57 protein-coding genes and 2 tRNA genes (1 of these 59 cut by a window edge) are annotated in these 55,738 nt (G+C 63.7%); 36 read left to right on the top strand and 23 right to left on the bottom strand.

Annotated elements, in window-relative coordinates; genetic code table 11:
* The 6 genes in view from RAD15_RS29275 to RAD15_RS29250 are tightly spaced (at most 53 nt apart) and all read left to right on the top strand, a layout consistent with a single transcriptional unit that may run on beyond the window.
* Positions 1–724, top strand: the 3' portion of a protein-coding gene (locus RAD15_RS29275; protein WP_458181682.1) for a Bug family tripartite tricarboxylate transporter substrate binding protein. Its footprint begins 242 nt before the window's first position; the window shows 724 of its 966 coding nt (coding positions 243–966); its start codon lies beyond the left edge, outside the window; its stop codon occupies positions 722–724.
* A 3-nt stretch (positions 725–727) separates the two neighbouring features.
* The gene (locus RAD15_RS29270; protein WP_458181681.1) at positions 728–1,345 is read left to right on the top strand and encodes a flavin reductase family protein; all 618 of its coding nucleotides are present in this window, start codon (positions 728–730) and stop codon (positions 1,343–1,345) included.
* Between the two features lie 53 nt (positions 1,346–1,398).
* The gene (locus RAD15_RS29265; protein ID WP_458181680.1) at positions 1,399–2,259 is read left to right on the top strand and encodes a fumarylacetoacetate hydrolase family protein; all 861 of its coding nucleotides are present in this window, start codon (positions 1,399–1,401) and stop codon (positions 2,257–2,259) included.
* 3 nt (positions 2,260–2,262) lie between these two features.
* Positions 2,263–3,066, top strand: coding sequence for a 2-oxo-hept-4-ene-1,7-dioate hydratase (gene hpaH, locus RAD15_RS29260; RefSeq protein ID WP_458181679.1), 804 nt, complete (start codon positions 2,263–2,265; stop codon positions 3,064–3,066).
* A gap of 24 nt (positions 3,067–3,090) precedes the next feature.
* The gene (locus RAD15_RS29255) at positions 3,091–3,483 is read left to right on the top strand and encodes a RidA family protein (protein ID WP_458181678.1); all 393 of its coding nucleotides are present in this window, start codon (positions 3,091–3,093) and stop codon (positions 3,481–3,483) included.
* 13 nt (positions 3,484–3,496) lie between these two features.
* Entirely contained in the window at positions 3,497–4,372 is an 876-nt protein-coding gene (locus RAD15_RS29250; RefSeq protein ID WP_458181677.1) for an amidohydrolase family protein, read from the top strand.
* 148 nt (positions 4,373–4,520) lie between these two features.
* On the opposite strand, the gene RAD15_RS29245 is transcribed toward RAD15_RS29250, so the two are convergent.
* The gene (locus RAD15_RS29245; protein ID WP_458181676.1) at positions 4,521–5,528 is read right to left on the bottom strand and encodes an LLM class flavin-dependent oxidoreductase; all 1,008 of its coding nucleotides are present in this window, start codon (positions 5,526–5,528) and stop codon (positions 4,521–4,523) included.
* Between the two features lie 345 nt (positions 5,529–5,873).
* On the opposite strand from RAD15_RS29245, the gene RAD15_RS29240 reads away from it, so the two are divergent.
* The 9 genes from RAD15_RS29240 to RAD15_RS29200 all read left to right on the top strand — a co-directional run bounded on the left by RAD15_RS29240 (position 5,874) and on the right by RAD15_RS29200 (position 11,570).
* Positions 5,874–7,214: a hypothetical protein gene (locus RAD15_RS29240; RefSeq protein WP_458181675.1), complete on the top strand. Its 1,341-nt coding sequence runs from the start codon at positions 5,874–5,876 to the stop codon at positions 7,212–7,214.
* Positions 7,215–7,217: 3 nt separating this feature from the next.
* Entirely contained in the window at positions 7,218–7,499 is a 282-nt protein-coding gene (locus RAD15_RS29235) for a hypothetical protein (protein WP_458181674.1), read from the top strand.
* Between the two features lie 70 nt (positions 7,500–7,569).
* Positions 7,570–8,118, top strand: a complete 549-nt coding sequence (locus RAD15_RS29230) for a hypothetical protein (RefSeq protein WP_458181673.1) — start codon at positions 7,570–7,572, stop codon at positions 8,116–8,118.
* 12 nt (positions 8,119–8,130) lie between these two features.
* Entirely contained in the window at positions 8,131–8,892 is a 762-nt protein-coding gene (locus RAD15_RS29225) for a metalloprotease (RefSeq protein ID WP_458181672.1), read from the top strand.
* A gap of 220 nt (positions 8,893–9,112) precedes the next feature.
* A complete protein-coding gene (locus RAD15_RS29220) occupies positions 9,113–9,601 on the top strand; it encodes a Twin-arginine translocation pathway signal (RefSeq protein ID WP_458181671.1) in 489 nt (162 codons plus the stop codon).
* Positions 9,602–9,605: 4 nt separating this feature from the next.
* Positions 9,606–10,241 (top strand): ferric reductase-like transmembrane domain-containing protein, encoded by a 636-nt coding sequence (locus tag RAD15_RS29215; RefSeq protein ID WP_458181670.1) that lies wholly within the window; start codon positions 9,606–9,608, stop codon positions 10,239–10,241.
* Positions 10,242–10,353: 112 nt separating this feature from the next.
* Positions 10,354–10,530, top strand: a complete 177-nt coding sequence (locus RAD15_RS29210; protein ID WP_458181669.1) for a hypothetical protein — start codon at positions 10,354–10,356, stop codon at positions 10,528–10,530.
* A gap of 88 nt (positions 10,531–10,618) precedes the next feature.
* The gene (locus RAD15_RS29205) at positions 10,619–11,095 is read left to right on the top strand and encodes a Crp/Fnr family transcriptional regulator (protein ID WP_458181761.1); all 477 of its coding nucleotides are present in this window, start codon (positions 10,619–10,621) and stop codon (positions 11,093–11,095) included.
* A gap of 271 nt (positions 11,096–11,366) precedes the next feature.
* Positions 11,367–11,570: a hypothetical protein gene (locus tag RAD15_RS29200; protein WP_458181668.1), complete on the top strand. Its 204-nt coding sequence runs from the start codon at positions 11,367–11,369 to the stop codon at positions 11,568–11,570.
* A gap of 1,884 nt (positions 11,571–13,454) precedes the next feature.
* Here RAD15_RS29200 and RAD15_RS29195 read toward each other — a convergent pair.
* Positions 13,455–13,529: transfer RNA gene (locus RAD15_RS29195), tRNA-Thr, on the bottom strand.
* Positions 13,530–13,847: 318 nt separating this feature from the next.
* Here RAD15_RS29195 and RAD15_RS29190 point away from each other — a divergent pair.
* From RAD15_RS29190 to RAD15_RS29140, 11 genes are all read left to right on the top strand, one after another.
* Entirely contained in the window at positions 13,848–14,060 is a 213-nt protein-coding gene (locus RAD15_RS29190) for a hypothetical protein (protein ID WP_458181667.1), read from the top strand.
* Positions 14,061–14,099: 39 nt separating this feature from the next.
* Positions 14,100–15,806, top strand: coding sequence for an FAD-dependent oxidoreductase (locus RAD15_RS29185; protein WP_458181760.1), 1,707 nt, complete (start codon positions 14,100–14,102; stop codon positions 15,804–15,806).
* A 290-nt stretch (positions 15,807–16,096) separates the two neighbouring features.
* Positions 16,097–16,405 (top strand): EthD family reductase, encoded by a 309-nt coding sequence (locus RAD15_RS29180; protein ID WP_458181666.1) that lies wholly within the window; start codon positions 16,097–16,099, stop codon positions 16,403–16,405.
* A 208-nt stretch (positions 16,406–16,613) separates the two neighbouring features.
* Positions 16,614–17,123 (top strand): hypothetical protein, encoded by a 510-nt coding sequence (locus RAD15_RS29175; protein ID WP_458181665.1) that lies wholly within the window; start codon positions 16,614–16,616, stop codon positions 17,121–17,123.
* Between the two features lie 124 nt (positions 17,124–17,247).
* On the top strand, positions 17,248–18,072 hold the full coding sequence (locus RAD15_RS29170; protein WP_458181664.1) for an alpha/beta fold hydrolase: 825 nt from the start codon (positions 17,248–17,250) through the stop codon (positions 18,070–18,072).
* Positions 18,073–18,260: 188 nt separating this feature from the next.
* Entirely contained in the window at positions 18,261–18,530 is a 270-nt protein-coding gene (locus RAD15_RS29165) for a GlsB/YeaQ/YmgE family stress response membrane protein (RefSeq protein WP_458181663.1), read from the top strand.
* A 251-nt stretch (positions 18,531–18,781) separates the two neighbouring features.
* Positions 18,782–20,530 carry a type I secretion system permease/ATPase gene (locus RAD15_RS29160; protein WP_458181662.1) on the top strand — a complete coding sequence of 583 codons (1,749 nt, stop codon included), beginning with the start codon at positions 18,782–18,784 and terminating at the stop codon, positions 20,528–20,530.
* Positions 20,527–21,861 carry an HlyD family type I secretion periplasmic adaptor subunit gene (locus RAD15_RS29155; protein WP_458181661.1) on the top strand — a complete coding sequence of 445 codons (1,335 nt, stop codon included), beginning with the start codon at positions 20,527–20,529 and terminating at the stop codon, positions 21,859–21,861. The genes RAD15_RS29160 and RAD15_RS29155 overlap by 4 nt, the downstream gene beginning before the upstream one ends.
* Before the next feature lie 213 nt (positions 21,862–22,074).
* Entirely contained in the window at positions 22,075–23,544 is a 1,470-nt protein-coding gene (locus RAD15_RS29150) for an AMP nucleosidase (protein ID WP_458181660.1), read from the top strand.
* A gap of 121 nt (positions 23,545–23,665) precedes the next feature.
* Positions 23,666–24,283 carry a tetratricopeptide repeat protein gene (locus RAD15_RS29145; protein WP_458181659.1) on the top strand — a complete coding sequence of 206 codons (618 nt, stop codon included), beginning with the start codon at positions 23,666–23,668 and terminating at the stop codon, positions 24,281–24,283.
* A 133-nt stretch (positions 24,284–24,416) separates the two neighbouring features.
* Entirely contained in the window at positions 24,417–24,692 is a 276-nt protein-coding gene (locus RAD15_RS29140) for a DUF1488 family protein (protein WP_458181759.1), read from the top strand.
* 201 nt (positions 24,693–24,893) lie between these two features.
* On the opposite strand, the gene RAD15_RS29135 is transcribed toward RAD15_RS29140, so the two are convergent.
* Positions 24,894–25,376 (bottom strand): CinA family protein, encoded by a 483-nt coding sequence (locus RAD15_RS29135; protein ID WP_458181658.1) that lies wholly within the window; start codon positions 25,374–25,376, stop codon positions 24,894–24,896.
* A 159-nt stretch (positions 25,377–25,535) separates the two neighbouring features.
* Between RAD15_RS29135 and RAD15_RS29130 the strand changes: the two genes are divergently transcribed.
* The 3 genes from RAD15_RS29130 to RAD15_RS29120 are packed head-to-tail and all read left to right on the top strand — an operon-like array spanning position 25,536 to position 28,142.
* Positions 25,536–26,594 carry an amidohydrolase family protein gene (locus RAD15_RS29130; RefSeq protein ID WP_458181657.1) on the top strand — a complete coding sequence of 353 codons (1,059 nt, stop codon included), beginning with the start codon at positions 25,536–25,538 and terminating at the stop codon, positions 26,592–26,594.
* 25 nt (positions 26,595–26,619) lie between these two features.
* Positions 26,620–27,729 carry an amidohydrolase family protein gene (locus RAD15_RS29125; RefSeq protein WP_458181656.1) on the top strand — a complete coding sequence of 370 codons (1,110 nt, stop codon included), beginning with the start codon at positions 26,620–26,622 and terminating at the stop codon, positions 27,727–27,729.
* Positions 27,729–28,142, top strand: a complete 414-nt coding sequence (locus RAD15_RS29120) for a Rieske (2Fe-2S) protein (protein ID WP_458181655.1) — start codon at positions 27,729–27,731, stop codon at positions 28,140–28,142. Before RAD15_RS29125 ends, RAD15_RS29120 begins: the two co-directional genes overlap by 1 nt.
* A gap of 116 nt (positions 28,143–28,258) precedes the next feature.
* Here the strand turns inward: RAD15_RS29120 and tcuC are convergent, their stop codons facing one another.
* Positions 28,259–29,581, bottom strand: coding sequence for a tricarballylate/proton symporter TcuC (tcuC, locus tag RAD15_RS29115; protein ID WP_458181654.1), 1,323 nt, complete (start codon positions 29,579–29,581; stop codon positions 28,259–28,261).
* 141 nt (positions 29,582–29,722) lie between these two features.
* Positions 29,723–30,616 (bottom strand): transcriptional regulator GcvA, encoded by an 894-nt coding sequence (locus tag RAD15_RS29110; protein ID WP_458181653.1) that lies wholly within the window; start codon positions 30,614–30,616, stop codon positions 29,723–29,725.
* A gap of 110 nt (positions 30,617–30,726) precedes the next feature.
* Between RAD15_RS29110 and RAD15_RS29105 the strand changes: the two genes are divergently transcribed.
* The gene (locus tag RAD15_RS29105) at positions 30,727–30,930 is read left to right on the top strand and encodes a DUF1127 domain-containing protein (RefSeq protein ID WP_458181652.1); all 204 of its coding nucleotides are present in this window, start codon (positions 30,727–30,729) and stop codon (positions 30,928–30,930) included.
* A gap of 68 nt (positions 30,931–30,998) precedes the next feature.
* A complete protein-coding gene (locus tag RAD15_RS29100) occupies positions 30,999–31,622 on the top strand; it encodes an N-acetyltransferase family protein (RefSeq protein WP_458181651.1) in 624 nt (207 codons plus the stop codon).
* Between the two features lie 224 nt (positions 31,623–31,846).
* Here the strand turns inward: RAD15_RS29100 and RAD15_RS29095 are convergent, their stop codons facing one another.
* Positions 31,847–32,677, bottom strand: coding sequence for an enoyl-CoA hydratase (locus RAD15_RS29095; protein WP_458181650.1), 831 nt, complete (start codon positions 32,675–32,677; stop codon positions 31,847–31,849).
* Between the two features lie 116 nt (positions 32,678–32,793).
* Entirely contained in the window at positions 32,794–33,495 is a 702-nt protein-coding gene (locus RAD15_RS29090) for an SDR family NAD(P)-dependent oxidoreductase (protein WP_458181649.1), read from the bottom strand.
* A 244-nt stretch (positions 33,496–33,739) separates the two neighbouring features.
* On the opposite strand from RAD15_RS29090, the gene RAD15_RS29085 reads away from it, so the two are divergent.
* Together RAD15_RS29085 and RAD15_RS29080 are read left to right on the top strand one after the other, a co-directional pair.
* The gene (locus RAD15_RS29085) at positions 33,740–35,524 is read left to right on the top strand and encodes an acyl-CoA dehydrogenase family protein (protein ID WP_458181648.1); all 1,785 of its coding nucleotides are present in this window, start codon (positions 33,740–33,742) and stop codon (positions 35,522–35,524) included.
* 44 nt (positions 35,525–35,568) lie between these two features.
* Positions 35,569–36,657, top strand: a complete 1,089-nt coding sequence (locus RAD15_RS29080; RefSeq protein ID WP_458181647.1) for a Zn-dependent alcohol dehydrogenase — start codon at positions 35,569–35,571, stop codon at positions 36,655–36,657.
* A gap of 90 nt (positions 36,658–36,747) precedes the next feature.
* Here RAD15_RS29080 and RAD15_RS29075 read toward each other — a convergent pair whose 3' ends face one another.
* The 8 genes from RAD15_RS29075 to RAD15_RS29040 form a co-directional block, all read right to left on the bottom strand.
* On the bottom strand, positions 36,748–37,101 hold the full coding sequence (locus tag RAD15_RS29075) for a nuclear transport factor 2 family protein (protein WP_458181646.1): 354 nt from the start codon (positions 37,099–37,101) through the stop codon (positions 36,748–36,750).
* A gap of 34 nt (positions 37,102–37,135) precedes the next feature.
* The gene (locus RAD15_RS29070) at positions 37,136–38,608 is read right to left on the bottom strand and encodes an amidase (protein ID WP_458181645.1); all 1,473 of its coding nucleotides are present in this window, start codon (positions 38,606–38,608) and stop codon (positions 37,136–37,138) included.
* A gap of 211 nt (positions 38,609–38,819) precedes the next feature.
* Positions 38,820–39,791 carry an iron exporter MbfA gene (gene mbfA / locus RAD15_RS29065; protein ID WP_458181644.1) on the bottom strand — a complete coding sequence of 324 codons (972 nt, stop codon included), beginning with the start codon at positions 39,789–39,791 and terminating at the stop codon, positions 38,820–38,822.
* Between the two features lie 67 nt (positions 39,792–39,858).
* Positions 39,859–41,007 (bottom strand): alpha/beta fold hydrolase, encoded by a 1,149-nt coding sequence (locus RAD15_RS29060; protein ID WP_458181643.1) that lies wholly within the window; start codon positions 41,005–41,007, stop codon positions 39,859–39,861.
* A 134-nt stretch (positions 41,008–41,141) separates the two neighbouring features.
* Positions 41,142–42,008, bottom strand: coding sequence for an MBL fold metallo-hydrolase (locus RAD15_RS29055; RefSeq protein ID WP_458181642.1), 867 nt, complete (start codon positions 42,006–42,008; stop codon positions 41,142–41,144).
* Between the two features lie 15 nt (positions 42,009–42,023).
* Positions 42,024–42,635, bottom strand: coding sequence for a glutathione S-transferase family protein (locus tag RAD15_RS29050; protein WP_458181641.1), 612 nt, complete (start codon positions 42,633–42,635; stop codon positions 42,024–42,026).
* Between the two features lie 127 nt (positions 42,636–42,762).
* On the bottom strand, positions 42,763–43,605 hold the full coding sequence (locus RAD15_RS29045) for a fumarylacetoacetate hydrolase family protein (protein WP_458181640.1): 843 nt from the start codon (positions 43,603–43,605) through the stop codon (positions 42,763–42,765).
* A gap of 249 nt (positions 43,606–43,854) precedes the next feature.
* A complete protein-coding gene (locus tag RAD15_RS29040) occupies positions 43,855–44,706 on the bottom strand; it encodes an MBL fold metallo-hydrolase (protein WP_458181639.1) in 852 nt (283 codons plus the stop codon).
* A gap of 127 nt (positions 44,707–44,833) precedes the next feature.
* Here RAD15_RS29040 and RAD15_RS29035 point away from each other — a divergent pair, with 127 nt between their 5' ends.
* Entirely contained in the window at positions 44,834–45,310 is a 477-nt protein-coding gene (locus RAD15_RS29035) for a DUF3775 domain-containing protein (RefSeq protein ID WP_458181638.1), read from the top strand.
* Positions 45,311–45,358: 48 nt separating this feature from the next.
* On the opposite strand, the gene RAD15_RS29030 is transcribed toward RAD15_RS29035, so the two are convergent.
* Together RAD15_RS29030 and RAD15_RS29025 are read right to left on the bottom strand one after the other, a co-directional pair.
* The gene (locus RAD15_RS29030; RefSeq protein ID WP_458181637.1) at positions 45,359–46,141 is read right to left on the bottom strand and encodes an SDR family oxidoreductase; all 783 of its coding nucleotides are present in this window, start codon (positions 46,139–46,141) and stop codon (positions 45,359–45,361) included.
* 120 nt (positions 46,142–46,261) lie between these two features.
* Positions 46,262–46,774 (bottom strand): CvpA family protein, encoded by a 513-nt coding sequence (locus RAD15_RS29025; protein WP_458181636.1) that lies wholly within the window; start codon positions 46,772–46,774, stop codon positions 46,262–46,264.
* Positions 46,775–46,881: 107 nt separating this feature from the next.
* On the opposite strand from RAD15_RS29025, the gene RAD15_RS29020 reads away from it, so the two are divergent.
* Positions 46,882–47,643 carry an SDR family oxidoreductase gene (locus tag RAD15_RS29020; protein ID WP_458181635.1) on the top strand — a complete coding sequence of 254 codons (762 nt, stop codon included), beginning with the start codon at positions 46,882–46,884 and terminating at the stop codon, positions 47,641–47,643.
* A 166-nt stretch (positions 47,644–47,809) separates the two neighbouring features.
* Here RAD15_RS29020 and RAD15_RS29015 read toward each other — a convergent pair whose 3' ends face one another.
* Positions 47,810–49,408, bottom strand: coding sequence for a GMC family oxidoreductase (locus RAD15_RS29015; protein ID WP_458181634.1), 1,599 nt, complete (start codon positions 49,406–49,408; stop codon positions 47,810–47,812).
* A gap of 116 nt (positions 49,409–49,524) precedes the next feature.
* Positions 49,525–50,994: a coniferyl aldehyde dehydrogenase gene (locus RAD15_RS29010; RefSeq protein WP_458181633.1), complete on the bottom strand. Its 1,470-nt coding sequence runs from the start codon at positions 50,992–50,994 to the stop codon at positions 49,525–49,527.
* 310 nt (positions 50,995–51,304) lie between these two features.
* Between RAD15_RS29010 and RAD15_RS29005 the strand changes: the two genes are divergently transcribed.
* Positions 51,305–51,381: transfer RNA gene (locus RAD15_RS29005), tRNA-Met, on the top strand.
* Positions 51,382–51,769: 388 nt separating this feature from the next.
* Here RAD15_RS29005 and RAD15_RS29000 read toward each other — a convergent pair.
* The 4 genes from RAD15_RS29000 to RAD15_RS28985 all read right to left on the bottom strand — a co-directional run bounded on the left by RAD15_RS29000 (position 51,770) and on the right by RAD15_RS28985 (position 55,540).
* Positions 51,770–52,729, bottom strand: coding sequence for a hypothetical protein (locus RAD15_RS29000; RefSeq protein WP_458181632.1), 960 nt, complete (start codon positions 52,727–52,729; stop codon positions 51,770–51,772).
* A complete protein-coding gene (locus RAD15_RS28995) occupies positions 52,726–53,538 on the bottom strand; it encodes a hypothetical protein (protein WP_458181631.1) in 813 nt (270 codons plus the stop codon). Before RAD15_RS28995 ends, RAD15_RS29000 begins: the two co-directional genes overlap by 4 nt.
* A gap of 242 nt (positions 53,539–53,780) precedes the next feature.
* Positions 53,781–54,818: a thermonuclease family protein gene (locus RAD15_RS28990; RefSeq protein WP_458181630.1), complete on the bottom strand. Its 1,038-nt coding sequence runs from the start codon at positions 54,816–54,818 to the stop codon at positions 53,781–53,783.
* Between the two features lie 230 nt (positions 54,819–55,048).
* Complete coding sequence (locus tag RAD15_RS28985; protein WP_458181629.1) at positions 55,049–55,540, bottom strand: hypothetical protein; 492 nt, start codon at positions 55,538–55,540, stop codon at positions 55,049–55,051.
* Positions 55,541–55,738 lie beyond the last annotated feature (198 nt).

Below are 55,738 nucleotides of genomic sequence, written 5' to 3'. Positions count from 1 at the left end.
GCCCGACGGCTACACGCTGTTCGTCGGCGCCAACGGCCCGGTGCTGTTCGCGACCGAGATCAACAAGCGCGATGCCTATAACTGGAAGAAGGATTTTCTCCCCATTTCGACGATCTCGATGACGCCGCTGGTGCTCGAGGTCCATCCGTCGGTGCAGGCAACCACGCTCAAGGAGTTTCTCGAGCTCGCCAAGCGCGAGCCGGGCAAGCTGACCATGGCTTCGCCCGGCCCCGGCACCACCAACCATCTGCTCAGCGAACTGATGCAGTCGAACCTCGAGCTGCAATGGGTCACCGCGCATTACCGCGGCAACGCGCCGGCGATCAACGATCTGCTCGGCGGGCAGGTGCAGTTCGCATTCGACCAGCTCACGGTCAGCCTCCAGCACATCAAGGCCGGCCTGTTCCGGGCGCTGGCCGTCACCAGCCCGCATCGCCTGAAGTCGCTGCCTGACGTCCCGACCTTCGCCGAGCTCGGCTACAAGGACTTTGACGGCCAGACTTTCACCGGCCTGTTCGCGCCTGCCGGTACGCCGGCGCCTGTTGTCGAGAAGCTGCACGAGACGCTGGTCGGAATCCTGAAGGACCCGGCCGTGGTCGACAAGTTCGAGAAGCTCGGCGGCGAAGCCGTTCCGATGACGCCGGACGAGTTCAAGGCTTATCTCGAGCGCGAGGACGCCAAGTGGATTCCGGTCGTGCGCAAAGCCAACATCAGGGCTGACTGATCGATGCGGATCGACCCAACCGAACTTGGCGCGGAGCGCATCTACCGGCTGATGACCGGCATCGTGGTGCCGCGCCCGATCGCCTGGGTGACGAGCCTGTCGCGCTCCGGCGTGCTCAACCTCGCGCCCTTCAGCGCCTTCACCTTCGTCTCGCAGAAGCCGCCGATGCTCGCCATCAGTGTCGGCCGCAAGGGCGCCGACTACAAGGACACCGCGCACAACATCCTCGACACCGAGGAATACGTCATCCACATCGCCGATACCCCGCTGATGTCGGCGGTGCACGACAGCTCCGTCGAGCATCCGCCTGAGATCAGCGAGGTCGAGCATCTCGGGCTGGAGACGCTGTCCTGCGAGCGCATCAAGGTGCACAGGCTTGCGGCGGCGCCCGTTGCGATGGAGTGCCGCTTCCGGCAGTGCCTCGAATTCGGCGACGCGCGCAGCCGCCTCATCGTTGGCGAGGTCGTGATGTTCCATTTGCGCGACGGCCTCGTGACCGACGGCAAGGTCGAGACCAAGGCGCTCGACCCGATCGCCCGCATCGGCGGTCCGCGTTACGCCCGCCTCGGCGAGATCGTCACGCTGAACACCGTCTTCCAGACCCCGAAATCGAAAGACTGAGCGCGCGACCTTGTGCGCAAGCCGACGCGTCCCAGGATCATTGGAGAACGACAATGCGACTCGTAAGCTATCTCTTGGACGGAGAGCCGCGCTACGGCGCGGCCGTTGCGGGCGGCGTGGTCGATCTGACGAAGCGGATCGGCCGCGACTATTCCGACGTGAAGGCGTTGATCGCGGCCAACGCGCTCGGCGATGCGCAGGAGGCGGTCGTTGGACAAGAGCCCGATTACGCCCTGGAAAAACTCGTCCTGCTGCCGCCGGTGCTGGCGCCTGAAAAGTTGTGGTGCATCGGCGTCAACTACGCCGAGCGCAATGCCGAATACAAGGACAATTCGGACCTGCCCAAATATCCGAGCCTGTTCGTGCGCAGCATGTCGTCCATGACGGGCTCCGGCCAGACGCTGGAAAAGCCCAAGGTTTCGGACCAACTCGACTATGAAGGCGAGCTCGTCATCGTGATCGGGCAGGGCGGCCGCCACATCCCGCGCGAGAAGGCGTGGTCGCACATCTTCGGCATGACGCTGTGCAACGAGGGCACGATCCGCGACTGGCTGCGCCACGGCAAGTTCAACGTCACGCAGGGCAAGAACTTCGACCGTTCCGGCAGCATCGGCCCGTGGATCGTCACCGCGGACGAGCTCGACCCGCGCGGGCCGCATGACATCATCACCCGCGTCAACGGCGAGGTGCGTCAGCAGGACACCACCGAGCGGCTGATGTTCCCGTTCGACTATCTGATCTCCTATCTCTCCACCTTCGCCACGCTGAAGCCCGGCGACATGATCGTGACGGGCACGCCGACGGGGGCGGGCGTCCGCTTCGATCCGCCGCGCTGGCTCAAGGTCGGCGACGTCGTCGAGGTCGAGTCGAGCCGCATCGGCGTGCTGCGCAACAAAGTGGCCGCGGAGCAATAGATCATGCTGGATGCTGCCACGATCGAACGCCTTGCCGCGCGCCTCGATGAAGCCGAGCGCACCAAGGCGCTGATCCCGATGTTCTCGAAGGAGTTTCCCGAGTTCAGCATCGAGGATGCCTACGCCGTCCAGCGCGCCTGGACCAAGCTCCAGCTCGGCCGCGGCCGCGTCATCAAGGGGCACAAAATCGGCCTGACCTCGAAGGCGATGCAGAACGCGGTCGGCATCAACGAGCCCGATTACGGCGTGCTGTTCGCCGACATGTTCTATGCCGATGCGACGCCGATCCCGTTCGACCGCTTTCACGCGCCGCGCATCGAGGTCGAACTCGCCTTCGTGCTGAAGGCGCCGCTGCGCGGGCCCGATTGCACTATCTTCGACGTGCTCAACGCCACCGACTACGTCACGCCCGCGCTGGAAATCCTGGAGACGCGCATGCATCGCGTCGATCCCGAGACCGGCAGGACGCGCAAAGTCATGGACACGATCTCGGACAACGCGGCCAATGCCGCGCTGGTGCTGGGCGGTCGGCCGTTCCGACCCCTGGATGCCGACCTGCGCTGGATCGGCGCGCTGCTGTTCCGCAACGGCGAGGTCGAGGAGACCGGTCTTGCCGCCGGCGTGCTCAATCACCCCGCGAACGGCATCGCCTGGCTCGCCAACCGCCTCGCGCCGCATGACGAGCATCTTAAGGCCGGCGAGGTGGTGCTGGCGGGATCGTTCACGCGTCCCGTCGACATCCGTCGCGGCGACACTTTTCATGCCGACTACGGCGCGTTCGGCTCGGTGTCCTGCCAGTTCGTCTGAACCAACAAGAAGAGGGAGCGCATCATGTCAGGCCCAACGCGGCGCAAGAGCATTCACATCGGCGGCTTCAAGCACGCCAATCCGATCCCGAACGCCTGCCGCATCGGCAATCTCGTGATGTCGGGTGTCATCCTCGGCCGCGATGCGGCCGGCGTGATGCCGGAAAGTCTCGATGCGCAATGCGCCAACATGTTCGCGCATATGAAGGCGACGGTGGAAGCTGCCGGCGGCTCGACCTCCGACATCATCAAGATGACGGTGTGGCTGAAGGACCGCACGCAACGCGGGCCCGTCAATGTCGAGTGGCTAAAAATGTTTCCGGACGAGCATTCGCGCCCGGCACGCCACGCCCTGCCGATGGACAACATGGACGGCGGCGCGCTGGTGCAGTGCGACTTCACCGCCGTGATCGACTGAGGGAGCCTTCCGCATGCCGACCTATCTGCCGTTCGATCCCAACCCGCGCCGCCCGATCAAGGCGCCGCCGCCGAAGACCGTCGACAGCCAGTTTCACGTGCTGGGGCCCATCGACAAATATCCGGAGCGCCCCGGTGCGGCCTATCGGATGCCGACCGCGACCTGGGAAGCGGCGCTGCGCGTGCACAAGACGCTCGGCATCGAGCGCGGCATCATCGTGCAGACCACGACGTACGGCGCCGACCATGCCGTCGTGCTCGACGGCCTCGCCGCGATGGGCCCGAACTATCGCGGCTGCGCCAATGCGCTGGTGTTCGCCGAGGCGAACGACTCTTATCTTGCCAGGCTGCACGACGCCGGCGTGCGCGGCGCGCGCTTCAGCTTCCGCCAGGAGCTCGGTGCCGTGCTCTCGGATGCCGATTTCGCCCGCGCCATCGCCCGCATTCGCGAACTCGGCTGGTACGTCAAGATCCAGCCCGAGAAGGATGGCATCGTCTCCAGCGTCGCCAAATACGAGAATCTCGACGTGCCCGTGCTGATCGACCACATGGCGCGCCCCGATCCGCAAGCCGGCAAGGACGATCCGAATCTGCGCAAGATGCTCGAGCTGCTCAAGAAGGGCAATTTCTGGGTGATGCTGTCGCTCGGCGAGAAGACCTCGAAGGCCGGCCCGCCCTATGACGACGTGATCCCGATCGCGCGCGCCTATATCGACGCGGCCGTCGACCGCTGCGTCTGGGCCAGCGACTGGCCGCACCCGGTCTCCGTCAAGCAGCCGCCCAACGACGCCGATCTGCTGGAGCTGATGTACCGCTACGCACCCGACCAGGCGGAACTCGAGAAGATCCTCGTGCACAATCCGGCCAAGCTGTTCGGCTTTCCGGATTAGCGCCAGACCCTCCGCGTCATTGCGAGGAGCTCGCGACAAAATTGCGTAGCAATTTTGCGCTGACGCGACGAAGCAATCCAGACTGCCGCCGCTGAAAAGATTCTGGATTGCTTCGCTGCGCTCGCAATGACGGGCGTGGTCCCCGTACTCACACCACCGGTTGCTTCGCCAACCGATCCCGCACCTTCGCCGCGATCTCGAACGAGCGCAGCCGCGCGGCATGGTCGTAGATCTGCCCCGTCGTCATCAGCTCGTCCGCACCGGTCTCGGCGATCAGCGCCTTCAGCTTCTGTTCGACCACTTCGGGTGTGCCGACCGCGGAGCATGACAGCGATTGGCCGACCATGGCCTTCTCGGCCGGCGACCACAGCGCGTCCATGTCGTCCACCGGCGGCGGCAGTGGGCCCGGCGTGCCGCGCCGCAGGTTGATGAACTGCTGCTGCAGCGAGGAGAACATGCGCCGCGCCTCCTCGTCGCTGTCCGCCGCAAACACGTTGACGCCGACCATCGCATAGGGCTTGTCGAGCTGCACTGAGGGCTCGAAGCGTGCGCGATATTCGCGCAGCGCCGGCATCATCATCTGCGGCGCGAAATGCGAGGCGAAGGCGAAGGGCAGCCCAAGCATCGCGGCAAGCTGAGCGCCAAAGGTGCTGGAGCCAAGGATCCAGAGCGGCACCTTGGTCCCCATGCCTGGCACGGCGCGGATGGTCTGGTTCGGCTTGATGTCGCCGAGCAGCGCCTGCAATTCCAGCACGTCGTGCGGGAAATTCTCGGAACTGGTGGCGAGATCGCGCCGCAGCGCCCGCGCGGTGAGCTGGTCGGTGCCCGGCGCGCGGCCAAGTCCGAGATCGATCCGCCCGGGATAGAGCGACTCCAGCGTGCCGAACTGTTCGGCGATGATCAACGGCGAATGGTTCGGCAGCATGATCCCGCCGGAGCCGACGCGGATCGTCTTGGTGCCGCCCGCGATGTGGCCGATCACCACGGATGTCGCGGCGCTCGCGATGCCGGTCATGTTGTGATGCTCGGCAAGCCAGAACCGCTTGTAGCCCCAGGCCTCGGCATGCCGGGCGAGATCGAGCGAATTGGCAAACGCCTGCGCCGCATCGCCGCCCTGGCGGATGGGAGCGAGGTCGAGCACGGAGAAGGGGATCATGCGAGGGCACCGGTGAGAGGACGCGCCGGGAACGCGCGTCGGGCTTTCACATGTAGTGTCCGTCGACGGGAATGTTAGCGCCGCAGTTTACTCATCGAGGACGCCATCGCGGCGCGAACGGATCGGTATTACATTGAAATAGCTTCGTTTTTTGAACAATGCGAAATGTCGTGGAATTTCCGCTGCCACTCCGGTCTGACGGGCCATCGCCAGGCCAGCGGCATCGCCCTTTCGATGAGGTCGTCAAGCGCGCGTCGGCGCGAACGCGCGTCCGGGTCGCGGCTGTTGCCCACTCACCAATTGCCGGGATTGTCCGAATTGGGAGTAGCAACCACAGCGAGTTTCATGTTTAGTGACGCTATTACTCGAAGTCGTGTTTGGCGAACGAAGCGACATCCCAACGAGATTGGTTGCCGATGCAGCGTCGTCGCGGGCGGGCAGCCGGCGGGGTGGCTGGGCTCGCTGCAAATGTTTTGGCAAGGCGTCGCAGCCGCAAGCTGCCCGCGCCGCGTGATGGAAATAGAGAGTTGGGTCATGGGCGATCCTGCTGACGAGTCTACTCCCCCGGTCAAACGGGGCTACAAGGCCTGGATTGTGAGGGCCTCGATTGTGATCGGCCTCGTCGTTGCGGCAGGCGCGACATTCGCAGCGGTCCATTGGGCGGGGTCCGGCGAGCAGCCCAAGCTGTCGGTGGCGAAGCAATGGAATGAGGCCATCCAGAAGCTCGGCTTCGAGCCGGTCTATCCGCCGGTCGAGGACATCCAGGTTGGCGACGTCTTCGCGATGATCACCGACGACGAGGCCACCGATTCAGCGGCGGACGAGCCGTTTGCGGGGCGCTCGATCAAATTGCTGCATCTCGATATGACCCGGGAAATCGAGGATGCCTATCGGGCAGTCTATCAATTTCCCGCCACGAATGCCCGGCCCGACCATGATGGACAGGTCTGGCCGCAGACGATCTCCACCGAGTCGCTGTTCAAGCCGCCTGCGACCCGGACTTCGCTTCCGCTCGTGTTGTTCCCGCGCTTCACCATCACCAATGTGAAGCGGGCCAACGGCAGCGCAAGCGCAATGTCGGAGCTGTTGAGCGGCGGGTTTGGCGCGGACGCCAGTTCGACCGAAACGGTCGAGGTCAGGTTTTCGGCCACCGAAACCTACGGCGTTCCTGCGGTTCCGGCGGAGCTTCGGCTCCTTGATTTTTGTCAGGCCTCCGCGACGAAGCTGTTCTGCTCGGAGCTGGGGCTACGCAAGCAGCTTTCGATCCTGATCGGGAAGAGGATCGACGACAAGGTGATAGACCGGAAGACGAAAGTCGAGCGGCCACGCTTTTCAGTCGAGCTTGCTCTCGTCAGCCGCGTATTCCTGGCCCGCTCGATCCAAACCAGCATGGGCGAAGATGGCGGGACGCGGGGAAATCTGGGGCTGAACCAGCCGGCCGCGCCACTGCCGGCCATTGCAGCGCAACCCGCTCCGGCAAATGGGGGCACGGCTGGCAGCCGCGCCGAACCCGACGGCAAACCGTCGCCATCTCCTTCGGCGCAGCCGGCCAGCGCGAACAATCCGCTGGGCGGGGCAATCGGCTTCGAGCGCCGCGCAACGTCAAACGTGCTGCTGCCGGATACGTTGTTGCCCCGCCCGGTCGTGGTCGGTTTCAAGAGCGTTCGTTTCAGGCCCGTGGAGTGAAAGATGACCGCACGCAAAACATTGGTGTTGGCCGGCTTGCTGCTGATCGCGTTTCCGTTGCGCCAGGGCGAGCTCTTGAGTCGCGTTGCCGCGGAGTGCAAATGCGACCAGAGCGAACTCGGCTGCCGGATCATGTGTTCCGGCATTGGCTCAGGTCAGGGGACCGGAGGCGGAACAAGCTCATTCAATTCTGCTCCGGGCGTCAATCGCCTGCCTGCGGACCGGCCGGTCGTCGTGCCTCGGACGGATACGGACATCAGGAGCAAGTCTGAACAAATCAAGTAATCGTCGGGACGGCGAAAACGAGGGGGATCTCGGATGTCGCGCCATGTGATCGGTTCGTGAGTGTCGGGGGATGCAGATGATGTCGAGGATACCGATCAGATTCTTGATCGCGGCGGTGTTGGCCTGCCTGCTTCAGGCACCGGCGACGAGGACAGCGTCGGCACAGGCGGACCCTCGTCAAATCCTGACTGCGGTCATCCAGCAATTGCAGACGGGCACTCCGAACGCAGGCTGGTATAGTCCCCAGCTCTGGCAGACGATCGCCATGCAGACGAACGGCACCGGCGTCTACACGCAGCTGTATTACCTCGGGCCGGTGACCAATGTCGTGGTGAGTGGGCAGACGCAGCTTCCTGCAGGACCGGTCTACTCCATGGTGGCGCAGCATCAGAACGGCGTATCGACCTGGCAGCTCGGCATCAGCCTCTACACCAACCGGATCGAGTACGCGAACTTCAACGTTGGAAACCCCACGCCCCAGCCGCTGCCGGCTCAACCCGTGCCACTTCCCAAAATGGCAGCTCCGACCCCGGGCAGCGCGCCAAATCCGCCGTCGGAGACTCCACCTCCGGCGGACAAGACCTCCGAGGCCTGTCGGAAATTTCCAAACCTCTGCTAGGGAGGCGTGCAGATGCTTACACGGAGATGTTGTATCGCGGGTTGTGGTCTTCTTCTTTTCGACATCGTCGGCGCGGCGGCAGGCGGAAGCCGCCATAATCCGATCTATGGCTGCAGCCTATCGAGTAGCGAGGCCGACAAAATTCTCGGCAACGAGCAGGATGCGCGGAGGCCCAACGGCGATGTACCGATGATCCTCACGTCAGGGGACAAGGACTTCGACTATGCGCTGGCGCAGACCTTGAACAGGATTTCCGATTGTCTGAATGTCACCCCCGCATTCGCCTATTACGACGACGATGATGCTCCGGCTGCGTTTGCCACCGATAGGAAGCGTGTGGCTGGTACCGATGGGACTGTCCTTTTCGGACGGCGGTATCTGAAGGAGCTACTGGCACGGCCCGAGGCACCGGATGCGGGGGTTGTCGCGGTCTGTGCCCACGAGTTCGGACACATCCTCCAGTTCAAGCTGAAGCTGGACAAGATTCTTCTCGACGGACAGACCACGGTGAAACGGCTGGAACTGCACGCCGATTTTTTTGCCGGTTATTTCGCGGGTGTACGAAAGTGGGAGAAGCCGAGTTTCAACGCGGCCGTCGTCGCCATGACGCAATTCAAGTTCGGAGACACCCTGATCAACGACAGAGACCATCATGGCACGCCGGAGGAGCGAGGACAGGCAATCGTCAAAGGTTACCAGACCGGGCACGATGACAGGAAGCCGCTGCTGGACGCGATCACTATCGGTGGGAAGTACATCATGGAGAATTTCTGACACCGCTGTTTCGCTTCCGGACGAGGAATCGGGCGCAGCGTTGCTTCCCTAGCGCCCTTGCGACGGGCCACGGTTCGAGCCGGAAACGAGTTGCGCAGATTGCGCCCCCGTTCACAACACTGTCATTGCGACCCATTGCGCCCGTCGTCCCAACTGGGCGTTTCACGCTTGTTGTTGTATCCTTGAAGGAGCCACTGCCCGGTCGCCCGGAGGAACAGACATGAGCATTGTCGTACTCAACCGCCGCAATCTCCTCGTTGCCGGCGGCTCGATTCTGGCAGCCGGAGCTTCCGGCCTCTTGCTGCCGGCCCGCGCGGACGGTGTCGCACCGACCGAAACCATGTCGGGCGGGGCGAACAACTACCGCAAGGGCGCGGCGATCGTGGATCGCATCGGCAAGGGCGGCTTCTGGATGAGCGGCACCGTGCGCCGTGCCGGCGACGGGGCCCCGCTCGCCGGGCAGCGCATCCAGATCTGGGCGCACACGGTCGAAGGACAGGAGCACGAGCCGCAGAGCCATGGTGCCACGCTCACCGACAAGGACGGCAAGTTCCGGCTCGAGATGCCGCAGATCATTCCCATCTTCGGCCAGCCGCATGGTCACCTCGCCTATGACAGCGGTGAGTTCAAAACCGTCTTCCTGCGGCCGGTGATGCGGAGCGCAAAGGAGACCAGCCTGGAGGCGCACTTCGTCCTTCAGCCGGCCTGAGCGAATGGCGGGGTGGAAATTGGTTCGGGTGATCCTGATCTGGGTCGCCCTTGCTTTGGTGATTGGCGTGCCGATCGCGGCGGCGGCAACGAGCGAGCAGCTCGCATGGCGCGCTCCGGTCTACATCCTGGCCGGATTTGCCGGGATCATCGCCCTCGGTCTCGTGCTGGTTCAGCCCCTGCTGGTCGGCGGATATCTGCCGGGCTTCCCGGCCTATCGTGGACGGCGTGCCCATCACTGGATCGGCGGCACGCTGGTCGCGGCGATCGTGATCCATGTCGCCGGCCTCTGGATCACCAGTCCGCCTGACATGATCGATGCCCTGACCTTCTCGTCGCCGACGCCGTTCTCACCCTTTGGCGTGACCGCAATGTGGGCCATCTTCGCCGTTGCGCTTCTGGCTGCGCTGCGCCGCCGATTGGGACTGCGGCTGCGAACCTGGCGCATCGTCCACATTCCGCTGGCGATCGTCATCGTCGCAGGCAGCGTGGCCCATTGCCTGCTGATCGAGGGGACGATGGAGACGATATCGAAGGCGGTGCTGTGCGCAGCTGTTCTCGCGGTGACGGCAAAGGTCATGATTGACCTGAAGATTGGGAGAAAGCGGTCGCCGCGGGGCGAGAGCATTGCGCGGCAGTGAGCCAGGAATGAGCCGACTTTCAGTGCACGTTTGACTTACCTCAACACTCCAAGACTTGGCTTCATTTTCACTTTCCAAACAGGCTGTTTCGATTCTTTCCTGGAGGGATATCATGGCCGATTCGACCAAGCTCTCGGTTGAGAAAGCACTCGAAAAGATTCGTCAGCGCGACGAGCCGAAATCAAAGAACTCGCGCCTCGATGAAAAGACCGACACTCTCAATGAAGAGATAAAGCGTATGAGAGCGCAGAGGCTCCGCCTTGAACGACAACAGGACAAGCGTAGCTGAACAGCACCATTGTCGAGGAGGGATAAGGGCGAGTTCGGTAGACCCCGACGCGCTTGCCGCAAATGGCAGCGAGGCGTATCCTTGCGCGATGACTGTCGCGGCCCCCGATCTGAAAGCGTTCCTGCTGGCGACGCCGTTCTTCGGCGGTCTCCCGGATCCAGGTCTCGACCTCCTGATGTCGATGCTGGTCGAGTGCCGCCTCGATGCCGGAGCAACCGTCGTGGCGGAAGGCGAGCCGGGACGCTCGATGTTCATCGTCAAGTCCGGCCGGCTGGCGGTGAGCAAGCGCGCGACTTCGGGAAGCGTCATTCCGATTTCCGTTCTGAACCCCGGCGATTTCTTCGGCGAGATGACGCTGATCGAAATGCAGAACCGCTCCGCCACGGTGATCGCGGAGACCCCGACGGTGCTGTACGAGCTGACGGCCCCAAAACTCTACGCCTGCTACAAGGCCGACATCCACGCCTACGTGATTGTCCTGCAAAACATCAATCGCGAGCTGTGCCGACGCCTGCGCCGTGCTGATGATCGCTTTGCCGGGCATGAGGCGGTTGACGATGAGTGAGCGTACGCAGTTTGTAGTTTGTAGGATGGGTTGATCTCTTGCGAAACCCATCATGTTTCTTCACGGCGCGAAGGATTTGATGGGTTTCGCAAAGGGCTCAACCCATCCTACGAGCTGCGCGCAAGGAATTGATGGCCTTCGCTCTTTGAGCTACGGGGGACAAGTCGCTCTACCCGTCCTACAAGCTAAGAACCTCACCACCTCAAGATCAAGGCGCAAGCGCCAAAGTAGGCCATCGCCAAATTATGGGGGACTAGTATAAGTGTAAGATATGCACAGACTGGTCCGCTATTTGGTCGCAGTGATAGTCGCCTTTGCGCTGGCCGCGACGGGGGCATATGGCATCGTTCGTTTCTTCATTCGCGGCTTTGAAGCTTTGGCGTTGCTGCTGCCGCTTACAATTGTGCTGTTCATTCCGCTGTTTGTGATGATGGTCTTGCTTGCTACGCCGTCGCGCGGCCGTGGCTTACCTTAGCGGATGGGAGCACTTGTGAAACCCATCATGTCTCTTCATCGGGCAAAGCCTCGATGGGCTTCGCTTCGCTCCGTCCGTCCTGCGACTTAGAAGTCACGACTTATCGTGCGCGTACTTCTCCAGGAGCAGCCGATTGTATTCATCTCTCACGGCTCTCCTCGAAACATGCCCTTTTCGGTCTTTGGCAATCTTCAGAAGATCAGGATCAGTCGGAGCCCGTGATTTCCGCCTGAATCTCGCAAAGAGTGGGGTCGTAGGCGACGACGTCCTTCCAAACAGCCCGTCAAACCATCCCATTGTGTCCTCCCGGACAGACCGCGAAACGTGACACTATCACCATGAATTTGGAGGGCAATCGGACAGTGCGATTGCATCGACCGCATGGTCCGCGACGGCCCGCCGCTTGCACGTAGCAAGAAACAAGGGTGGCCCCACTCCCACAATTTGGTAGTATCAGGTCACAACACATCCTGGAGGTGCGTCATGGGCGGACCCGGCGATCGGACCGTTGCGAATCCTGAGATCTGTGGATGTACAGGCAAGTACGGCGCCTTCGAGCCCCTCTCTACGAGCCCTCCTCATGGACCGTGGTCCTGCGGGTGTACCGGATATAGAGGTCAACGGCATGGAGATCTCTGGACCAAGTGCGATGCGCTGTTCGAAAGCCCATTTACCGATCCTCCCAACGGCATGGTTCGATGCGGTCATGATCGCGGCATGCACATCATTGACCCGTGAGGCGTGGTGATGGCTTGCGGCAGAGGGGGCAGGCGGGAAGAGGTGATCGTCGCATTGGATGGGTAGAGCACTTGCGAAACCCATCATGCTTCGTCACCGAGCGGCATTGATGGGTTTCGCTTCCGCCTTCGCTCTTTGAGCTACGGCGGACAAGTCGCTCTATTCATCCGACGAGCTAAGCCGGAGAAAGCCGGACGCTCAGGGAAGGCTCGTCCACCTACAGCAGCGCCATCGAGTGCAGCGAATTCCTGTGAAAGCCGAAGGCAACCAGGCCGGAGAGAAGCAGCGCAGTCCCAGTCACGATCAGGCAAAACGCAAGCACTATCGAAGCCCCCAAGTTCGTCATCAATGACAAAGACGATAATCGATAAAATTTTACCGACAATCGAAAGGAAGAATTAACCTTACCTGCGCGGCCCAACCGGTCGGAGCCCCGGCATCAGGTTGTCGGATGGGGCGGCGGGCTTGGGTTCGCCATGCACGCCGCTCTGACCCGTCGGGCAAAACACCCACCTCCCGCGCAAAACCCGTCAATCCCCATCAACAAAAATATTCCACTTTACCGAAATTCGGAATTGCGGCATTCTCTCGCCATCCCGGTCCAGGGAGAGGGGCGATCGTACGTCGTCACGAACGTGGGTCGGGGGGCGGTGGACGCGGCAGCGTCGGGCACGCGAAGACGGACCAGGGCGAGATGAACCTCGTGAGGTCTTGGCGAGTGTGCGGACGGACGGCGCTGTGTCCGGCGAAGCCCTCTTGGGCGAAGCCGGGCCGACGCGTACGGCGAAAACGTGTGGTCCTGACCGTCGTTGCTACGGTCAAGCCTTGCGGAGATGGATCGGGGCTCGACCGGGTCTCGAGGCATCGCCAATTCGCGAGGGGACGGAGGCCAGAAGGAACTCGGCTCCGGGGAGAGCGCGCATAAGCCGTCAGCCCACCGCGCAGGGAAGGCCGGGTGTTTTCCGGCCCACCTGTTTTCCGCCTGCGCATTTGCGCGTGCAAATTCTTCGCGCAGCGGGTCATGGGTGCCAGCCGGCACCCGGTCTTCCCCGCGCCCTCTTCCAAGAAGAGGGTGACGGACGGAAGCAGAACTCGGGCGTTTCGAGCCGCGAGAATGCCGATCTGTGCGTGATGAGAGCCAGAGAATGGTGCTGCCAGACAGGATTGAACTGTCGACCTCTCCATTACCAATGGAGTGCTCTACCACTGAGCTACGGCAGCATATGCTGGGATCTAGAATCGGCCGCCACGAGGGGCCTACCAAGCGGGCCGATATCTGCCACAAGCCCCCCTCCTGTGCAAGCTTGCTAGGCCCGCCAGAACGAGAAAATCGGGTCGATATCGGGGCCAAAATGCCCCTTTTGGCTCGAAACGGCCGACTTTCCGTCGATTCGGGTCCCGATATCCCCCGCCAACTGGCCAGTTGCCGGCGGCACCGGATTCGATCCATTTCGAGTTTCGCACGATCGGATCGCGCGGGGCTCTTGAGCTGCCAAATTCATGGGGCATGGTATCGCCGATCGCAGTGATGGACCGGTGATGGCTGACGAGAACGACAAGAGCGCGAGGCAAGATTCGAGACAAGATTCGAAACAGGATCGGGCGTCCCGGGACGACCGGCTGAAATCGGCCCTGCGCGAAAACCTGAAGCGGCGGAAGGTGCAGGCGCGCGAACGCGCCGCAAGCACCGAGCCCTCGCAGAACGACGATGATTCCCTAAATGAGGGGATCGCCGGCAAGACCCGCAGTTGAAAGCGGACGGTCAGAATTTTGGAATGAGCGAGAATGACGATGGCGCAAGACGAGGTGCAACGAACCGGCAGAGAGGCGCTCATGGCGCAGTTCACACGCCCCGAGCAGACCTTTCCGGCGCTGGTGCCGGCCGAGATCGAGCGCCTGCGCCATTTCGGCGAGGTCAGGCAATATAAAGACGGCGAGCTGCTGTTCGAAACCGGCAAGCCCGGGCCGGGCATGTTCGTGATTCTGTCCGGCCATGTCGCCATCACCCAGCGCGACGGGCTCGGCCACGTCACGCCGGTGATCGACCAGGGGCCGGGGCAGTTCCTGGCTGAGCTCGGCCAGCTCTCGGGCCGGCCGGCGCTGGTCGACGGCCGTGCCGAGGGCAATGTCGAGGTGCTGCTGGTTCCGCCGGACCGGCTGCGCGCGCTGCTGGTGGCCGAAGCCGATCTTGGCGAGCGCATCATGCGCGCGCTGATCCTGCGCCGGGTCAATTTGATCCAGGGCGGCATCGGCGGCCCCGTGCTGATCGGGCCGTCGAACTCCGCCGGCGTGGTGCGCCTGCAGGGCTTTCTCACCCGCAACGGCCAGCCGCATCATCTGCTCGACCCCAATAGCGAGCACGACGCGGCCGAGATCATCGCGCGCTATTCGCCGAAGCCGGAGGATTGGCCGCTGGTCGTCACCGCGGACGGCACCGTGCTGCGCAATCCCAGCGAAATCGAGCTCGGCCGCGCCATCGGCATGATCGGCGGTGCCAAGGATAATCGCATCTACGACGTCGCGATCGTCGGCTGCGGACCGGCGGGACTTGCGACGGCGGTCTATGCGGCGTCCGAAGGACTCTCGGTCGCCGTGCTCGACACCCGCGCCTTCGGCGGCCAGGCCGGCGCCAGCGCGCGCATCGAGAACTATCTGGGCTTTCCGACCGGCATCTCCGGCCAGGCGCTGGCCGGGCGCGCCTTCACCCAGGCGCAGAAATTCGGCGCCGACATCATGATCCCGATGTCGGTGAGTTCGCTGGATTGCTCGCGCCCCAACGGCACCTTCGCGCTGGCGCTGGATTGCGGCGACACCTTGCGCTCGCGCGCGGTGGTGGTCGCCAGCGGCGCGCGCTATCGCCGGCCGGAGATCGCGAGCCTCGACAGGTTCGAGGGCCGCGGCGTCTGGTATTGGGCATCCCCCGTTGAGGCGAAGCTGTGCGCCGGCGAGGAGGTGGCGCTGGTCGGTGCCGGAAATTCGGCGGGCCAGGCCGCGGTGTTCCTGTCGGGCCATGCCAAGCGCGTGCTGATGATCATCCGCGGCGGCGGCCTGGGGGCCAGCATGTCGCGCTATCTCATCGAGCGCATCGAAGCGACGCCGAACATCGAATTGCTGTTCAACACCGAGATCACGGCCTTGGAAGGCGACGAGACCGCGCTGCTGCGGCGGATCCGCTGGAAGAGCCGGCTGTCTGCGGACGAGGATTCCGCCGACATCCGCAACCTCTTTTTGTTCGTCGGCGCCGATCCCGCCACCTCATGGCTCGACGGCTGCGGCGTGACGCTCGATCGCGGCGGCTTCGTCGTGACGGGCGCGCAGTCCGAGCTGAACCAGGGCAAGCTCGTGGCGCCGCTGGAGACCTCGGTGCCCGGCGTCTACGCCGTCGGCGACGTCCGCTCCGGCTCGGTCAAGCGCGTCGGCGGCGCCATCGGCGAGGGCGCGCAGGTCGTGGCCTCCCTGCACGGCTATCTCGGCGACGCCGCGAAACCGGCGCTCTAGGCACGGTCCGGAGCCGACGGGCCGCGTTAGCGAAACGAGTGGAGCGGTTTTCCGGGAAGATCGTGCTCAAACAATAAGTCAAGGACAAGACAAGGAGACGGCAAGACGAATCCGGCTTGCCATCTTGCCGCGTCCCACAGACTATCCCTCATCCTGAGGAGCGCGCCATAAGCCCGCGTCTCGAAGGACGAAGGCCCGGATGCATCCGGACCTCTCATGGTTCGAGACGGCGCTGAGGCGCCCCTCACCATGAGGATCTCCACAAAACGTCAAACGGGAGGACTAACTCAATGGCTGAACTCGTCGTGCTCTACAAGACGCCCAAGGATGCTGCGGCCTTCGACAAGCATTATGCCGAGACCCACATTCCGCTCGCGAAGAAACTTCCCGGCTTGAAGAAGTACGCGGTCAGCACCGGTGCAGTCGGCTCGCCCGCCGGACCTTCCGGAATCCACCTCGTCGCCATCCTCAGCTTCGACAGCGTGGCTGACATCCAGAAAGCTTTCGGCAGCGAAGCGGGCAAGGCGGCCGCAGGCGACGTGCCGAAATTCGCCAGCGGCGGCGCCGACCTCTTGATCTTCGACACCAAGGAAGTGTGAAGGATCGATTCAACTTTCGTTGAAGGCCTCGTCGCTACAAATTGCCGTCGTTTGCGACAGCGATGCAAAAAAATCAGTCATGCGTTTGTCGATTCGCACGATGACGCATGGCTGCACGCGCAAGTGTGACGCCTGCGCAGGTGGTAATCTCATGAGGACCGTAATATCAATCTCCTGACTTCAATGTTGGACGAGCAGGAGAGATGTCATGGTCCTTGGATTAAGCCTGCCCGCCTTCACGCTGGTCCATGTCATCATCAGCCTGATCGCCATCGCCGCCGGCTTCGTCGTGATGTTCGGCCTGCTCGGCTCGAAGTCAATGCCGGGCCTCACCGCGATCTTCCTGCTGTTCACGATCCTCACGAGTGCCACCGGCTTCCTGTTTCCGTTCAAGGAGCTGCTGCCCTCGCACATGATCGGCATCCTCTCGCTGGTGCTGCTCGCGATCGCCTGCTTCGCGCTGTACGGCATGAAGCTCGCTGGCGTCTGGCGCCCGGTCTATATCGTGACGGCGATGGTCTCGCTGTATTTCAACGTCTTCGTGCTGGTGATCCAGTCGTTCCTGAAGGTGCCGGCGCTCGCCGCGCTTGCGCCCGCCGTGCCGCCGGCGCCGCCGGCGGGTCCCGTGTTCGCCGTGGTGCAGGGCATCGTGCTGGTGTTTTTCGTGGTGCTCACGATCGGCGCATGGCGGCGCTACAGGCCGATGACGTTCGCCTGATCACACGATTCTCATCGCTGCAGGCCGGTGCGAGGTCTCGACCTCGCATCGTCGCATGACCATCTCCGCCTCGTCGGCTCGCGTCTCGCGGGCCCCGGACTGATTCTCACTGAAGGAGCCATTCATGCCCACCATCACCACCAAGGACGGCGTCGAGATCTTCTACAAGGACTGGGGCTCGGGCCAGCCGATCGTGTTCAGCCATGGCTGGCCGCTGTCGTCGGACGACTGGGACGCGCAGATGATGTACTTCGTCACGCGCGGCTATCGCGTCGTCGCCCATGACCGCCGCGGCCACGGCCGTTCGGCGCAGGTCGCCGACGGCCACGACATGGATCACTATGCCGACGATCTCGCCGCGCTCACCGCGCATCTCGACCTGAAGAAGGCCATCCATGTCGGCCATTCCACCGGCGGCGGCGAGGTCGTGCACTACATCGCGCGCCACGGCGAGAGCCGCGTCGCGAAGGCCGCGATCCTCTCGGCGGTGCCGCCGCTGATGGTGCAGACCGCGGCCAATCCCGGCGGCCTGCCGAAGAGCGTGTTCGACGATTTCCAGGCCCAGCTCGCCGCCGGCCGCTCGGCATTTTATCGCGACATCGCCGCCGGCCCGTTCTACGGCTACAACCGCCCCGGCGCAAAACCACTGGAAGCGGTGATCGAGAACTGGTGGCGCCAGGGCATGATGGGCGGCGCGAAAGCGCATTACGACGGCATCGTCGCGTTCTCGCAGACCGATTTCACCGAGGATTTGAAGAAGATCAACGTGCCCGTGCTGGTGATGCACGGCGACGACGACCAGATCGTGCCTTACGCCGATTCCGCGCCGCTGTCGGCCAAGCTGCTCAAGAACGGCATCCTGAAAACCTACAAGGGCTTTCCGCACGGCATGCCGACCACGCACGCCGAGACGATCAACGCCGACCTGTTGGCGTTTTTCAGGGAGTGATGGCTGATCTTTCCCTCCCCTCCAGGGTCTGAACAGGATCCTGCGGGGGAGGGTGGGGGAGAGGAGTTGCCACGCGCTCCGCTGCCCGTGTTCGGGCGGGGACAACCAGCCCGCCGCGAACAGCATTCAGACCCCATTCATCCCGGTTCCCGTTCCATGAGGTCGTTCATGCCAAGGGGACCTCACTTATGTACATTTCCAATGAAGGCCTGCTCGTCATCCTGTTCGTCGGCCTGGTCGCCGGCTGGCTGGCCGGCAAGGTGGTGCGCGGAACCGGGTTCGGCATCATCGGTGACATCGTGGTCGGCGTCGCCGGCGCCCTGGTCGCGAGCTTTTTGTTTCCAAAGCTCGGCATCCGAATCGGTACCGGCCTCGTTTCAGAGATCGTCTATTCGGCCATCGGTGCGGTCATCCTGCTGCTGGTGGTGCGGCTGGTGCGCGGCGGCGGTCGCTTCTAGCTTCCCGATTCCGACCTTTCAGCCTCTGCCTTTCCCCGGAAGGGGCGGAAAGCCTGCAAGAAAAAGCCGCAAGCCTGTGGAATTCCGGGCTTGCGCGGAAGGCCGGTCGGGGTAGATGTGGCTCAGTAGGGTCCTGGATTAATTCGACTGCGTTGGACGAGCGGAAAACGCGATGTTAATCCAGGTCAGTTACCCCTGAATTCGCCATTGAAATCAGGGGCTTTGGCCCCCACCGGAAAGAGATCAGACTGATGGCAGCCGTATCCGGCGTCCGCCGTTCAGAGCTCGGTGAGGCGCTGCGCGCTTGTCGCACGGCGTTCATCGGCGTCGGCCTGATGAGCTGCATGATCAACCTGCTCTATCTGACCGGGTCGATCTTCATGCTGGAGGTCTATGACCGGGTGCTGCCGAGCCGCAGCATTCCGACCCTGGTCGGTCTGATCATCCTCGCCAGCTTCCTCTACATGGCGCAGGGCGTGCTCGACATGATCCGCAATCGGATCCTCGGGCGGGTCGGCACTGCGCTGGACGATGCGCTGAACAAGCGCGTGTTCGACACCATCGTGCGCCTGCCGCTCCTGGTCGGCAGCCGCAACGAGGGGCTGCAGCCGCTGCGCGACCTCGACAATGTCCGCTCCTTCCTCGGCGGCATGGGCCCGAGCGCGTTCTTCGACCTGCCCTGGCTGCCGCTCTATCTCGCCATCTGCTTCGCCTTCCACGTCATGATCGGTGTCACCGCGCTGGTCGGCGCCATCATCCTGGTCGGGCTGACGCTGGTCACCGAATTCATGTCCCGCCAGCCGGCGAAGGAGGCGATGGGGCTTGCGGCCCAGCGCAACGACCTCGCCCAGGCCAGCCGCCGCAACGCCGAAGTCATGGTGTCGATGGGCATGGCCGGCCGGATGAACCAGCGCTGGAGCGAGGCCAACGAAAAATACCTCGCCGGCAATCAGCGCGCGAGCGATGTCGCCGGCGGTCTCGGCGCGGTCGCAAAAGTGCTGCGCATGATGCTGCAATCGGCCGTGCTCGCGGTCGGCGCTTATCTCGTCATCCACCAGGAGGCGACCGCCGGTATCATCATTGCCGGCTCGATCCTGTCCGCCCGTGCGCTGGCGCCGGTCGATCTCGCCATCGCGCATTGGAAATCCTTCGTCGCGGCGCGCCAGAGCTGGCAGCGCCTCACGCGTCTCCTGGAGCAGATGCCGGCGCAGACGATGCCGACCCAGTTGCAGGCACCCACCAGCCGCCTCTCGGTCGAAGGCGTCACCATGGTGCCGCCGGGCGACCAGCGCCTTATCGTGCAGGACATCACCTTCGCGCTCGTCGCCGGCAACGGCCTCGGCGTGATCGGCCCGAGCGGCTCCGGCAAGTCGTCGTTGATCCGCGCGCTGGTCGGCGTCTGGCAGCCCGTCCGCGGCAAGGTGCGGCTCGACGGCGCAGCGCTCGATCAATGGTCGTCCGACGTGCTCGGCCGCCACATCGGCTATCTGCCGCAGGACGTCGAATTGTTCGGCGGCACCATCGCGCAGAACATCAGCCGTTTTGATCCTGAGGCCACCTCCGACGGCATCATCGCCGCGGCCAAGGACGCCGGCGTGCACGAGATGATCATCAAGATGCGCGAGGGCTACAATACGCAAGTCGGCGAGCAGGGTGCCGCGCTCTCGGCAGGCCAGGCCCAGCGCGTGGCGCTGGCGCGCGCGCTCTATGGCAATCCGTTCCTGATCGTGCTCGACGAGCCCAATTCCAACCTGGATACCGAAGGCGACGAGGCGCTGACCCGCGCCATTCGCTCCGCACGCGAGCGTGGCGCCATCGTCATCGTGGTGGCGCACCGGCCCATTGGTGTCGAGGCGATGGACCAGATCCTGGTGCTGCGCGATGGCCGCATGCAGGCCTTCGGCCCGAAGGAGCAGGTGCTCGCCCAGGTGCTCCAGCCGCGCGTGACGCCGCCGGCTCCGATCAAGATCGTCAGCGAAGGCGGAGTGCCGAAGTCATGAGCACGATGGCCATCGGCGGCCCGAAGCCCGCCGCAAAGAGGACCGTGCGGCAGTCGATCCGGTTTCACCTGATGCTCGGCCTCGTGATCGTGCTCGTTCTGACTGTCGGTCTCGGCGGCTGGGCATCGACGGCACTCATCTCCGGCGCACTGATTGCGCCGGGACAGATCGTCGTCGAATCCAACGTCAAGAAGGTGCAGCACCCGACCGGCGGCGTGGTCGGCGAGCTGCGCGCCCGCGACGGCGACGTCGTCAAGTCCGGCGACATCGTGATACGGCTCGACGACACCGTCACCAAGGCGAACCTCGCCATCGTCACCAAGAATCTCGACGCCGCGCAAGCGCGCGCGGCGCGATTGCAGGCCGAGCAGCGCGGCGTCGACAAGATCGAATTTCCGCAAGCCCTGCTCGAACGCGCCAATGATCCCGACGTCAAGGTGCTGCTCTCGGCCGAAGGCAAGCTGTTCGAAGTCCGCGTCAACGGCCGCACCGGGCAGAAGGCGCAGCTCCGCGAGCGCATCACGCAGCTCAACGAGGAAATCTCGGGTCTCAGCGCGCAGGAGAAGGCCAAGGATCAGGAGATCGCGCTGGTCCAGAACGAGCTCACCGGCGTGCGCGACCTCTACGACAAGCGCCTGGTGCAGATCTCGCGACTGACCCAGCTCGAGCGCGACTCGGCACGTCTCAACGGCGAGCGCGCGCAATACATCGCTTCGCGCGCGCAGGCCAAGGGCAAGATCACCGAGACCGAGCTCCAGATCATCCAGGTCGACAAGGACATGGTGAGCGAGGTCTCCAAGGATTTGCGCGAGACCAACGACAAGATCGGCGAATTGATCGAACGCAAGGTCGCCGCCGAAGACCAGCTCCGCCGCGTCGACATCCGCGCGCCGCAGGACGGCATGGTGCTGCAATCGACCGTGCATACCGTCGGCGGCGTCGTCACCGCAGGCGATGCCCTGATGCTGATCGTGCCGCAGGCCGACGATCTCCAGGTCGAGGCCAAGGTCAATCCGGTCGACATCGACAAGCTCCAGATCGGCCAGAAGACGCTGCTGCGCCTGTCCGCCTTCAACCAGCGCACCACACCCGAGCTCAACGGCGTCGTCAGCCGCGTCTCGCCCGACGTCACCACCGACCAGCGCACCGGCCAGAGCTACTACACCATCCGCGTCTCGATGCCGGCGGAAGAGGTCGCCCGTCTCGGCGACGTCAAGATGATCCCTGGCATGCCCGTGGAGGCCTTCGTCCAGACCGGCGACCGCACCATGCTGTCCTATCTGATGAAGCCGCTGCACGACCAGCTGATGCGGGCGTTCAGGGAGAAGTGACGCGCGAGGGCGCGTCGTCCCGGAGCGCGCTTGGCGCGCATCCGGGATCTCGAGCCGCGATGACGGTCCCGTAGGGTGGGCAAAGGCGCAACGCGCCGTGCCCACCATCTTTCACACGATGAGCAGATTGGTGGGCACGCTTCGCTTTGCCCACCCTACGGCACTGCCAGTTTGCTATACTGCGATTGCAAACAGCAACCTGGCGGTCGACCCATGCAATCCCCTCCCTCCATCGCCACCGAATCCTTCTCCGACGCAGGCCTCGCCGTCGCCCGCCTCGAAGAGATCTACGAGCGCAACACGAAATTCCTGCGCGACCGGTTCGAGGCCTATGTCGGCGGTGAAGCGATCACGACACGGGTGCGGGCGTACTATCCCTTCGTCCGCCTCACCACCGCGACGCATGCGCGGCTGGATTCGCGCCTCGCCTACGGCTTCGTCGCGGGGCCCGGCGTGCACGAGACCAGCGTGACGCGGCCGGATTTGTTCCGCAGCTACCTCGTCGAGCAGATCGGTCTCCTGATCCAGAACCACGGCGTCCCCGTCGAGATCGGCGAGTCCAATGAGCCGATCCCGATCCACTTCGCCTACCGCCGCGACATCAACATCGAGGCCGCCATCACCACCAGCGAGAACTCGCCCGTGGCGCGTTCGCTGCGTGATGCGTTCGACGTGCCCGATCTCGCGACCATGGACGACGCGATCGCCGACGGCACCTTCGAGCTTCAGCCGGGCGCGCCCGAGCCGCTGTCCCTGTTTCGTGCCGCCCGCGTCGACTATTCGCTGCGCCGGCTCTACCACTACACGGGCACCGATCCCGAGCATTTCCAGAACTTCGTGATCTTCACCAACTACCAGTTTTATGTCGACGCCTTCGCGCAGCTCTGCCAGCAGCGGATTCAGTCCGGCGAGGCCGGTCTCGAGGCTTTCGTCGCGCCGGGCAACGTCATCACGCGTAGCGGCGGTGCGACCAGCGGCGTTGCGCCCGCGCGGGCGCCGCAGATGCCGGCCTTCCACCTGGTTGCATCAGGCTATCGCGGCATCACCCTGATCAACATCGGCACCGGCCCGTCCAACGCGCGCAACGTCACCGATCACGTCGCCGTGCTGCGGCCGCATGCCTGGTTGATGCTCGGCCATTGCGCGGGCCTGCGCAACACGCAGCGGCTCGGCGACTACGTGCTGGCCCACGGCTATGTGCGCGAGGACCATGTGCTCGACCGCGAGCTGCCGCTCTGGGTCCCGATCCCGGCGCTTGCCGAGATGCAGGTCGCGCTCGAGGACGCAGTCGAGGACGTCACCGGGCTCGAAGGTTTCGAGCTCAAGCGCCTGATGCGCACCGGCACCGTCGCAAGCGTCGACAATCGCAACTGGGAGATCAGTGGACCCGAGGTGATCCGCCGCATGTCGCAATCGCGCGCGGTGGCGCTCGACATGGAATCGGCCGCGATCGCCGCCAACGGTTACCGTTTCCGCGTTCCCTATGGCACGCTGCTCTGCGTCTCCGACAAGCCGCTGCATGGTGAGATCAAGCTCGCCGGCATGGCCAGCGAATTCTACCGCCGCCGCGTCGGCCAGCATCTCGAGATCGGGCTGAAGGCGCTGGAGCGGCTCAAGCAGCAGGAGTCCGAGCGGCTGCATTCGCGAAAGCTCCGCAGTTTCGCCGAAGTGGCATTCCAGTAAAGGACAACAGAACTGTCGTACGAACGTTGACGTCTCTGTGAGCGCAGCGTCCCGGAATATCGCTGCCGAGGCAGGGTTATCAATTCGTCCGGGGCCGCATGAAGCAGGACAGGAGACGGAGATGTTCACAAGGATGATCAGGCTCGTCACGCTCGGTACATTTGCGGCAGCCCTGTTGAGCTCGCCGGCGTTCGCCGCGGGCGGAGGCGGCGGTGGTGGAGGAGGCGGCGGCAGCATCAGCTCCACCGATCCCTATGCCGGCGCCTATTCGGATCAGAAGCCGCAGCCAACCTATCCGAAGCGGCCGGGCACCAAGGCAACCCAGAAGGGCAAGAAGCAAGGCAACCAATCCAGCATCGGCGATCCCGCTTTCGCCGCCGGCTACCGCGCGGCCTATGACACCATCTACGAGCGCAACGACTATGCGGCCGCGATCGCGCAGCTGAAGTCGCTCGGCCATGACGACCATCCGAACGTCGCCAACCTCATCGGCTATTCCTACCGCAAGCTCGGTGATTACGAGCAGTCGCAGGTCTGGTACGAGCGCGCCTTGCAGGCAGATCCGAACCACGTGCTGACGTGGCAATATTATGGACTGTGGCAGCTCGAACGGGGCAACCGCGAGCAAGCGCTCTATCACCTCGGCCGGATCGCATCCATCTGCGGGACGGACTGCGAGGAATATCGATCGCTGGCGGCGGCACTGGACAAGCCGACCGGAACTGCGCTCGTCTACTGACGTCGGCGCGTGGCCGACTGATGGGAGCGCGCTGTTGAAGAGCGTCGCATGACCGCCACGTCCCCTGGCGCGGGTGGTGACAACGCGTCAGATTTTCAGCATTGTCGTCGCGGGGCTCGACCGGGACGACTTGATGCCACTTTTGCGCGACAGGATCATTGGCCATGATCTCGAACGGCTTGCCTTTCGCTTCACCATGACGCGTGAAGACGAGGTCGTGCAGTGCCAGATCAGCGACGCCGCGATGGACGAGCTCGCGGGCATGCAGGGCACCGAAAGCAGCGCGCGACAGGCGCAGTTCCTGTCCCTGCGCGAGACCATCGAGCGGATCGCATCGGACATTTACGACGAGGCGCCGCGCGTGCAGGGCTACGTGGTGCGGATTTTCATGCGGCATTTGGGGAGGTAGGCCCCACGGTCGTCCTGGCGAAAGCCAGGACCCATACCGCGGAATCTATCGATCAGCGTAAGGTGCGAGTACCGAACGATGAGTCTTCGCCAAATTTCTCCCTGGGGTAATCGCGATGAGCGCAAGCGCTCACGCGTAGGTCCTGGCTTTCGTCAGGACGACAGTGGGGATGTGGCGAGGTCCTTTCGGGAAGTGCTGCGGCTACTCTGATAATTTCCTCAGCAGCAACTTCAGCGCCGTCGCCGCAAACACCTGCATGTTGCCGAACCGGTCGCCGCTCGCCGTCTCCAGCGTCATCACCTCTGACGCAGGCCCCGCAACGGCCATGCAGCTATGGCCGGCGGCATCGCCGTAGCGGTTGCCTGTGGGGCCGGCCGCGCCGGTTTCGGACAGGCCCCAGTCGCTGCCAAAGCGGCTGCGCATCTGTTCGGCCAGCAGCTTTGCATAAGGCTCCGAGGACGAACGAAAGCCCTTCATTCCTTCGTCCGAAATATCCATCAGCACGCGCCTGGCATCGCGGGTGTAGACCACGGCGCCGCCGAGGAAATAGGCGGACGCGCCGGGCACCGCGAGCAGGCTGGCCGAGATCAGGCCGCCTCCGGAGGATTCCGCAACCGCAATGGTCTGTTTGCGCGCGATCAGTTTGGCCGCGACCTGTTCCGCGATGCCGACGAGCTCTTTCATCCCTTGAATCCCTTATTCCAGCGCAGCTGCGCCTTCCTAGCATATGACAGCGGCGTTGGCCGAGTTGCGGTCGACGGGCAGGCCTGCTTCAATGGTGGGTGCAAGGCAGCCGCGAAGCGCTGCCAAGACAAGACGAGGAAACGTGAGAGGGGAGACGTCATGGCGTCCCTGATCGCCGGCGGCATTGATTGCGACGTGCATCCGGCCGTGCCGCATCTGACCAGCCTGCTGCCGTACCTGAACGACTATTGGCGCGATCAGGTGACGACGCGCGGCATGGTCGACCTCATCTCGCAATCCTATCCGCAGAATTCGCCGATCACGGCGCGTCCAGACTGGCGACCCGAGAGCGGGAAACCCGGCGAAAGCCTGGAGGACATGCAGCGCCATGTGCTCGATCCTTTCCAGCTCAGCTACGCCATCTGCAACCCGCTCTACGGCGTGCAGATGGTGTTCTCGGAAGATTTGCAGGCGGCCTTCTGCCGCGCGCTGAACGACTGGCTCGTGAAGGAATGGCTCGATCGTGATTCGCGGCTGCGCGGCTCGATCGTGATCCCCACGCAAAGCGTCGAGAAATCCGTCGCCGAGATCGAGCGCTGCGCGCAGGACCGGCGCTTCGTGCAAGTGCTGATGCTGGTCATGGGCGACACACCGCTCGGCAAGCGCGCGCTGTGGCCGATCTATGAGGCCGCGGAACGGCTCGACCTGCCGATCGGCATCCACGCCGGTTCCGCCTATCACAACCCACCGACTGCCGTTGGGTGGGGTTCCTACCACATCGAGGATTATGTCGGTCAGGCCCAGGCGTTCCAGACCCAGCTCACCAGCCTGATCGTCGAGGGCGTGTTCGCCAAATATCCGCGGCTGAAAATGGTGATGCTGGAGTCCGGTGTATCCTGGATCTCCCCCTATCTCTGGCGCCTGCACAAGTTCTGGCGCGGGGTGCGGATGGAAACGCCCTGGGTTGATCGCGCGCCGCTGGAACTTGTGCGCAGCAACATCCGCTTCTCGTTACAGCCATTTGATGCACCGCCGGACGAAGCGACATTAATTCGCCTGTTTGATCATATGCAGTCGGACGAATTGGTCCTATTCTCCACGGACTATCCGCACTGGCAGTTCGACGGCCCGGACGCACTGCCTGAAGGTCTGTCCCCCGATCTCGTGCGCAAGATCATGATCGACAATCCGCATGCGACCTATCCCCGCCTGACGTGAGCCCGCTGCCAAAGGAGGCAAGGCGATGAATATCCAGTTCCGCGAGAGCCAAGAAGCCGCTTCCCAACTGACCGTTAAAACCGCCATCGCGGACTGCGATATCCATCCGGCCCGCGCGACCCGCACCGAGCTGTATCCGTATCTCGCCAAACGCTGGCAGCATCATCTCGAGATCTACGGCGTGCACGCCTATCAAGGCATGACGGAAGGCCCGCCCTATCCGAAGGCCCAGCCCAATGCCTCGCGCCGCGACGCCTATCCGCCGGAAGGCGGCCCGCAGGGCTCTTCACTGTCGTTCATGCAGAAGCAGTTGCTCGATCCCAACAACGTGCAGCTCGGGGTGCTCAATCCGCTGGGCACCGGGCAGGGCATCCGCAATCACGAGCTTTCGGCCGCATTATGCTCGGCGATCAACGACTGGCAGATCGACAAATGGACCAGCAAGGACAAGCGCCTGAAGGCATCCATTGTCGTCGGCAATGAGGACGGGATGTCGGCCGCCGCGGAAATCCGCGAGCGTGCGGGCGACAAGAATTTCGTGCAGGTGCTGCTGCTCAGCCGCAATGTCGAGCCGCTCGGCCAGCGCCGCTATTGGCCGATCTACCAGGCCGCGGAAGAGGCCGGCCTTCCCGTCGGCGTCCACGCCTTCGGCTTCGGCGGCAATCCGATCACGCCGTCGGGCTGGCCGTCCTATTACATCGAGGAGATGGTCGGCCACTCGCAATGCCAGCAATCGGCGCTGGCGAGCCTCGTGCTGGAGGGCGTATTCGAGCGCTTCCCGAAATTGAAGATGGTGATGATCGAGGCCGGCTTCGGCTGGGCGCCGTCGCTGGCGTGGCGGCTCGACAAGGCCTGGCAGCGGCTGCGCAGCGAGGTGCCGCATGTGAAGCGGCCGCCGTCCGAATATATCCGCGAGCAGGTGTGGTGGACGACGCAGCCGATGGAGGATCCGGAACGGCGCGAGGATCTGTTCGACGTCATCAAATGGATCGGCTGGGATAGGTTGTTGTTCGCGACCGACTATCCGCATTGGGACTATGACGAGCCGTCGCGCGTGCTGCCGGCGGGCGTCAGCGAGGCCAACCGCGATGCGTTCTATCTCGGCAATGCGCGCGCGCTGTATGGGATCAATTGATGGCGCGGCATGTGATTGCGCCGGTCGATGAGCTGCCGCCGGGCACGCGAAAGTTTTTGGAGATCGACGGGCGGCCGATCGCGGTGTTCAACATCAAGGGCGAATATTTCGGCCTGATGAACCGTTGCCCGCATCAGGGCGCGGCGTTGTGTGAGGGACCGTTGATTGGGCTCGCGCAGTCGAGTGATCCCGGCGAGATCCAGTATACGAAACTCGGCGAGATCATCCGTTGCCCCTGGCATGGCTGGGAGTTCGACATTCGCACCGGCCAGTCCTACTGCGATCCCCGCCGCTTCCGCGTGAAAGCCTATCCGGCCCATGTCGAGCCGGGCGCGAGCGTGGTGAAGGGGCCGTATGTCGCCGAGACGATTCCGGTCAGCGTCGAGAGCGACTACGTGGTGGTGGAGCTGTAGGCCTCCGCCGTCATTCCGGGGCGGTCCGTAGGACCGAACCCGGAATCTCGAGATTTTCAGGTGCGCAACTGCGCACCATAGTTCGGTGCTTCGCATCGCCCCGGAATGACACCTTCCTAATGCCCCGCGACCGGCTCCGCCACCGCATCATAGGTCGGCACCGCCTTGCCGCCGCGATACACCGTCGAGGCCGCGATGATGCCGAGCAGCGCGGCGAACATCAGCCAGAAGCCGGGCGAGGCCTTGTCGCCGGTGTGCTCGATCAGCCAGGTCGAGGCGAACGGCGTGAAGGTGCCGAACAGCGCGGCGGCGAGCGCGAAGGCCAGCGAGAAGCAGGTGGTGCGGACATGCGCCGGCACGATCTCAACCAACGCGCCCAGCATGGTGCCGCTGTAGACGCCGAAATAGAACGAGAACATCATCTCGACCGCGAGCAGCTTGCCGAAGCTCGGCGCGGCCACCAGCCAGTGCAGCGCCGGATAGGCGGTGACCAGCGCAAGGCAGGCGATGGTGATGAGCACCGGCTTGCGGCCGATGCGGTCGGAGAGCGCGCCGCCGACCGGATTCCAGAAGAAGTTGGTCACGGCGACGAGCAGCGTCACCAGCAGGGCGTCCTGCGTCGACAGCTTCAGCACGGTCTTGCCGAAGGTCGGCGTGTACACGGTGACGAAGTAGAACGTCGTCGTGGTCAGGACCGCGATCATCATGCCGAGGAGGACGATGCGCCAGTTGGCGAGCGCGGAGGCGAACACCTCGCTCGCCGTCGGGTGCTTCTTCATGGCGAGGAAGGCCGGCGTTTCCTCGAGCGTCCGCCGCAGAAAGAAGATCAGGGGAATGATCAGGCAGCCGACGAAGAACGGAATGCGCCAGCCCCAGGACGCGACGGTGTCGGCCGGCATCATCTCGGACAGGATGTAGCCGAGGATCGAGGCCACGAAGATCGCGACCTGCTGGCTCGACGACTGGAACGAGGTGTAGAAGCCGCGATTGCCGGGCGTGGAGATCTCCGCAAGATACACCGAGACGCCGCCGAGCTCGACGCCGGCGGAGAAGCCTTGCAGCAAACGGCCGATCAGCACGATGACCGGCGCCGCGATACCGATCGTCGCGTAGCTAGGACAGAACGCGATGACGACGGTGCCGATGGCCATGATGCCGAGCGTGACGATCAGGCCCTGGCGGCGGCCGATGCGGTCGATGTAAGCGCCGAGAACGATCGCGCCGACGGGCCGCATCAAGGCGCCGAGCCAGAACACGCCGAACGTGTTGAGCAGCGAGGCGGTCTCGTTGGTGGAGGGGAAGAACGCCTTGCCGATCGCGGCGGCATAGAAGCCGAACAGGAAGAAGTCGAACTGCTCGAGGAAATTGCCCGACGTCGCGCGCAGGATCGCGCCGATGCGCGACTTGATCTCGGGCGGATTGGTTGCTGGTCCAGCCATGACGTTGCTCCCCTTCAGGATGTGGCCGGACCGGAACTCACTTCACGGTAGGCGACGATTGTTGCTGCGACAATCTGTCATACCCCTTCCCGCGCGAGGCGCAGCGAGTCAATCGGTTTTCCGGAGGAAGCTGATGATTTTTCAGGCTTTATTTTGCGTTGCAGCGACCAGCCATTGGCGGAACGCGGCAAGCTTCGGTGCCTCGCGGCGGCCCACCGGCGAGACGAGATAGAAGCCGGCATCGGCCGGGAGCGCGATCTTGAAGGGGACCACGAGCCGGCCCTTGGCGATGTCGTCCTGCACGTAGGACGTCCGACCCATCGCCACGCCCATGCCGTCGATCGCCGCCTGCACCGTCATGAAGGTCATGTCGAAGGTGATGCCCGGCTGCCGGGAGATCCCGGTCGACAGTCCCGCTGCCGTCAGCCAGAGCCGCCAGTCGTCGCTGTTGGTGCTGTGCAGCAGCGTGTGGTCTTTCAAATCCTCGGGCGTGCGAAGCGACTTGTCACTGCGCAGCAGCGAGGGGCTGCACACCGGAAACAGCTCGTCTGCCATCAGCCACTCGGCGCGCAGTCCCGGCCATTGGCCGCGCCCGTAGCGGATCGCGGCATCGACATTGTCGCGCTGGAAGTCGACGAGGCTCGTCGATGTCGTGATGCGGACGTCGATGCCGGGATGGCTCTCCTGGAAATCGGTCAGCCGCGGCAGCAGCCATTTTGCCGCGAGCGAAGCAATCGTCGAGACCGTCAGGACGTTGTCGTCATTCTTGCGCAGCAGGCGGTCGGTGGCGAGGCGCAAATCGTTGAAGGCGGCGCGGATGCCCGGAAGGTAGTCGCGCGCCTCCGGCGTCAGCGCCAGCGCGCGATTCTGCCGGATGAACAGGCGGACGCCGAGCTCCTCCTCGAGCCTGCGGATCTGATGGCTGATCGCGGTCTGCGTCACGTTCAGCTCGCTCGCCGCCAGCGTGAAGCTGAGATGGCGCGCGGCGGCCTCAAACGCCCGCAATCCGTTCAGGGAGGGCAATCTGGCAGTCATCTGGCAGCAGGATGCATGACGTTATTTCATGCGAAAGGGTACAAATTTTCGTTTGTCGCGGTGCACTAGGAAGCAGATATTAGCGGTCAACTTAGCTCCAGGAGCTGAAAATGTCTACGCTGACCCAGAATTCGATGACAAATCATCATGCGCCGAGCCTGATCCACCAGATCGGTGAGACCCTCCACATCTGGCACGAGCGCTATCGTAACAGGCGCGAACTGGCCAACTGGACGGCCCGCGACCTCCACGACGTCGGCCTGTCCTGGACCGACATTGCCTTCGAGGCCGACAAACCCTTCTGGCGGGCCTGATTGGCCGCCAGGCCGGCGCTGCCTGACTGTGGGGGCGCCGGCGGTCCCTTTTGTGAAGGGCTCGTGTCATGAACATGTTTCGCCTGGAAGACCTGAAGCAATATTCGGATACGCTGCGCACGCGCGACGGCGCCGCGCTCAACGTTCGCTTCGTCGAGCCGCGCGACACCGACGAGCTTCAGCACTATTTCCGCTCGCTCTCGACCCGCTCCCGCTACAACCGCTTCTTCGGCGCGATCAGCGAATTGCCGAAGGGGCTGCTGCACGACTTCCTCGAGGTCGGCGAGCGTGATCGTTTCACCGTCGTCGCGACCATGACGGTCGACGGCTTCGAGACCATCGTCGCCGAAGCGCGCTACGCATTGCATGCCGAAACCGCGTTGCTCGAATTCGGCCTGTCGGTCGATGATCGTTGGCAGGGCCACGGCGTCGCCGCCGCGCTGATGAAGAACCTCGAATGCCGCGCGGCGGCGCTTGGCGCCGAGCACATGTTCGGCGACACACTGCGCTCCAACGAGGCCATGGTCTCGCTCGCCCGCAAATCAGGTTTTGCCTTCGTCAACCATCCCGACGACTGGAAGCTGGTGCGCTTCGACAAGGAAATCACCGTCGCACCGAAAGACATTCCTTGTGCGAGCTGGCGCCTCGTCGCCCTTTCCCGTCAGGCCGATAGCCCCTCAGCCTCGGCCTGACACCACTGCAAGCCCGGCTCAGGGCGACCTGAGCCGGGCTTTTTTTGCGCTGCACATTCCGTCATCCTGAGATGCGCGGCGCAGCGCGTCGCGCGAGGAGCCTCGAAGGATGAACGGCCCCGCCGGTTCGTTCAGTTCATTGCAGCAACAGCCGGGCCGTCGCCCTTCGAGGGCCGCTGAAGAAACGGCCGACTCAGGGTGACGGGAAGGCTTCCCGAGTGGGCCTACTTCCCCGTGAACACCGCTTTCCGCTTCTCGATGAACGCCTGCACCGCCTCCTTGTGGTCGGCCGTCGTGGTCAGGCGGATCAGCCGTTCGGCCTCGTGGTCGCGCGCGGTTTCGAAATCGAACAGCAGGGCCTCGTCGAGATTGTCCTTCATGTAGCGCAGCGCGAGGCGCGGGCCTTCGGCGAGCGACTTTGCCAAGGCGAAGGCCTCCGTCTGCAATTTGTCGTCGGGAACGACGCGGTTGACGAGGCCGATGGTTTCGGCCCGTGCGGCATCGACCCGATCGCCGGTCAACATCAGCTCGCGCGCACGCGCGGTGCCGACGAGCCGGGTCAAGAGCCAGGCGATGCCGTAATCGCCGCTGAGCGCGATGCGGGCATAGCCGGTGGCGACGAAGGCCGATTGCGCGGCGATGCGGATGTCGCAGGCCATCGCGATGGCGAGCCCCGCGCCGACCGCGGGGCCGGGTAGGGCTGCGATGGTCGGCTTGCGCACCGACACCAGCGCGCCGGTGAGCAGGCGCTGCCGCTCCTGGAGATCGGCGACCTTGTCGTCAAAGGACATGTCGAGCTTGGCCTTGTCGCGATGCGCGCCCATGCCCTTGACGTTGCCGCCGGCGCAGAACGCTTCACCCGCGCCGGTGAGCAGCAGCGCGCCGACGTTCGGATCCTCGCCGCAGCTGCGGATCATCCTGCGCAGCGCCGGCGTCAGTGCATCCGAGAGCGAGTTGCGCGCCTCCGGCCGGTTCAGCGTGATGACAGCGACGCGGTCGCGGATGACGCAAAGGAGTTCGTCGGTGCCGGTGTCGATGGTGGTTTCGCTGCTCATCGTTCCTCCCTGCTCTTGTAGGGTGGGCAAAGCGAAAGCGTGCCCACCATTCTTTTCCTCGCGATCGTTGGTGGGCACGGCGCTACGCGCCTTTGCCCACCCTACGGCAGCTCGCCTCAAAACTTCTCCACCCAGGGCCGCAGCTCCAGCTCCCAGCTCCAGGCGCTGCGCTGCTGCTGCAACACGTTCCAGTAGCTCTGGGCGATCGCATCGGGATCGAGCATCGAGTCCGGCTTGTCAGGTGCTTCCGTGCGTGCCGCGCTGCGGATGCCGCCGTCGATCACGAAATGCGCGACATGGATGCCCTGCGGCGACAGTTCGCGCGCCAGGCTCTGTGCGAGGCCACGCAGCGCGAACTTGCCCATCGCGAAGGAGGCCGACTGCGCATAGCCCTTGACGCTGGCGGACGCGCCGGTGAACAGGATCGCGCCGTGCTTGTTCGGCAGCATGCGCCTGGCCGCCTGCTGCGCCACCAGGAAGCCGCCATAGGCGCTGACCGCGATCGCGTTCGCGACGTCGGCCGGAACGAGCTCGACGAACGGTCCGCGGGTGCGGCCGCTGGCGTTGTAGACCACGAGGTCGGGCGTGCCGATCTCGCGCTCGACGAGGCCGAACAGCCGCTCGACCTCATCAGGCTCGGTGGCGTTGCAGGCGTAGGCCTTGGCGCCGGTCTCGCTGCAGAGCGCGCCGAGTTTTTCGATCTTGCGCGCAGCCAGCGCGACGCGGATTCCCTGCGCGGACAGCAGCCGCGCCAGCGAAGCGCTCAGGCCTTCGCCGGCGCCGACGATGAGGGCGATCTTGTATTTCGGGTGTTCCATGGCGTGATCTCTCGGGGACGGGGAGAGGCTGATCTATGCATGGGCCGCGCCGACAACCAGCAGGTACGCCGGCTCGCCGGATCACAATTCCGCAGAGCGAATTGCTCCCTCACGGCGATCATGCCTCCCTGACAATTTGCGGCTTTATCGCTTCTCACGACTGGAGCATGATCGACATCATCCAAAGCGGCAAGCGTCAAAACAGCGCAAAAATGTCCGCGCGGCGGAAACGAAGAGGACGATCATGCACAAGCCGGTCCCGGCGCAGCCAAAGAATGTCGCGGCCGAGCAATCCGGCCTGCTGGCCCCCGATACATCGGGCATGAACTTCTACCGCGCCGACCAGGCGCTCACCGACCTCCTGCGCATCCATCTGCCGGAGACGCTGTTCCGTCACATCGAGCCGCATCTCGATCGACTGGGCGAACTCGCCGGCGGCTGTCTCGACGAATGCGCGCGGCTCGCCGACCGGCATACGCCGGTGCTGCACCAGCGCGACAAGTTCGGCCGCGACGTGCAGTGGATCGAATACCATCCGGCCTATCGCGAATTGGAGAACGCCGCCTTCGGCGAGTTCGGCATCCACGCTCTCTCGATCCGCAAGGGCATCATGGGCTGGCCGGACAAATATCCCGTGGTGGCAAAACACGCCTTCACCTTCCTGTTCAACCAGACCGAATTCGGCATGGGCTGCCCGATCAACGTCACCGACGGCTGCGCAAAGCTGCTGGCAAATTTCGGCGACGAGGCATTGAAGGCGAAGTATCTCGACGGCCTGACCCAGACCGACATGAGCAAGCTGACACAGGGCGGTCAGTTCATGACCGAAAAGGAAGGCGGCTCCGATGTCGGCACGCTGACCACGCGCGCGGTAAGGGAGGGCGACCATTGGCGCCTCCATGGCGAAAAATGGTTCTGCTCGAATGCCGACGCCAAGGTCGTCATGCTGCTGGCGCGCCCCGAAGGGGCGGGCCCCGGCACACGCGGCGTCGGCCTGTTCCTGATGCCGCGCTTCCTCGACGACGGCTCGCAGAACCACTACCGGATCGTGCGCCTGAAGGACAAGCTCGGCACGCGCTCGATGGCGTCAGGCGAGATCAAGCTGGAAGGCGCGATTGCGTACGCGGTCGGCAAGCTCGATCGCGGTTTCGTGCAGATGGCCGAGATGGTGAATTCCTCGCGGCTCTCCAACGGCGTCAAATCCACCGCGCTGATGCGCCGTGCCTATCACGACGCGCTTGCCGTGGCGAAGAACCGCGTTGTGTTCGGCCAGCGTATCATCGACCTGCCGCTCGGCCGAAGGCAGATGCTGAAGATCATGCTTCCGGTCGAGCAGGCGCTGTCGATGAGCTTTCTGACCGCCGACGCGCTCGACCGCGCCGAGGCCGGTAGCCAGGATGCCGCGGCGCTGCTGCGCATCCTGACACCAACGCTGAAATTCCGTGCCACGCGCGATGCGCGAAAGGTCTGCGGCGATGCGCTCGAGATGCGTGGCGGCATCGGTTATATCGAGGAATTCGCCACGCCGCGCCTGCTGCGCGACGCGCATCTCGGATCGGTCTGGGAGGGCACCGGCAACATCGTTGCCATCGATGCGTTGCGGCGCGCGGTCGGCCGCCACGGCGCCGAATCCGCGCTCGCCGCCGATCTGCATGCGCGGCTCGACGACAGTGCGTCCGTGCCGCAGGCCTGGCGCGACAATCTGCGCGGCCTGGTCGATCGCGCCGTCGGCTTTGCGCGCGAGGTCGCGGGGGCGTCCGAGAACGAGGCCGATGCGCGCCGCGCTACCAGCTTGCTCTATCATGTCGCAAGCGCAGTTGCGCTCGCCTGGGAAGCACACCGTATCCACGACATGCGCGGCGATGCGCGCCGGCTGCTGCTGTCGCGGCTGGTGATCGATCATCGGGTGTCGCCGAGCGATCCGTTCCGGCTGACGGAAAATGCAACGCAAGCGAAGATCGCCGCGCTGCTGCTGGACGATCGCGTTGCCGGCATGAGCGAGGTTGGCGATTTGGTTCTGGCAGCGTAGGCTGCGCTCACGTTCGAACCAAAAAAAGCCATGGGGAGTTCTCGATGAAGGCCGCCGTCCTCTATGAAGTCAACCAGCCGCTGGTCATCGAGAATGTGAGCCTGCCGAAGCCGGGCCCGCGCGAGGTGCTGATCCGCACGGCGGTCGCCGGCCTCTGTCACTCCGACCTGCATTTCATGGAAGGCCTTTATCCGCATCCGCTGCCGGCGGTGCTCGGACACGAATCCGCAGGCGTGGTCGAACAGGTCGGCTCGGACGTCACCTACGTGAAGCCCGGCGATCACGTCGTCACCTGCCTGTCCGTGTTCTGCGGCACCTGCGACAATTGCACCACGGGCCGCACCGTGCTCTGCACCGACACGACGGTGAAGCTGCTGCCTGGCGCCTCCAACCGGATGCAGTGGTCGAAGCCCGAGAAGCTGCACCAGTTCCTCAATCTCTCGTCGTTCGCCGAGCAGATGCTGGTGCACGAGAACGCCATCGTCAAAATCAGGAAGGAAATGCCGCTCGATCTCGCCGCGCTGATCGGCTGCGGCGTCATCACCGGCTACGGCGCGGTGGTGAACACCGCGAAGGTGACGGCCGGCGAGACCGTGGCCGTGATCGGCTGCGGCGGCGTCGGCATGGCCGCGATCAACGGGGCGCAGATCGCCGGCGCCGGCCGCATCATCGCCATCGACACCAATCCGGCAAAGCTCCAGCTCGCGACCAAGCTGGGTGCGACCGACATCATCAATCCCGCCGATGGCGACGTCGTGAAACAGGTGCGCGACCTCACCAATGGCGGCGTGCACCATTCCTTCGAGGTGCTCGGCCGCAAGGAGACCGCGGAGCAGGCCTTCGGCATGCTCGCCTCCGGCGGCACCGCCACCATCGTCGGCATGATCCCGTTCGGCCAGAAGATCGAGCTGCACGGGTTCGATTTCCTGCGCGAGCGCAAGATCCAGGGCTCGTCGATGGGCTCGAACCATTTCCGGGTCGACATGCCGCGCCTCGTCGATTTCTACCTGCGCGGCCGGCTGCACCTGGAAGACTGGATCTCGGCCAAGCTGAAGCTGTCCGAGATCAACGAGGGCTTTGCCAACATGAAGGCCGGCAAGACGCTGCGCAGCGTGATCATGTTCGATAGCTGAGCCACAACGAAGGTGTCATCGCCCGCCTTGTGCGCAATTGCGCACTAGGCGGGGCATGACAGCGGAGAGTATGGAGGCAGCGTGCCCGCCTCACCGCGACACGTGCGCCGACACCGCCTGCCATTTGCCGTTCTTTTTCGTCCAGCAATCGGTGTACCGCCCGGTCGCCTGCTGGCCGTCGGCGGTGGTGTAGCTGGTCGCGGCGTGGATGATGGCGAAGTCGCCCATGATGCGGATGACGATGTCGTGCGCGTGCAGATTGCGGATCGCGATCGGCCGCGCCGTCTGTTCCAGGAAGGCGGCGCGATCGACCAGTGTCTTGTCGGGATTGGAGCAATAGAACTCCGGCGCCAGGATCTCGTCGAAGCGCTTGACGTCGCAGTTCTGCACGGAGGCGACGTAGTCGCGGTTGAGCGTGGTGAGGTCCTCCATGTCCTGGCTCATGACGTTCTCTCCCCTTCGGTCGTTGACGACAGGACTAATCATCAAACAATGGCGGCGGTGTGAAGCCACCGAACTCGCGCTCGATCAGCTCGGCGAGCCTGAGCGGCGTGCGATCCTCGAGGAAGGGGCCGACGATCTGGACGCCGACAGGCAGGCCGTCCTTCGACAGACCGAGCGGAACGGTCGTCGCAGGCAGGCCCGGAAGCGTCGCAATGCCGGGCCAGGCGAGCTGGTCGGAATAGGGGTAGTCCTTGCCGTCGATGCTGATGCGTCGCAGGCTCTGTTCCGGCGAATGATCATGCGGATAGGCCGGTGTCGGCATGATCGGGCAGATCACCGCATCGAAGCTCCTGAACAGCGCGCGCCATTGCGCGCGCAGGCCGGCCCGCGAACCTGCGTCGAGCACCCAGGCGCGGTGGCTTGCGATGATGCCGCGCAGTCGCTCCGCGCCGAGGCTCCGGTCCTCCGGCGACAATTGGCTCGCCCGTGCCTGCGAATCCGCCAGCTCCTCGGGCAGGAAGAACGCGCCGAGGAAGCCCAGCAGCATGCGCATATAGAGCCTCGACGTCGCCGCGAAATCCGGCAGCAGCGCGCTCTCGCGCGCGACCGTCACGCCGGCCTTCGAAAGATCGGTCGCGAGCTTGTCGATCGCGCCGCGGACATCCCGGTCGGTCGGCAGCAGCGGATCGCTGTCGATCACCAGGACACGAAAATCCCGCAGCGATTGATGCCGTGCAACGGGCAGGTCGAGCTTGTAGGCGACACCGGTTTCCAACGGATCCGGTCCCGCCATGACGTCGAGCAGCAGGGAAAGATCCGCAGCGGTGCGCGCCATCGGGCCGATGACGGCGAGGTCGCCTTCGCGCGGAAGGGCCGGAAATGGCGGAGGGGTCTCTCCGCGCGCCGGGCAGAGATTGATGGTCGGCTTGTGAGCGAAGATGCCGCAATGAAATGCCGGCACGCGCAGGGAGCCGCCGATGTCGGAGCCGGTGGCGAGCGCGCAATAGCTTGCGGCAAGGGCTGCCGCCGATCCGCCGGACGAACCACCGGGTGTGCGGCCGAGGTCATAGGGATTGTTCGTGGTGCCGTAGATGTCGTTGTAGCTTTGCCAGTCGGCGAGTCCCACTGGCACGTTGGTCTTGCCGAGGATCACGCCGCCGGCCTGCTTGATGCGGGCCACCGGCAGTGCGTCCTCCACGGGCCTGAAATCCTTCTGCGGCACGAACCCCCAGGTCGTCGGCAGGCCGGCGACGTTGAAGGATTCCTTGATCGTCAGGGGCAGGCCGAGCAGCGGCTTGCGCTCGCCGCGGGCCAACGCGGCGTCCGCCTCGCGCGCGGCGCCGAGCGCGCGATCGAAATCCCGGACGCAGATCGCGTTGATCTTGCCGTCGTGACGCTCGATGCGCGCGATCGCGTCCTGCGTGAGCTCGACCGCGGAGACCTTCTTCGCGCTCAATGCGGCCGACAGCTCGACCGCACTCCTGAAACTCCATTCCGACCTGGCCACGGCGCTTCTCCCGCTCTTGTTGTCGCAAGGATGATGCGCAGTTTGGCCGGACGCTGCAACCGCCGTTTGATGGCGATTGATGTGAAGCTCGCTGTCATCGCCCGGCTTGGCCGGGCGATCCAGTATTCCAGAGACAACTGAGATAGAATCGAGGGGGCGCGGCGTACTGGATGCCCCGCCTGCGCGGGGCATGACACCGAGGGTGCGGAACCTACGCCGCCCCGATCAATATCCCAACCGCCAGCACGATGGCGCCGCCGAGCACGATCTGGAACACCGCCTGCAGGAACGGCGTGTCCATGTAGCGCGCGCGGATGAAGGCGATCGCCCACAATTCGAAGAACACGACGACGCAGGCGATCGCGGTCGCGATCCAGAACGCATTGGCCCAACTATCCGGCACGAGATAGGGCATGGTATGGCCGAGCCCGCCGAGCGTCGTCATCGCGCCGCAGGTGACGCCGCGCAGCCAGGGCGAGCCGCGTCCCGTGAGCGAGCCGTCGTCGGAGAGCGCTTCCGCAAAGCCCATGCTGATGCCGGCGCCGATCGAGGCGGCGAGGCCGACGAGAAACGTCTGCCAGTTCTGATGCGTGGCAAAGGCGGCCGCGAACAGCGGCGCCAGCGTCGAGACCGATCCGTCCATCAGGCCTGCGAGGCCCGGCTGCACATATTGCAGCACGAACATGCGGCGGTTGGTGCGATCCTCCTCGGCGCGGACGTCGGAATTGAGGATCTCGCCGGTCAGCTTGGCGGCGGTCTCCTCGTGACCTTTCTCGGCTTCGGCGAGATCGCCGAGCAGGCGGCGCACGCCGACATCCTGGGCCTGCTCGGCGGCCTTCACGTAGAAGCGCTCCGCCTGCATCTCCATGGTCTCAACTTCCCGGCGGATGGCGTCGAGCGACAGATTCTTGGTCAGCCAGACTGGGCGGCGGCGCAGGAATCCCTTGACGTCCTCGCGCCGTATCGGCGGCAGATGCGGACCGAAGCGCTGCTCGTACATTTCCAGCAGCATGTGACGATGGCCGCGTTCCTCCTCGGCCATCTGTTCGAACAGCTTTGCCGAGTCCGGATAGCGTTCCTTCAGGTCTTCGGCGAAGGTCATGTAGATGCGGCTGTCCTCCTCCTCGGAGGAAATCGCGACCGCGAGCACCTCGCGCTCGGTCAGATCGGCAAAATTCTTCACGGCGGCCCTGTTTATACTATTTAGAATAGTTCTAAACTATATAGGGCGCCGTGGTTCCCGGGTCAAATCAGGCGGTGCGGGTCTTGGCGAGGAAGTCCAGCAGCAACCGGCTGACCTCGGCGGGCTGCTCCTGCTGCACCCAGTGGCCGGCGCCGTCGACGAGATGGCAGTCGAGCATCTTCGTGCATCCGCGCCCCTGCATCGCCTCGAACACGCCGGGGCGCTGATAGGTGCCCCAATCCTGCAGCCCCGAGATGAAGCAAGAGGGCACGTCGATGCTGCGTCCCGCGAACAGTTGCATCTCGTGATTGAGCATGCCCGACGTCCCGTAGCGATACCATTGCAGCCCGCCCTGGAAGCCGGTGCGGCCATATTCGGCGCTGTAATAGGCGAGCTCGCTGTCCGGCAGCCATCGATTGGCGGCGATCGCCGCCGGCGACGGCATCTCCTTCGCGACCGTCTCGGCCATGGTCTCGCCGGCGTCCATCACATAATAGGTCGGCAGTTTTGCCAGTTCATTCGCCGACCATGATGTCAGCGGAGTGGGCTTGTTGTCGGTCCAGTCCGCGCTCTTGTGGTGATAATAGGCACGCAGGAAATCATGCACGCCCTGCGGCGCGTGCTGCATGTCGGCATTGGCCGGGCGTGTCGAATAGTACCATTGATAATGTTTGCGCGGACGCGGCAGCGCGGCGAGCTCGCGATGCACGGGGTCTTCGACCGCAGGCTTTGCCGGCGCATCGGCCGTGTCGAATGGCAACGGCGGCGCTCCGCCGAACGGCGCGCTCATCATCGTCACCGAACGGAACACGTCGGGCCGTATCAGCGCGCACCAGGACGCAACCGGGCTGCCGAAATCATGCCCGGCCAGATCGACCTGCCTATAGCCGAACGCCGACACCAGGCTGAGCGCATCGCGCACGAGGTTCAGGAGCGAGAACGGCGCGAGATCGTCGTCGTAATCGGCGCTCCATCCCGTGGTGCGGCCATAGCCGCGCTGGTCCGGCGCGATCACGTGATAGCCCGCGGCGGCAAGCGCCGGCATCACCTTGCGCCAGGAGAAGGCCAGCTCGGGAAAGCCGTGCAGCAAGAGGATGCAGGGGCGCCCCCTGGTCTCGAATCCGGCCTCCAGCACATGCATGCGCAAGCCGTTGATGTCGTCGACATATCGCGAGCGGATTCCGGCGGGCAGGGGGACGTCGGGGAGTGCGGTCATCGTTTCTCTCCACTCGGGCGGAATCGTAGGGTGGGTTAGCGAAGCGTAACCCACCGCTTCTGTCTCTGCGGAAACCAAAGAGGTGGGTTACGCCTACGGCTAACCCACCCTACGGCTACGATTACGGCATCCCGCTAAACCGCCGCGCACACGAACGCATTGCCCTTGCGCCTGATCTTCCCCACCGACGGCGAGGGGAAATGCGCGGTGCAGCACAGCGTGTCGGTGTCGCAATAGCGTTCCAGAAAACCGCGGCGCGTTTTCGCCGCCGCGGCCGGGTCGACGTCGAACTTGATCGACAGCTCCGGATAGAGCGTTTGCAACGGCGAGTGCATGAGGTCGCCGGAGAACACGGCGTCGTCCTTGCCGCGGCCCATCGTGACGGCGATATGGCCCGGCGTGTGACCGGGCGTCGGCAGGATGCGGACGTGATCGCCGATCTGGTGATCATTGCCGACGAGCTCGTGGCGCCCGGCCTCGACCACGGGCAGCACGCTGTCGGCGAAGGGCGCCACCTCGGCCTTCGCGTTCTGCGCGGACCAGTGATCGAATTCCTGCCTGGCGAAGACGTAGCGCGCCTTGGGGAAGGTCGGCACCCAGCGCCCGTTCTCCAGCCGCGTATTCCAGCCGACGTGATCGACATGCAGATGCGTGCACATCACGAAATCGATGTCCTCGACAGCAAATCCGGCGGCGTTGAGCCCACGCAGATAGGTGTCGTCGGTCTTCATGTTCCATTTCGGCCGCGGCCGCGGCTTGTCGTTGCCGATGCAGCTGTCGACCAGGATGGTGTGATGCGGCGTCTTCACCACGTAGGACTGGAAGCACAGCAGCAGCACGTCCTGCTCGTCCAGCGCCTTGGCCTGCCGCATCCATGTCCGGTTCTCGGCCAGCACCTCGGCCGTCAATCCCGGCAGCATCTCCAGCGCCGGGACGAACGAGGTTTCCTGCTCGATGACGCGATGGATGGTGAGATCGCCGACCGAGAACTTCAGGCTCATGAGAACTCCAGTTTCCTAAGCTGCCGGCGGCACCGAGATCTTCACGGAGGGCCGCTCCAGCATCTTCTGGTGGAAGGCGTCGAGCTTCGGATAGGCCTTGCGCCATCCGCAATCGGCGAAGCGGAAGTCGGCATAGCCGAGCACGCAGACGAGGCCGATCTGCGAGATGTCGAACGGGCCGTTCAGAACGTCGGGCATGTTCTCGAAGCGCGCCATGCCGGTCCAGGCCCGGTTCCAATGGTCGTCCGACCACGCCTGCCATTGCAGGCCCTGCGGCCGCACCATCTTCTCGTAGCGGCACAGCAGCATGGAATCGAGCATGCCGTTGATCAGCGAGTGATTGGTCTTGGCCTTCCAGCGCCGCGGGCCGTAGTCCGGGATCAGGCTGCCGCCGGCCATCTCGTTGAGATATTCGACGATGACGTAGGAATCCAGAATGACGTCGCCGTCATCGGTGATCAGCACCGGCAGCTTCTTCAGCGGCGTGATGCGCGAATAATCTTCGTTGACCGTGCCCGGCGCGACGGTTGCCGGCGTGAATTCGATCTTGTCGATCAGCCCGAGCTCGATCGCGGCGATGCGCACCTTGCGGGCGAAGGGCGAGGCGGCGGAGAAGGAGAGTTTCATGTCGTGTATCCACTAATGAACATTTTGCTTCGTCATTGCGAGGAGCGAAGCGACGAAGCAATCCAGAGTGTCGCCGCGGAGGGATTCTGGATTGCTTCGCTTCGCTCGCAATGACGAGGAGAGAGGCTTACGCCGCGATGATCTCCTGGCGCTGCTCGCCGAGGCCTTCGATGCCGAGCGTGACGACGTCGCCGACATTGAGGAAGGTCGGCGGCTTCATGCCCATGCCGACGCCGGGCGGGGTGCCCGTGGTGACGACGTCGCCGGGCAGCAGCGTCATGAACTGCGAGACATAGGAGATGCACTTGGCCATGCTGAAGATCATGGTCGCGGTCGTGCCGGACTGGCGGCGCTGGCCGTTGACGTCGCACCACATCGACAGGTTCTGCACGTCCTTGATCTCGTCCTTGGTGGCGAGCCACGGTCCGAGCGGGCCGAACGTGTCGTGCGACTTGCCCTTGGTCCACTGTCCCAGGCGCTCGATCTGGAAGTTACGCTCGGAGACGTCGTTGCAGACGCAATAGCCGGCGACATGGTTGAGCGCGTCGGCTTCCGAGACGTATTTCGCACGGGTGCCGATGATCGCGGCGATCTCGACTTCCCAGTCGAGCTTGGTCGAGCCGCGCGGCTTCTCGACCGCATCGTTCGGGCCTGATAGCGCGGTGTTCGCCTTGAGGAAGAAGATCGGCTCGGCCGGAATCGGGTTGCCGGTCTCCTTGGCGTGGTCGCTGTAGTTGAGGCCGATCGCCACGAATTTCGAGATGCCCGCGACGGGGGCGCCGAACCGCGGCTTGCCGGAGACGGCGGGCAGCGAGGCGGGATCGAGCGCCGCCAGCTTCTTCAGGCTCTCCGGCGAATAGGCCTCGCCGGTCAGGTCCTTCAGATGCGCCGACAGGTCGCGCAACTGGCCGGATTTGTCGATCAGGCCGGGCTTTTCCGCACCGTTTTCGCCATAACGAACAAGCTTCATTCTCGTTTCTCCCTAGGAAATGGACCGATCGGTTAAACAGCTTCATGGAACAGGGCGGCAGGAAATTCAACCGCCTATGGCGCGGCGCATTGCAGCCCTTCCTTTGTAGGGTGGGTTAGCCCTGCAGATGCGCAAAGCGCATCTGCTCGGCGTAACCCACCTCTTTTCTTTCCGGGGGATAGACCGTGGTGGGTTACGCCCAGCGGACTGCGCTGCGCGCAGCCGCAGGTCTAACCCACCCTACGAAGCCTACGATTGCAACGCCACAAACCTGAACGCGTCCCCATCCCGCCGGATATGCCCGGCCGTGAAATGCCCGCCGATCACCAGCGTCGGCGTGCCCGCGAAGCGCGAGAACAGTTCGTGCCGGGTTGCCACCGATTGAGCGGGATCGGAATCGACGACCGAGCACCAGTCGAGATGCGTCATCTGACAGGGGTGATGGGCGACGTCGCCGGTGAGCAACCCCTGTTCGCCGCCGGACTCGATCAGGACGCTCATGTGCCCCGGGCTGTGGCCGGGCGTCGGGATCACGCTGATCTCCTCGCACAGCCGGTGGTCGCTCGGGATCAGCTCGGCCTGGCCCGCATCGACGACCGGCTTCACGGAATCCTCGAACACCGCGACCTTGTCCGGCTCGGCCGTATAATCACGCCAATATTCATATTCGGTCTTGCCGAACACATAGCGCGCCTTTGGGAAGGTCGGCACCCATTTGCCGTCGACGAGCCTGGTGTTCCAGCCGACATGATCGACGTGAAGATGCGTGCACAGCACGGTGTCGATGCTGTCGGGCGCAAAACCTGCTGCGGTCATCGTCTCCAGGAACGGCGTCGAACGGTTATTCCAGGTCGGCACGCCGCGTCCCTGCTTGTCGTTGCCGAGGCCGGTGTCGACCACGATGCGGCGTGAGGGCGTCTCCACCACCAGCGAATGGATCGACATCTTCAGCCGGCCTTCCTCGGTCGCGAAATGCGGGATCAGCCAGGGCAGCTTCCGGATTTCGTCATTTGTCGCGGCCGGCAGGATGAAGCGGGTCGAACCCACCGTCTCCAATTCCACGACCTTGGTGATCTTGACCTGACCCACCTTCCACGACATCCGGCGCCTCTCCATGTTCTTGCTCTTGCGAGGGAACATGCACGTTTTCCGTCATCGGGCGCAATGGATCATCTGACGCGGTGCGGCGTTATCGCGGGAACCCCAGGAAAAAGCCGACGAGGGAGCCATGCCAGAGCTTGCGATTTCCGCGGAGAAGGTCGCCTTCATCATCGAGAAGGCGCGCGAATTCGACGTCAAGGAAGGGAATTCCGATCCGGATTCCGGCTCGAACCCGACCGATGACGACGCGGTCGACGTGCTGGAGGACGATGGCTCCGACCCCGTCGTCAATGAACTCGGAAGCTTCATGATCGCCTTGAACGAGGACGAGCAGCTCGACCTCGTCGCGCTGACATGGCTCGGACGCGGCGAAGGCACGATCGATGATTGGGATGATCTGCGCGCCCGTGCGGTGGAGGCGCGGAGCGAATATCGCAGCCCGCGCCGTGAAACGGTGCATTATTTGCTCGGCGAACCCATGCTGGGTGATCTGCTCGCCGATGGGCTCGACGAATTCGGCATCGACTGGACCGACGAGCGCCTCACCGCCGATTTCTCCGATCCCAGCGCGCGCGACGAGGACGAAGCGACCAAGCAGCGGTGAAGCGAAGCGTCCTCTCCCCGCCAGGAGCGGGGAGAGGCAGAAGATGCCTTACAGCGTGCCGGGGAACGCGCCGCCGTCCAGCAGGATGTTCTGCCCGGTGATGAAGCCGGCCTTGGCACCGCACAGGAAAGCGCAGGCATAGCCGAACTCGTCGGGCTGGCCGAAGCGGCCGGCGGGGTTGAGCTTGGCGCGTTCGGCCAGGACCTGCTCGGGTGTCGTGCCGCGCTTGTCGGCTTCGCCCTTCGCGGTGCTTGTCAGGCGATCCGTCTCGAAGGGGCCGGGCAGCAGGCCGTTGATCGTGACGTTGTTGATCACGGTCTTGCGCGACAGGCCGGCGATGAAGCCGGTGAGGCCGGCGCGGGCGCCGTTGGAGAGGCCGAGGATGTCGATCGGCGCCTTCACCGCGGCGGAGGTGATGTTGACGATGCGGCCGAACTTGCGCGCCATCATGCCGTCGACGGTCGCCTTGATCAGCTCGATCGGCGTGAGCATGTTGGCGTCGATCGCCTTGATCCAGTCGTCGCGGGTCCAGTTGCGGAAATCGCCGGGCGGCGGGCCGCCGGCATTGTTGATCAGGATGTCCGGCTCCGGACAGGCCTTCAGCACGGCTTCGCGGCCCGCCGGCGTCGTGATGTCGCCGACGATCTCGGTCACCGTCACGCCGGGATAGGCTTTGCGGATGTCGTCGGCCGTCTTCTTCAGCGCCTCCGCGCCGCGCGCGGTCAACGTGACGTGAACGCCGGCGTCCGCCAGCGAGATGGCGCAGGCACGGCCGAGGCCCTTGCTGGATGCGCAGACGATGGCGCGGCGACCTTTGATCCCAAGATCCACTGTTTCACTCCCGTAATGTCAGGCAGGTTCTAGATGGCCGCCACCTTAGCCAACCTCGGCGCCGCTGGCTCGCACCAAAATGCATGCGCGTCCGCGCGGCGATGCAAATGCGGCTGAGCTCTAGATCCGCCGTTCCTGCTTGAGGCGGTCGATTGCGGACGCTGCCTCCGGCGGCAGCGATTTGAAGCCCAGCTGGCCGACCGACGAGAACAGCGGCCGCAGATGCGAGCCGGCGAGAAACGGCGGCTGGCGGTTGGCCGGCACGATCTGGTCGAACACCAGCACCAGCGTGGTGGCGACGAGGCCGACCCTGATGGCGCCGAGCGCGGCGCCGCCGAGGCGGTCGCCGATGCCGGCCTCGCGTATCGTGTCGTTCAGCACGAGGCGGCCGATATATCCGAACAGCATGCCGACCACCAGGAAGATGCCGAAGAACCAGAACCAGTTTTGAAATAGCGGCGGGTTCGGATTGCTTGCGAGCTGCGGGACAATCAGCGGCATCAGCGCGACCGCGATGGGGGCGGCCAGGAGATAGGCGAGGATGGTCATGGCGCTGCCGAGCAGGCCGGTCCTGAAACCGAAGCCGATCGCGACGGCGAGCGCGGCGTAGACGGCGAGATCGAAACTGTTCATGAGCGAGCTCTGCCTCGATGGAACGAATGAACGCCGAACCGATCATTCCGGTTTCAGATCGCTAAAATCGTCTGTATTTTGGCTCCAAAAGCTCGCGGGGTAACGCCATGTCAGACCTATTCGACGTCAGTAAAGAAACCATCCTCGTGACGGGCGCGAGCCAGGGGCTGGGACGGCAGTTTGCAAGGGTGCTGGCGGCGCATGGCGCGGCCGTTGCGCTCGCGGCCCGGCAAACTGACAAATTGAAGAGTCTGGAACAGGAAATCCGCGGCAAGGGCGGCCGCGCCGCCGCCGTCGCGCTCGACGTCACCGACACCGGTTCGATCGCGCGGGCCGTCGATGCGGCGGAAGCAGCCCTCGGCCCGATCACGGTGCTGATCAACAATGCCGGTATCGCCATCGAGAAGCTCGCGACCGAGCAGACCGAGGCCGACTGGGATGCCGTGATCGGCGCCAATCTGAAGGGCGCCTATTTCCTGGCCACGGAAGTCGCGCGGCGGATGATCGCGCGCAAGCAGGACGGCAACATCGTCAACATCGCCTCCGTGCTCGGCACCGGCGTGTTGAAGGCGGTCTCGCCCTACGCGATCTCCAAGGCCGGCATCCTCCAGGCGACGAAAGCGATGGCGCTGGAGCTCGCCGGCCAGAACATCCGCATCAACGCGCTCGCGCCCGGCTATATCGACACCGAGATGAACCACGCCTTCTGGTCGACGCCCGCAGGCGAGCGCCTCGCCAAGCGCATCCCCCAGCGCCGCGTCGGCGCCGAGTCCGATCTCGACGGCGCGATCCTGCTGCTGGCGTCACAGGCGTCGCGGTACATGACGGGGAGTGTGGTGACGGTGGATGGCGGGTTCTTGTTGAATTGAGCGCGGCTGTCGTTGGTTGAACGCGATCTCTCCCCAGCGTCGTCCCGGCGAAGGCTGGGACCCATAGCCACGAACGTGATTTGGCGAAGACTCGTAGTTACCATCTCGCCCATAACTGCTCCCCGGGGGTATGGGTCCCGGCCTTCGCCGGGACGACCAGATAGAATTATCGCATCTCCCCCCGGATCATATCCGCCGCCTTCTCCCCGATCATGATGGTCGGCGCGTTGGTGTTGCCGCCGATCAGCGTCGGCATGATCGAGGCGTCGACGACGCGCAATCCCTCGACGCCGTGCACCTTCAGCGCCGGATCGACCACGGCCATCGCGTCCGTGCCCATCCTGCAGGTGCCGACCGGGTGATAGACGGTGTCGACGCGCTCGCGCAACAGGCTGCGGATGTCGTCGTCGCTGCGCACATTGGCGGTGAACATGTCTTTCGTCTGCAGCGCGCGCAGCGCCGGCGTTTCCATCAGGCGGCGCGTGGTCTTGAAGCCTGCGACCATCGCTTCGAGATCGTCGTTCTCGCCCAGAAAATTCGGATCGATCAGCGGCGCCTGCATCGCATCGCCGCTGGCAAGCGACACGCTGCCGCGGCTCTTCGGCCGGAGCAGGCAGACATGGCAGGAGAAGCCGGTGCCGCCATGGCGCTTGCGGCCGTGGTCGTCGACCATCGCCATGCCGAAATGCAGCTGGATGTCGGGAATGTCGAGATCGGGCCGCGTCTTCAGGAAGCCGCCGCATTCGGCGAAGTTGGAGGTGAGGGGACCGCGGCGCTCGCGCCGATATTGCAGGATGGCGCGGATCAGCCGCGGCATGCCCTTGAGCGAGATGCCGGCGAAATAGGGGCTGTCGGACATGTAGCTGAAGATGAAGTCGGGATGGTCCTGCAGGTTCCGCCCGACGCCCGGCAGATGATGCCGGCTTTCGATGCCGTGCGCGCGAAGCGCGGAGGCATCGCCGATGCCTGACAGCATCAGCAACTGCGGCGATTGAAACGCGCCGGCCGCGAGAATGACCTCGCGCCGTGCGCGGAGCTGTTTCAGCTCCTTGCCCTGCCGGTACTCGATGCCGACGGCGCGCCTGCCTTCGAACAAAATGCGCGTCGCATGTGCCTGTGTCTCCACGCGCAAATTCGCGCGCTTGCCGATGTGCGGATGGACATAGGCGCGCGCCGCGCTCCAGCGCTCGCCATTCTTCTGCGTCACCTGGTAGATGCCGAGGCCTTCATGGTCATCAGTGTTGAAATCCTCGCGGATACGGAATTGGCCTTCCCGCGCCGCCTGCAAAAAGGTCTGCTGCACCGGATTGCCGGAGCGAAGCTTGTTGACCGCGAGCGGGCCGTCCTTGCCGTGATACTCGCCGTCGAAATCGGCATTGTTCTCGGAGCGCTTGAAAAACGGCAGCACGTCCGCGTAAGCCCAGCCGGTGTTGCCGAGCGAGGCCCAGTGGTCGTAATCGGCGCGGTGGCCGCGGATATAGACCATGGCGTTGATCGCCGAGGAGCCGCCAAGGCCCTTGCCGCGCGGCTGATAGCCGATGCGGCCGTTCAGCCCCTTCTGCGGCACGGTGTTGAAGGCCCAGTTGTTGACGTTGCCGGCGACCATCAGCACCAGCGCGCCCGGCGTGGTCACGACCCAGTTGTCGCACGGCCCGCCGGCATCGAGCAGCGCGACGGATGTCGCGGCATCCTCCGACAGCCGCCCTGCGACAGTGCAGCCGGCGGAGCCCGCGCCCACGACGACGAAATCGAATGTGTCGGTCACTGATGTTTCCCCCTGCCTCTTCTCGTCATTGCGAGCGGAGCGAAGCAATCCAGGCTGTCTCCGCGGAGGATCCTGGATTGCTTCGCTGCGCTCGCAATGACGGCGTTTGCCGCCCCCTACGACATGAACCGCATCAACTTCTCCAGCCGCGCGATCTTGCCGCCATAGGGCGGATAGAGATCGGCGAGGCGGTTGAATTTGGAGCGGTAGAACACCGGCTTCAGCTTGCTGAACGTCTTGAATCCCCATTCGCCGTGATAGGCGCCGGTGCCGGAAGCGCCGACGCCGCCCATCGGCTGGTTGATTTGCGTGAAATGAAACAGGCAGTCGTTGATCGTGACGCCGCCGGAGATGGTGCGCGCCAGCACCGCGTCACGCGCCGCGCCGTCCTTGCCGAACCAGTACAGCGCCAGCGGCCGGTCGCGGCGGTTGATAAAGGCGATGGCGTCGTTGGCATCGCGATAGGAGAGCACCGGCAGCACCGGCCCAAAGATTTCCTCCTGCATCGTCGCCATCTCTTCGGTCGCGCCGGCGATCAGCGTCGGCGGGAATTTGCGGTGCGCCTTCCAGTTCGGATCATCCGCCTTCGCCGGCTGCAGGATCTTTGCGCCGCGCTGGGCGGCATCCGCGACCAGAGCTTCAAGCCGCGCATAATGCCGGTCGGAGATGACGGAGGTGTAGTCCTTGTTGGCGGGATCGGTGCCGAACATGCGCCGCATCTGCGCGCGCACCTTCTCGGCGAAGGCCTGGACGGAATTCTCCGGTACCAGCACGTAGTCCGGTGCGATGCAGGTCTGCCCGGCATTGAGCAGTTTTCCGTAAGCGATGCGCTCGGCCGCCTCGTCGAGATCGGCGGAAGCGTCGATGATCGCCGGAGACTTGCCGCCGAGCTCGAGCGTAACCGGCGTGAGATTGCGCCCCGCGGCCTCCGCGACCAGCCGGCCGACGCGCGTCGAGCCGGTGAACACCAGATGATCGAACGGCAGGCTGGCAAACGCCTTTGCGATCTCGTCCTCGACGCCGGTGACGAGCATCTCGGTTGCATCGAACCGCGCGGCCACCGTCTCCTTCAGCAGCGCCGAGAAGTGCGGCACCAGCTCGCTCGGCTTGATGATGACGCGGTTGCCGGCGGCGATCGCACCGATCGCGGGCGCCAGCGTCAGCTGCAGCGGATAATTCCACGGCGCGATGATGCCGACGACGCCGAGCGGCTGCGGCATCAGACGGTTGCGCGCGGGCAGGAATTGCAGAGCGGTGGCCACGCGCTGCGGCGCCATCCAGCTCTTGAGGTGTTTTGTGGCATGCCGGATCTCGGAGAACACCAGCATGGTCTCGGCGATGGTGGTCTCGACCGCCGAGCGGTGGCCGAAATCGGCCGAGATCGCCTGCCGGAAGCGCTCCTCGTTGTCGGCGACCGCCGCGCGCAACCGCGCCAGCCGGTCGAGCCGCTCGGCGCAATCAGGCGTCGGTTCGGCCCGCGAGCGCGCGACCATGGCCTGGAAGGCATCCTCGAGGGCCTGCAGCGAGGCGCTCGTCGGGGATCGGTCCAGGATCTGGTCCAAGATCTGGTCCGGGATCCGGTCCATGGCGCTCTCCCTTGAAGTGGCGTTTGCCGCCGGTTTTGTTGCCGCAGGCTGGCCCTTTGTGGAACTTCTTGCAAGACCACGCGAAACGGGCCGGGATTCGGCCCGGATGCCTGTCATAAAGTCGAAAAAAACGTGCTCGCAGCCCTTTCCAAAGGCAGCACGCCTTGATACATACGCCCCGCACCCGACGGGCTTTGCCCGGGGTTGCCTTCCAAGGAAGCCTTTGGGACGGATCAGGAAAGCCACGCGAACAGCGCCGGCCTCAATCCACCGTCCCCGGGATATCGGCGAAGGCAAAGCAACGGTTTAACGCGGGGTGGAGCAGCCCGGTAGCTCGTCAGGCTCATAACCTGAAGGTCATAGGTTCAAATCCTATCCCCGCAACCAAATTCGGATTTCACCGGATCCGATACGAAAATGGCCCGCTTGATGCGGGCCATTTTTGTTTTGGGGGGATGCTAGCTCTCCCGGGCCGCGTTCGGCGGCCTCCATGCCAGCTACAATCATCAGTTCAACTGGCTGGTGCTCGGCATCGAGGCCGATGTGGATTTCGGCCGCGCAAGCGACGGGCCCAGCTCGCCCTGGGCCTCATCATCTACGACGCCCCCAAGAATTGGGAGCCTCTGAACTGACGCTTCTTTCCTGACCCTGCCACAGGTCGTCCTCGAAATGCTGGTCACTGTAGTTATCGTGTCTAACTTCAGGGGACAGTCCAACACTGTCACCACGATCTAATTCGATCGCTTCTCTCAATTCCATCACTTCCTAGACGGCATCAATTTTGTAGCGATTTAAGCATCCACACCAAATCAGCCGATTGGTCGGCTGGCGGTTGAGGCGCTCTGTTGAGATAGTTGATTGTCGTGGCAAAAGCGCTTTGGGCCGGCAGGTAGCGATCAATGACCGTCGCCCCGTTGGTAGATACGAACAATTGATAGACGTAAATTTGATCAGCGTTCGAAAACTTGTTCTTGCCTTTCGAGAGCCAGGACAACGCGTCCGCGAAATCTCCCAGTAGCCAACTGTTCAGCCCCCGATAGTAATAGCCTGCTGCCAAATAGTCTGCTTTGGCGAAATCTCCCTGCTCTGCTTTCTTTATGTAGTCCTCTAACTGAAGGTTGGATTTCTTCAGCAAATTTGTATCGCGCGGATCCTGAAGCAAATACTCCTTCGAATAGAGGTGCCCGAGATAGAAGCTCGCTCGTTCAGCATATCGGCTTTTTGGGAACGTTTGTGCAACGTAGGAAAGGGGTTGAACAGCGGAGGTAAGCTCGGGCAACAACGTGCTATTGTAGCCAGCTATGCCGTCTTTATAGGAGCCCTTTGCGTTAGCCAGAGCCGAGTCGACCAATGTCCTACTTGTCTCGTCTGAGCTTTGCGACAAAAGATTGTAAAGGTAATTCATATCGTCTTTGGTGCTCGCGGTCGACCAGGTGGTCGAAACGGTTGCAAGGATTGCCAAGATATCCTGATTTGACTTGGTGTCGTCTGATCTAAGCTTCGATGCGAGGGCACTCGTTGCGGACGCTCGCATACTGGCCGGAAGTTGCGAAAGCTGGCTGCTCACGATGCTTCTAGCGACACGCCGATCTGAAGGCGATGAGCCCGAGATCGCCTTCAGAGATAGTTCTACGAAACCGCGTCCATCAATAGTGTCCGTTTGACACCATGCGCTGTTGGCGGACACTAGAACCAAAACGAGCGCCAAGATCGCACCGAACGAAATCCACCTCATCGCGCTTCTCCCGCAGCAAGGTTGGTTCGCGTAAAATGAAGCACTAGGTCAATTCGTAGAGGGTCGATTTGGTGACTGATCTTGTCGATGACAATCGACACCGGACCGGACTCGCTCGCGAGCAAAGGGTCCACCTCTAAGCCTATGCGGCGGTCATCGTCGTTCATGTCGGCTAGATCTATCTTGAATACATTTGTGCCCTCAGCGGTCCTTTTTGCGAGTTCAGGACCTTGCTTCCCAATATACGTCACTGAAAGCTGTTTCAGGGGGGTCGTTGAGGCCTGCTCGGTGCTCGCCGCAATCTTAATCGGCTGGGCGTGAAAGGTCTTAACCCTCGATTCGATTTCTTGCGCCACTCTGAGAGCTTCTTTTTTGAGTTCATCGATGGACGTTTGCCGAACTGACAAGTCGCGTTCCTGAATGGTGACCTTTTGTTCGAGGATCGAGACTTTAGTCGCTAAACCTCTGCAAACATCCTCCTTGAACTGCGCGTTCATCGCGTACAGCGCGATAAAGAGGACTGCTATTCCTCCGCCCGCCGAAAAGGCCACGGCGTTGTCCTGCCCTTTCGAGCCAAACGTCCCGTTGACCGCCGCGGCGCCACCGATGAAGCCCGCGGACAGGGCGGCCCCCAAAGAAAAAATGACCGAGATCGGCAGAAAAGCCGCGCAAACGAAATCAGGATTGCTTCCAGTCCAGTAAGCAATAACGAAAAAGCCTAGGAGTGTAACGCCACCGAAAACCGCTGCGGTGATGCTGACCCACGTAGGATTTGGCCCAATGCGCGCCGGACGGGGAGGAGATGCCACCTCGACCTCCAAATAAATTGCAACTAATATAAATATCAATCTTAGGTAAAGTCGGGTACGAAATCAAATACCAAAGAACGCAGTATCTACGAAACTAGGCGGAAGGCATCGGAGGGTGTTACGGGAAATTGTGGTGACAGCACGGTCCGGTGCACTCAATTGCCCCTTGTAGCCTTTGCCTACGCGCGCAAGTGGCGCAACGCGAGACAGTTCCGCGCGAGCAATTTCTATCCCCGCCCCCCTCAAAACTCCCCAATCACCTTCCCATCGGCCCCAACCAGCGTCGACGGCGCCTCCCCGAACACCAGCCCCTCCGGCTGAAACTTGATCTTGCTTCCGCCCTCGACGAACTCCGTAAAATTCCGCGGCGTGGCAGAGTGCACGCCGTTCGCCAGGAAGTCGTCGATCTCGTAGCAGGTGTCGGGCTTGCCGCCTGAGCCTTCGCCCAGAAACTTCTGGAAATTCTGGCTCGTCACCTTGGCCTTCTTGCGGGCCGACCAGTTGGTGTAGCGGCGGTAGAGCTTTGGCTGGATCACCGGGCCCTTGTCGGTCGCGAGCACGTCGGTCTCGCCCGCCTTGGGCTCGCGCAGGTCGAAGTCGAACGCGCCAATCGTCTTGGCGAGATGCTTCCACACCGGCAGCTTCTTTGTTCGCGCCGTCTTGGCGAGCGCGAAGAAGGCCTTGATCTCGTCCTCGTTCATCGAGGAGTAGAAGGTCGGATAGGCAAAGCCCTGCGCGACCAGCCAGTGGTTGATGTCGACCCTGTCGCCCGCGATCGTCACCTCGATGTCGCCGACCAGCCTTCCATAGGTGTCGAACACCTCGTTCGGCGCATCGACATGGGTGAACACCCGGCAGGGAATTATCGCTTCGCCGGCACGGCTGAGAAAATCGTGCAGCGCCTTGCTCGCAGTGGCGCCGAGGAATTGCCGGTAGGAATGGGTGACCTCGTGATAGGCCTGCTTCTTGGCCTCCGTCAGCCCCTTCTTCTCGGCGGTCGAGAGCGGCGACGGCATATAGTGCAGCTCCGGCGCGTCGATGCCCTGGAGGCGAACGGTGAGCTTGCCGTTCTTGATCGGTGCCGTCGCGGTGCGGCCCTTGACCTTGGCGTTGTCGAAGACGTGGGTCGGATGGAACGGCGAGGTGTCGCTCTTGCGGAAGCGGATCGCATCCGGCGCGATGCTCACCACCACCTTGGTGGTGTCGGCGTCCGATCGTCCCTCCGGCCAGAACTGCTTGACCTCGATGGTGCCTTCGACCTCCAAGAGTCCAACGGGCATCGGCCGCTCCTGTCAAACGGGCGCGATCGCTTTCCGGGCGAGACGACGCGCGCGCACAATGAGGTGCAGCGGATCACCTTCGTGCGACAGGCCCATGACGAGAGGTTCACGACGGGAGGTTCATGACGGGTGGGACGGGCGCGACCGCCACGATCCCGGCAGACAAAACGCCCGCGCGCCTGTGGCGCGCGGGCGTCGATGATTCTCTTGGCGATGCAGAATGTTTCTGATCAGGATCGGTGCGGGCAGACCATCGTCAGATAGAGCAGCGTCGGCTTGTCCGAGCCCTTCTTGTACTCCCACTCCAACCGGATCTCGTGCCGGTGAGCGAAGGCATCGCTCGGCGCGTGGGTGATGATGTTTGTCTTCATCGGGATCGGCGGCTCGGAGTTGAAGCATTTCCGCACGCAGGCATCGAGCAGATCGCATCGCGTCAGCGGGATGACGCCGGGCTCGTCCCTGGACAGGGGGACCGTGTTCGGCTGGGTGCTGAGGTCGACGCGGGCGCGGCCCTTCTCCTTGTGCCAGTACTTGGCGCTGCCTTGCGGCCACACCGATGGCGGGTTCAGGATCAAATGGTACTGACCGTATTCCAGGGTCGGCAGGTCGATGTCGTCCGATGCCTTGAGCTTGGCGACGCTCTTTTTCATGTTCGCCAGGGGAAAGTAATTGGCGTTCATCACGTCTCGAAATGCCTTGCCGCTATATACCAGTCCGCTCATCACCGTTTCCTTGATCGAACAATTTGCTGGGATCCCGGCCCAAGCATATGCTTGGTTGGCCGCCGACCGTCTATAGTGAATACGCTACCACCCACGACTGTATTTCGTCTAGAGAGCCACCTTCGGCCGGGGACGGCCTGCGCGAGCCTGATTGCCATGGATATCCCGATGAGTAATCTTACACTCAATTGAGCGCGC

The organism is Bradyrhizobium sp. 14AA (assembly GCF_054185205.1).
This window is presented reverse-complemented; position numbering and strand designations above follow the sequence as displayed.

Coding starts and splice junctions, on each gene's coding strand:
- RAD15_RS29270 (WP_458181681.1), top strand. CDS start 728: ATGCGGATCGACCCAACCGAACTTGGCGCGGAGCGCATCTACCGGCTG.
- RAD15_RS29265 (WP_458181680.1), top strand. CDS start 1,399: ATGCGACTCGTAAGCTATCTCTTGGACGGAGAGCCGCGCTACGGCGCG.
- hpaH (WP_458181679.1), top strand. CDS start 2,263: ATGCTGGATGCTGCCACGATCGAACGCCTTGCCGCGCGCCTCGATGAA.
- RAD15_RS29255 (WP_458181678.1), top strand. CDS start 3,091: ATGTCAGGCCCAACGCGGCGCAAGAGCATTCACATCGGCGGCTTCAAG.
- RAD15_RS29250 (WP_458181677.1), top strand. CDS start 3,497: ATGCCGACCTATCTGCCGTTCGATCCCAACCCGCGCCGCCCGATCAAG.
- RAD15_RS29245 (WP_458181676.1), bottom strand. CDS start 5,528: ATGATCCCCTTCTCCGTGCTCGACCTCGCTCCCATCCGCCAGGGCGGC.
- RAD15_RS29240 (WP_458181675.1), top strand. CDS start 5,874: ATGTTTAGTGACGCTATTACTCGAAGTCGTGTTTGGCGAACGAAGCGA.
- RAD15_RS29235 (WP_458181674.1), top strand. CDS start 7,218: ATGACCGCACGCAAAACATTGGTGTTGGCCGGCTTGCTGCTGATCGCG.
- RAD15_RS29230 (WP_458181673.1), top strand. CDS start 7,570: ATGCAGATGATGTCGAGGATACCGATCAGATTCTTGATCGCGGCGGTG.
- RAD15_RS29225 (WP_458181672.1), top strand. CDS start 8,131: ATGCTTACACGGAGATGTTGTATCGCGGGTTGTGGTCTTCTTCTTTTC.
- RAD15_RS29220 (WP_458181671.1), top strand. CDS start 9,113: ATGAGCATTGTCGTACTCAACCGCCGCAATCTCCTCGTTGCCGGCGGC.
- RAD15_RS29215 (WP_458181670.1), top strand. CDS start 9,606: ATGGCGGGGTGGAAATTGGTTCGGGTGATCCTGATCTGGGTCGCCCTT.
- RAD15_RS29210 (WP_458181669.1), top strand. CDS start 10,354: ATGGCCGATTCGACCAAGCTCTCGGTTGAGAAAGCACTCGAAAAGATT.
- RAD15_RS29205 (WP_458181761.1), top strand. CDS start 10,619: ATGACTGTCGCGGCCCCCGATCTGAAAGCGTTCCTGCTGGCGACGCCG.
- RAD15_RS29200 (WP_458181668.1), top strand. CDS start 11,367: ATGCACAGACTGGTCCGCTATTTGGTCGCAGTGATAGTCGCCTTTGCG.
- RAD15_RS29190 (WP_458181667.1), top strand. CDS start 13,848: ATGGCTGACGAGAACGACAAGAGCGCGAGGCAAGATTCGAGACAAGAT.
- RAD15_RS29185 (WP_458181760.1), top strand. CDS start 14,100: ATGGCGCAAGACGAGGTGCAACGAACCGGCAGAGAGGCGCTCATGGCG.
- RAD15_RS29180 (WP_458181666.1), top strand. CDS start 16,097: ATGGCTGAACTCGTCGTGCTCTACAAGACGCCCAAGGATGCTGCGGCC.
- RAD15_RS29175 (WP_458181665.1), top strand. CDS start 16,614: ATGGTCCTTGGATTAAGCCTGCCCGCCTTCACGCTGGTCCATGTCATC.
- RAD15_RS29170 (WP_458181664.1), top strand. CDS start 17,248: ATGCCCACCATCACCACCAAGGACGGCGTCGAGATCTTCTACAAGGAC.
- RAD15_RS29165 (WP_458181663.1), top strand. CDS start 18,261: ATGTACATTTCCAATGAAGGCCTGCTCGTCATCCTGTTCGTCGGCCTG.
- RAD15_RS29160 (WP_458181662.1), top strand. CDS start 18,782: ATGGCAGCCGTATCCGGCGTCCGCCGTTCAGAGCTCGGTGAGGCGCTG.
- RAD15_RS29155 (WP_458181661.1), top strand. CDS start 20,527: ATGAGCACGATGGCCATCGGCGGCCCGAAGCCCGCCGCAAAGAGGACC.
- RAD15_RS29150 (WP_458181660.1), top strand. CDS start 22,075: ATGCAATCCCCTCCCTCCATCGCCACCGAATCCTTCTCCGACGCAGGC.
- RAD15_RS29145 (WP_458181659.1), top strand. CDS start 23,666: ATGTTCACAAGGATGATCAGGCTCGTCACGCTCGGTACATTTGCGGCA.
- RAD15_RS29140 (WP_458181759.1), top strand. CDS start 24,417: ATGCCACTTTTGCGCGACAGGATCATTGGCCATGATCTCGAACGGCTT.
- RAD15_RS29135 (WP_458181658.1), bottom strand. CDS start 25,376: ATGAAAGAGCTCGTCGGCATCGCGGAACAGGTCGCGGCCAAACTGATC.
- RAD15_RS29130 (WP_458181657.1), top strand. CDS start 25,536: ATGGCGTCCCTGATCGCCGGCGGCATTGATTGCGACGTGCATCCGGCC.
- RAD15_RS29125 (WP_458181656.1), top strand. CDS start 26,620: ATGAATATCCAGTTCCGCGAGAGCCAAGAAGCCGCTTCCCAACTGACC.
- RAD15_RS29120 (WP_458181655.1), top strand. CDS start 27,729: ATGGCGCGGCATGTGATTGCGCCGGTCGATGAGCTGCCGCCGGGCACG.
- tcuC (WP_458181654.1), bottom strand. CDS start 29,581: ATGGCTGGACCAGCAACCAATCCGCCCGAGATCAAGTCGCGCATCGGC.
- RAD15_RS29110 (WP_458181653.1), bottom strand. CDS start 30,616: ATGACTGCCAGATTGCCCTCCCTGAACGGATTGCGGGCGTTTGAGGCC.
- RAD15_RS29105 (WP_458181652.1), top strand. CDS start 30,727: ATGTCTACGCTGACCCAGAATTCGATGACAAATCATCATGCGCCGAGC.
- RAD15_RS29100 (WP_458181651.1), top strand. CDS start 30,999: ATGAACATGTTTCGCCTGGAAGACCTGAAGCAATATTCGGATACGCTG.
- RAD15_RS29095 (WP_458181650.1), bottom strand. CDS start 32,677: ATGAGCAGCGAAACCACCATCGACACCGGCACCGACGAACTCCTTTGC.
- RAD15_RS29090 (WP_458181649.1), bottom strand. CDS start 33,495: ATGGAACACCCGAAATACAAGATCGCCCTCATCGTCGGCGCCGGCGAA.
- RAD15_RS29085 (WP_458181648.1), top strand. CDS start 33,740: ATGCACAAGCCGGTCCCGGCGCAGCCAAAGAATGTCGCGGCCGAGCAA.
- RAD15_RS29080 (WP_458181647.1), top strand. CDS start 35,569: ATGAAGGCCGCCGTCCTCTATGAAGTCAACCAGCCGCTGGTCATCGAG.
- RAD15_RS29075 (WP_458181646.1), bottom strand. CDS start 37,101: ATGAGCCAGGACATGGAGGACCTCACCACGCTCAACCGCGACTACGTC.
- RAD15_RS29060 (WP_458181643.1), bottom strand. CDS start 41,007: ATGACCGCACTCCCCGACGTCCCCCTGCCCGCCGGAATCCGCTCGCGA.
- RAD15_RS29055 (WP_458181642.1), bottom strand. CDS start 42,008: ATGAGCCTGAAGTTCTCGGTCGGCGATCTCACCATCCATCGCGTCATC.
- RAD15_RS29050 (WP_458181641.1), bottom strand. CDS start 42,635: ATGAAACTCTCCTTCTCCGCCGCCTCGCCCTTCGCCCGCAAGGTGCGC.
- RAD15_RS29045 (WP_458181640.1), bottom strand. CDS start 43,605: ATGAAGCTTGTTCGTTATGGCGAAAACGGTGCGGAAAAGCCCGGCCTG.
- RAD15_RS29040 (WP_458181639.1), bottom strand. CDS start 44,706: ATGTCGTGGAAGGTGGGTCAGGTCAAGATCACCAAGGTCGTGGAATTG.
- RAD15_RS29035 (WP_458181638.1), top strand. CDS start 44,834: ATGCCAGAGCTTGCGATTTCCGCGGAGAAGGTCGCCTTCATCATCGAG.
- RAD15_RS29025 (WP_458181636.1), bottom strand. CDS start 46,774: ATGAACAGTTTCGATCTCGCCGTCTACGCCGCGCTCGCCGTCGCGATC.
- RAD15_RS29020 (WP_458181635.1), top strand. CDS start 46,882: ATGTCAGACCTATTCGACGTCAGTAAAGAAACCATCCTCGTGACGGGC.
- RAD15_RS29010 (WP_458181633.1), bottom strand. CDS start 50,994: ATGGACCGGATCCCGGACCAGATCTTGGACCAGATCCTGGACCGATCC.
- RAD15_RS29000 (WP_458181632.1), bottom strand. CDS start 52,729: ATGAGGTGGATTTCGTTCGGTGCGATCTTGGCGCTCGTTTTGGTTCTA.
- RAD15_RS28990 (WP_458181630.1), bottom strand. CDS start 54,818: ATGCCCGTTGGACTCTTGGAGGTCGAAGGCACCATCGAGGTCAAGCAG.
- RAD15_RS28985 (WP_458181629.1), bottom strand. CDS start 55,540: ATGAGCGGACTGGTATATAGCGGCAAGGCATTTCGAGACGTGATGAAC.